This is a genomic window from Chlamydia sp. 12-01 (assembly GCF_042234205.1).
In the GTDB taxonomy this organism is placed as follows: Bacteria; Chlamydiota; Chlamydiia; order Chlamydiales; family Chlamydiaceae; genus Chlamydia.
Genome location: NZ_CP114174.1, coordinates 230,259 through 286,442, shown reverse-complemented (window position 1 = coordinate 286,442; position 56,184 = coordinate 230,259). Strand labels below are relative to the sequence as shown.

Here is a 56,184-nt window from a genome sequence, read left to right as displayed (position 1 = left end):
TGTAAAATACGAGGTCAACGAACTTGTGTGCCAGGAGAAAAATTCATGGAAGAAGCTGCGAAACATCTAGCGAAAGAATTTCTCTGCTCAGGAATTAACTTCTTTTTGAGTGGGGAATACGAACAGGCGGAACGAAGACTAAAAGAAACTTTGGAGTTAGATCCTACAGCAGCGCTAGCCTATTGTTATTTAGGAATCATTGCTTTAGAGTCGGGAAGAATTCCTGAAGCATTAGCCTGGTGCACAAAAGGATTGGAGTCTGAGCCTGGTGATAGCTATTTGCGTTATTGCTACGGGGTGGCTTTAGATCGTGATAATCGTTGTGAAGAAGCTGTAGAGCAATACCGAGCTTACGTCGCTTTACATCCAGATGATGCTGAATGTTGGTTTAGTTTAGGTGGAGTTTATCATCGTTTAGGCAAATATACAGAAGCTATTGAATGCTTCGATAAGATTTTAGAACTAGATGCTTGGAACCCACAGAGCTTGTACAATAAAGCTGTTGTTTTAACAGATATGAACAAAGAGCTGGAAGCTATTAATCTATTGGAGACTACAGTAAGTAAAAATCCTTTATATTGGAAAGCATGGATAAAGTTGGGTTACTTGCTTTCACGTCATAAACAATGGGATAAAGCTACCGAAGCTTATGAAAGAGTTGTGCAGCTACGTCCCGATTTGTCCGATGGTCACTACAATTTAGGTTTATGTTACCTCACTTTAGATAAAACACGGTTAGCTTTAAAAGCTTTTCAAGAAGCTCTCTTTTTAAATGAGGAAGATGCTGACGCACATTTTTATGTCGGTCTTGCCCATATGGATCTTAAGCAAAATCGACTAGCATCTGATGCTTTTCATCGAGCGCTGGGAATCAATTTAGAACATGAACGTTCTCATTATCTTCTCGGTTATCTCTATCATATAGAAGGACAATCAGAAAAAGCGGAAAAGGAATTGTCATTTCTAACTGTAAAAGATTCTATGTTCGCCCCACTGTTACAAAAAACCGTATATTCAGGGCAGCTTGAACGCAAATTGGATGTGCTTCCGTAAACAATAAAGTTAGAAATCACATAAACATTTTTTGAAGCCTGGCCACATTTTTATAAGATAGAAAAAATTACTATTAATATAGAAACTTTAAGGACAAAAAAAATAGAACTCTTAAAATAATTTTGTGTTGCAAGGCCTTACGGCTTTTTTTCAACACAAAGTGTGATCTCTAAAAGAATGAATAACGTTAACATTCTTTTCTAAACAGGCGGGAAAGTTAGAGCTTCGCTTTTTCTTTCCCGCCTTCTTTAAATGCTTCGAAAAATATTGAAAATCTGTTAGTCTGGTTAAGCCCTTGTGCAGTTCTACACAATAACATTACGTACGCAGAGGCAGGGCATTATGAGCCAATCCATAGAAGATTTTTTACAGAATCACGAAGATTATCCATACGGTTTCGTCACGCCTATAGAGTCAGAGGGATTAACTAGAGGTCTCAGTGAGGAGACCATCGAAAGAATTTCCCAACTGCGTAATGAACCTCCCTTCATTTTAGATTTCCGTTTAAAAGCTTATCAGCATTGGAAAAAATTACAGGAGCCTGCTTGGGCTAGATTGAATTATGGTCCTATTGATTATGAGGATATAGTCTACTTTTCCGCCCCAAAGCAAAAAAATCCTTTAGGGCGTTTAGAAGAAGCCGACCCCGAAATCTTAGACACCTTTAAAAAATTAGGCATCCCTTTAGATGAGCAAAAACGTTTATTGAACGTTCAAAATGTTGCTGTGGATTTGGTTTTTGATTCGGTGTCCATAGGAACGACATTTAAGGAAGCTTTAGATAAGGCCGGGGTGATTTTTTGCTCAATGAGCGAAGCGATTCGTGAACATCCCGAGCTAATAAAAAAATATTTAGGATCAGTTGTTTCTCATAGAGACAACTATTTTGCAGCTTTAAATGCTGCTGTTTTTAGTGACGGTTCTTTTGTCTATATTCCAAAGGGCGTACGTTGCCCTATGGAGATTTCTACATATTTCAGGATTAACGATAAGGAGTCGGGACAGTTCGAGCGTACTTTGATTATTGCAGAAGATGATTCTTTTGTGAGTTATCTTGAGGGGTGCACAGCCCCATCATTCTCTTCACATCAGCTGCATGCGGCTGTGGTAGAACTCGTAGCGCATGAACGGGCCGTCGTTCGTTATTCTACCGTCCAAAATTGGTTTTCTGGAGATAAGAAAACGGGCAAGGGTGGAATTTATAATTTTGTAACCAAGCGCGGTTTGTGTTCAGGTTACAAATCAAAGATCTCTTGGTCTCAGGTTGAAGTTGGTGCAGCGATTACTTGGAAGTATCCAAGCTGTATTTTGAGGGGGAAAGAAAGCGTTGGAGAGTTTTACTCCATAGCTTTAACAAACGGCAAAATGCAAGCCGATACTGGGACGAAGATGATTCATGTGGGGGAAAAAACAACTTCGACAATAGTTTCTAAAGGAATTTCTTCGGAGGAGTCTCATAACACCTTCCGGAGTCTTGTTTCTATTTCAGAAGGAGCTGTGGGAAGTCGTAATTACACACAATGTGATTCGATGCTGATCGGGCAGTCGTGTGGAGCTTATACTGATCCTAAGATTTCGGTAGACAACTCCAAATCATCTGTTGAACATGAGGCGACAACATCAAAATTACGTGCGGATCAGTTAATGTATTTGCGTAGTAGAGGATTGAGCGCAGAAGAAGCTGTAAGTTTAGTAGTGCACGGTTTTTGCCGTGAGATTATCGAACAGCTGCCTTTAGAATTTGCTCGGGAAGCTTCAAAATTATTGTTTGTTAAGTTGGAAAATAGCGTGGGGTAGTTGATGCTACATATACAAAACTTACACGTATGCTGTGAGGATATTAAAATCCTGGATGATTTAAATTTACACATCTCTCCGGGAGAATTACATATTATTATGGGCCCTAATGGAGCAGGAAAATCTACTTTCGCTAAAGTATTATCAGGAGATGATAGCATATCTATTATCTCCGGAGATATTAGCTTATTAGGTCAGGATTTATTAGAGAAAGCTCCTGAAGAACGTGCACAGATGGGATTGTTTATAGGGTTCCAGCAACCTCCAGAAATTCCTGGCGTAAATAATAGGCTTTTTTTGAGGGATGCTTACAACGCTTGTAGGCGTTCTCGCCAAGAAGAAGAGATAGCAGAACCAGAGTTCAATATCCTTTTATCTTCTGTTTCCGAGACTTATGAATTTGAATCATTTGAGCATTTCTTAGAAAGAAATATCAATGAAGGATTTTCTGGTGGGGAGAGAAAGAAAAACGAGATTTGGCAAATGCTTGTTTTGGAGCCAGAAATGATATTATTAGATGAGCCTGACTCGGGACTAGACGTGGATGCTTTAAGATTCATATGTAAAACCATTGAGAAATATCGCGAGCTCCATCCTAGGAGTGCTATTTGCATAGTTACGCATAACCCTAAATTAGGGAATCTTCTCCAGCCCGATCGTGTGCATATCCTGTTAGAAGGAAATATAGCATGTTCAGGGGGCGTTTCTTTGATGCGAGAGCTAGAAGAAAAGAGTTATCACGAAGTATTATCCTGCTCTTCTCGGGGGTAATATGTTGGGTTTTCTAGAACATAGCTGCCCTATAGCTAAAGGCTCTTCTGTGCATCAAGCGACACAAGCATGTTATGAAAAACATTTTCAGTCTGAATCTTTTAAAGAGATTTTCCGTACTTTTTCTTGGCTTAAGGATCTTACGCAATCTCCAGAGAAGTACCATATCGCCCAAGGAGGATCTGAGACAGCGAAGCAGCATTGGTTGCATCATGAGAATTCTCTATCCTGCGAGTGTATTTTAATTAACGGTAAATATGAGCCCTCACTTTCTCAATTACCAGAAGGTGTGTTATCAATGTCGTTAAAAGATGCGCAATCTGTTTTCTCTACCTTCATTCAAAGATACGATGTAGATACACAACCTCTAGCATTTCTTAATGCTGTATGTTCTCAGGAAGAGGGTGTAGTTATCTATATCCCTGAAGAATTTCAGGTAAATGAACCTTTGAATATTTGTCATATTTGTTTCCCAACATCTCAAGATGATAAGGTGATTTATTCTCCAAAGATCATCTTAATCTTAGGAAAGCAATCCAGCTGCTCTGTCCAGGTTTCTCATCATACTGAACGAGAAAGTGGCGTCGCTGAAAGCTTTGCTATTGTTAATGGCGTTACAGAAGTCTTTGTATCTGAAGGTGCTGAGTTATCTTTAACTATGCTACCTAAATATATTAGCGAAGAAAGAATTAGTTGGTCACATATAGCGACCATCGAAGAGCAAGGGGCTTGTTCTATAGCTCAACGTCTTCAAGAGGACGTTGGAGGTTATGGTTGGTTTGACAATACCTTTTCTATGATAGGAAATAATTCTCATGGAGAATCTTTAGTTTCTACTCTGTCTCCAAAAAAGACGTGGGTCAGAAATCTTATGCATCATGATGCAGAATCTACGACATCACGACAGAATATCAGATCAATTTTGTATTCAGGGCATTTCTTTTTTGAAGGAGGTATTCATGTGACCTCTCGTGGGATGTTTACCGATGCTTATCAAAAACATGATACGTTGTTACTTAGCGATAGCGCTCGTGTAACAACTTTCCCAAGATTAGAAATCCTTACTGATGATGTTAAAGCTTCTCACGGAGCTACTGTAGGACCATTAGATCCCCAGCAGATATTTTATATGCAATCTCGGGGAATGACACGTGAGGAAGCTCAGAAAAAACTGGTTCGAGGATTTCTATCTATAGAACCCTCACTAGAGCATTTTCCGAAATTGTCAATGCAAATGCAATCACAAGAAACTAAGGAGCACTCTATAGATGGTGTGTAGGATAAAAGAAGACTTTCCTATTTTTTCCAATAAAAAGCTTCAGGGAGAGTCCTACATTTACCTAGATTCTGCTGCCACTACGCATAAGCCTAAGAAGGTGATAGAGTCTATTACAGATTTTTATAGCAATACGTATGCTACTGTGAACCGTAATGTCTATAGTTCTTCGAAAAACATTACCGCAGATTACAATATTGTCCGTGGGAAGATCCGCGAGTGGATACAGGCTTCGTGTGATGAGGAAATTGTTTTTACTCGAGGGACTACAGCATCTTTGAACTTATTAGCAATATCTGCTAACGATGTTTTCATTCCTAAAGGTGGTGTAGTATTAGTTTCCGAAGCAGAGCATCATGCAAATGTTTTATCTTGGGAACTAGCTTGTCGTAGACGTGGATCTTGTGTGAAGAAAGTAGCTGTTGATGATTCTGGTTATGTAGATCTAGAACATTTAGAGACATTGCTTAAGGCGGGGGCTTCTTTTGTCAGTATAGCACATGTGAGTAATGTTACGGGATGTATTCAGCCTCTAAAGCAAATAGCACATTTAGTTCATAGATACGGAGCATATATTGCTGTAGATGGTGCTCAGGGAGTTGCACATACTGCTGTAGATGTTGTGGATTGGGATATCGATTTTTATGCTTTTTCAGCTCATAAGATGTACGCTCCTACAGGATTAGGAGTGTTATATGGTAAGAAGGAGCTTTTAGAGAAACTTCCTCCTGTAGAAGGTGGTGGGGATATGGTCTCTATCTATGATAGTGAGAATCCGGAGTATCTTCCTGCCCCATTAAAATTTGAAGCAGGAACTCCGCCCATAGCCTCTATTTTAGGATTGGGAGCTGCCATAGATTATCTACAATCTCTTCCAGATACCCTATATCAGCAAGAAGAAGAGTTAACGCATTATCTTTATAATGAACTAATGACAATCCCTGGTATGCAGATATTAGGTCCCGGGATAAACCAGCCGCGTGGAGCTCTGGTGAGTTTGAGAATCCAGGGTGCTCATCCTTTTGATATTGGTTGTTTGTTAGATCTTCAGGGAATAGCTGTACGTACAGGTCATCAATGTGCACAGCCCGCTATGAACCGGTGGAATCTAGGTCATGTTCTTAGAGTATCATTGGGGATATATAACGATAAAGAAGACATCGATATTTTTATGACTGCTTTGCAAGCTATATTAGCTAGAGTACGCTCATAGTTTTATCGAGAACTTTCCTGAAAATTGATACGTTCTTTGTTGGGGAGCCAGCGTAAATACGTCTGCCCGTATTTATCCATCAGCCAATTTTTAATGTATTGTGGACTGTGGATAAGCTTCGGTAATGTATAGGCCGTGCGAGTCATATCCAGACGATAAATCTTGTGGCACTTACTTTTTCTATTTAGTGTATTTCCTAAAACAAAGGAAAAAGGGTAGTGTTCTTTAACTACCTTTACACATGTATCATCATATTTGCCAAAAGGATAGAAAAATCCTAAGGGAGTTTTCCCTAAGGTTTTTTCTATAAAATACTTAGATAAGAAAATCTCTGTAGCAAGATAGGGAGGAGCATATTGTAAATTGCGAATTGCAAATCCCGATGAAGCCAATTGTATATATGGAGAATCTGCTAGTACTTGTAGTTCTTGTTTTGCACAAAATGGTTGATGATCAGCAAAGACTTCATCTTGGAAAGCTAGAGTTTCACTAGGAGCTAAACGATGCTCAAGAGAAAGAGAAATAGCGGAATCCTCAGCAACGTACCTCCAAGCAATCCCAACAATAGCAGGAATCTGATGAGCTTGTAAGAAGGGAAAAATATAAGAATAAAAATCTACGGAAGCGTAATCAAAAGTTAACATAAGGGATAACTTTTTGATGGGTTCTCCGGGGAGCACTAAAGGATAAGTTTGTTTAAGAAGTAATAAATACCTTTGTAATTTTTCTAAAAGGCCGGGCCGTTTAGAAAAGAAGACTTGGCGAAAGGCTAAAACAATAAGCATGCACTGGCCTTAAGGTGTGGTTTGATTGTCCTCATGAGGATAGATAACTAAGGACCCAGAAAGGATTTTCGGGGGATGTTGAGGAGAGGGTTCTGTCGCTGTCTGTGTAGAGGAGGATTCCGTTGAGGTATTAGGGAGTTCTTGAGTGTCTACAGAAGAGGGCATACAGATCCTTAATATAAATAGGCAGTTAGTGCTTTTTGCCAAAACGTTTAGTTAATGTCCACTCTCCATCTTTATAAAATTGTTCAAACTCTTTGAACAAAGGTAAAGTTTTGAGCTCTTCAAAATCCATTTCAGTATCTTGATCTAAGATTTCTTTGATCTCTATGATTCTTAGGAGAGTAAGAAAGCGTAGTGTAGGATAGTCTTCTGAAGACGCTGCTAGCTGAAGAAGCTGGGAAGATTTTTCTAAAGCTGTTTGGTAATCTTGAGTAGCTTGAGCATCTGCGATTTCTTTTAATAAAACCTGAGCTGGGGAGGGTATACGGAAACTTGCTCCGCTACCATAAGCAAGTCCTGCGTAATATGCACCACGTAACGGTTCGTTATGAATGTAGAAACAAGAAGAAAGGAAACCTGCATAAGGTTTTACAGAGTTTCCGCCCATACGATAGGCACGTTCTAACATCGGCAAGGCAGTTTTAGGGGGTATAAATCCTTGAAAAACTGCAGATTCTGCAGTTTTAGTAAGAAGAAGAATACTTTCGTGTTTTTCACGATCGCTTTTTTGGAAATTATAGATGATCTTTCCAGTGAGGAATATGGATAAGGTCACAAGGATTGTTAAAGTAAACGAATAGGAATAAACCCTTTTCCATATTGAGGATAGCAAGTTCTTCATAATTTTAGGATGTAAAGCGCTTAATACCCTCAGTGTATCTGGAAAAAATTTTTTCGTAAACTCCTTGATTTGAGATGTCCTAACGATAGGAAACACTAAAAAAAGCACTTCACTTCTACAAGCTCTTTTGATAGAAAAACTTCTGTGATACTATTTTTCCTTAAAATAAATTGGGATAAATGCCATCTCTATGCCACTAAAAATGTTCCAGAGATGATAAGAAAATAGCGAAGGTAATTTGTGAGCGGAGTTATCAATAAAGATACGATAATAGAAGTGGCTATCGATAATATTCGGGTGAGTCCCTTTCAACCTCGTCGGGTGTTCTCTGAAGTAGAACTTCAAGAATTAGTATCATCTTTAAAATCTGTGGGTTTGATTCATCCTCCAGTAGTGCGTGAGATTCGTAGCGGTGATAAAGTTTTATATTATGAATTAATCGCTGGGGAACGTCGTTGGAGAGCTTTACAGCTTGCGGGATATACCACTATTCCTGTTGTTCTTAAGCAAGTCATTACCGATGACATTGCTGCGGAAGCAACACTTATAGAAAATATTCAACGTGTAAATCTCAGCCCTATGGAAATGGCAGAGGCTTTTAAAAAGCTTATTAATGTTTTTGGTTTAACTCAAGATAAGGTGGCGTTGAGGGTAGGGAAAAAACGCTCTACAGTTGCAAATTATCTACGACTTTTTTCCTTATCTGAAACTATTCAAAAAAGTCTGTATTTAGGGGAGATTACTTTAGGGCATGCTAAAGTTATCCTCACTCTTGAAGATTCTAAATTACGAGAAATTCTTGCTGAGAGAATTATCTCACAGCGTCTTGCTGTTCGTGAAGCTGAACAAGAGGCAAAGAGATTATTATCAGGTGAATCCGTAGTTTCGTCTTCTAAAGAGCGTGTAAAAACACTTCCAGTTTCAAATTATCAAGACATGCAAGAACGTCTTAGCCAGTCTTTAGGTTACAAGGTAACAGTAAAATCCCAGGGCTCCCATCATAGAGTATCGCTACATGTTCATGATGAAGATCAGCTAAAGCAACTAGAAGAGTGGTTGTTGAAGAAAGCTTAGTAATAGAGAAGATCCTAAGATCTTCTCTATTACTATCTTTTAAAGAATGCACTGATATGAGTGCTTATCTCCATCTGTTTGTTCTGGAATAGGGCCTTGGAGACAGGTTTTTTGTCGCTTGGGGCAGCGATTATAGAAAACACATCCTGTTGGTGAAGGAGTCTCGGAAGTGTTTGTCTGATATACTTTTAATTTATGCTCTACACTACGATTTTCTGGAAGATCAGGAAGCTGTGAGTTGAGAAGCATTTGCGTATAAGGATGTTTAGGATTTAAGAAGATGTCTTCAGTGGCTCCTGATTCAACAATTTTCCCTTTATACATGATGATGACTTCCGAACAAAAAGAGCGGACAACAGCTAAATCATGGGAGATAAATAGGTAGCTCATCTTTAACTCTTTTTGTAAGTTCGAGAGCATATTTAGGATTTGCGCTTGCATGGAAAGATCCAAAGCGGAAACTACCTCATCGCATATGATAAGTTTTGGAGCTCCTAATAGGGCTCTAGCTATAGATACTCGCTGTTGTTGACCTCCCGAGAGCTGATGAGGATAACGATAAAAATAATCTGTGGATAGTCCTACAAGTTCTAAAGTTTCTCCAATTACAGAATGGAGTTTGTCTTTTGTAATTATACGATGATGAATAAGAGCATGACCTAAACTATCAAAAATTGTTTTCCTAGGATTTAAAGAAGCCTTAGGATTCTGAAAAACCATCCGCACATAAGAGCGGAGTTTCTTTAAATCATGTTTAGAATACAGCTTGATGGGGGTATTATTAAAAGACAAGTAGCCGGAGGTCAGCGATAATAGTCCAGAAAGTGCTAAAGCTAATGTGGTCTTTCCTGATCCTGATTCTCCAATCAGACCTATAATCTTCCCTGAAGGTATGGAGAAAGAAATATTATCAATAGCTCTTGTTGCTATTGTCTTTCTACAGAACCAGCTTGAACGCTTGTAGTAATATTTTTTTAGCTGATTAGCTTGTACTAAAGGATCATTCATATAGCCAGCACCTTACTTTGTGTCCTTCTCCTATATTTTGAACTTCTGGAGATTCTTTTTTGCATTTCCCATAGGCTTTTGAGCATCTTGGATAATAGCAACATCCTGAAGGCAGGGTGCTATAGTGGGGAGGTTGTCCAGGAATTGCTGTAAATGTTTCGCTTTGCAGCGAAGGGCGTGACGCTAGAAGATCTTGGGTATAGGGATGACAAGGGTTATGGAAAATTTCCTTGGCAGAGGCATATTCTGCCATTCTTCCTGCATAGAGAACGAGTACTTCATCAGAAGTTTCAGCAACAACACCCATATTATGGGTGATGATGAGCAGACTCATGCCTATTTTTTCCTGCAAACCTTTTAATAATTGTAAGATTTGGTATTGAACAGAAACATCAAGAGCTGTTGTTGGTTCATCGGCGATTAAAATTTCCGGAGAGGAAAGAAGCGCCATAGCGATAGATACTCTTTGTAACATTCCTCCGGAGAGCTGATGAGGATAGAGTTTTAGACAAAGTTTGGGATTATGAAATCCTGTATCTATAAGAGCTTGGATAATTTTCTCCCTTCCTTCCTTATGAGGAAGATGAAGATGAGTACGGATAAGTTCTTGAAATTGTTGCTCTATTGTGAATACAGGATTTAAAGAGGATTGAGGATTTTGAAAAATCATAGAGATTTTCGTTCCAAAAATCGATCTTAAGATTCCACGTGGAGCCTCTAACAAATCTTTCCCATGGAAAAGAATTTTTCCTGATGCGGAAAATAAAGGAGAGGGTAATAGCTGCATAAGAGCCTGAGCAGTTACCGATTTCCCGGATCCCGATTCCCCGATAATCGCTAATGTCTTTCCTTTATGTAGATCAAAGGACAATGACTCGATAATAGGGTAGCGTGCCTGACGTTTATTCAGACTTACCGATAGATCTTTAACTTGTAAGATAGGTGAATGAGTCATAAGTCATTTACAAGATCATTAAAGCACGTTATTATTACTAAAAAGGTATTCTTATGCAAACCCTTGCTCGTCTGTTCGGACAGTCTCCTTTTGCCCCGCTACAAGCACACTTGGAAGTCGTAGCATTTTGCGTTCAGCAAATGGTGCCGATCTTCACAGCTTTACGAGACGGGGATTACAAACAGGTACAAATAATCGCGAAGAATATTTCCGATAAGGAATATCAAGCAGATTGTATAAAAAATGATATGCGTAATCATCTGCCTGTAGGCTTATTTATGCCTATATCTCGGGCAGGATTATTGGAAATTATTTCTATACAGGATAGCATCGCTGATGTTTCTGAAGATGTTGCTATCTTACTTACTGTTAGAAGGCTGCGTTTTTATCCGGAATTTGAGAAGATTTTTTTCCAATTCCTACATAAAAGTGTTGAAACTTTTGATCTTACTATGACGGTCATACAGGAATTCAATAAATTACTAGAAAGCTCTTTTGGAGGGCGTAAAGCTGATAAAGCGCGTTTTCTAGTAGGTCGCGTGGCAAAAGCAGAACACGAATGTGATGTTATTCAACGAGAGATCATGCAAATATTTTTCTCTGATGAATTTATCATTTCTGAAAAAGAATTCTATTTATGGCTGCAGGTAATTAAGCGCGCTGCGGGTATTTCTGATAGTTCGGAGAAACTTGCCCATCGAGTTAATATGACGCTGGAAGAAAAGTAATATTTCATGCTTGCCCTACTCATTTTCGTTCTCTTATGCGGTTTTTACACCTCTTGGAATATAGGAGCTAACGACGTTGCTAACGCTGTTGGCCCTAGTGTGGGATCTGGAGTATTGACATTACGTCAGGCTGTAATCATCGCCGCCATTTTTGAATTTTTAGGAGCATTATTCCTTGGAGATCGTGTCGCAGGAACTATAGAAAGTCGTATTGTCTCAGTTTCTGATCCACTGATGGCTTCTGGAGATTATGTTTATGGTATGACGGGAGCCCTATTAGCTACGGGAGTGTGGCTACAATTAGCATCGTATTTTGGATGGCCAGTTTCTACAACGCATTCCATAGTAGGTGCTGTGATTGGCTTTGGTCTTGTTCTTGGCAAGGGAACGGTCATTTATTGGGGATCTGTAGGAGCCATTTTAATTAGTTGGGTGATTTCTCCATTAATGGGGGGATGCATTGCTTATTTGATCTTTTCTTTTATACGTAGAAATATCCTCTATAAGAATGACCCTGTGGGTGCGATGATTCGCATAGCGCCATTTCTTGCGGCTTTTGTGATAATTGTTTTAGGAATAATTATTGTTTGTGGCGGTGTAATCACACGATTAATCCCCCTCCCTTGGGCTTTATTATTAGTTTTCCTTATAGGAGGTCTTGCCTATGCCATTATGTTTAAATATGTGCATACGCCACACTGCTCCTTTATTTGCGAGTCTCCGAAATCAGGAAGTTTGCTTTGTCGTTTAAAAACATGTGGGGGAAACTACGGGAGAAAATATCTCATTGTTGAGAGAATCTTTGCTTATTTACAAATTATCATTGCCTGTTTCATGGCTTTTGCCCATGGATCTAACGATGTAGCTAACGCCATAGCTCCTGTAGCTGGGGTATTGCGACAAGTATACCCTCAAACATATTCTTCTTACACATTAATAGGACTTATGGCTTTTGGTGGTGTCGGATTGATTATAGGGTTATCCGTTTGGGGATGGCGAGTGATTGAAACCGTAGGTTGTAAGATTACCGAATTGACCCCGTCTCGAGGATTTTCTGTAGGCTTAAGTGCTGCTGTTACGATTGCTTTAGCATCAGCTATGGGACTACCCATATCTACAACTCATGTGGTGGTTGGTGCTGTCTTAGGGATAGGTCTTGCCCGTGGTATCCATGCTATTAATTTAAACATTATCAAAGACATTATCATGTCATGGTTTATCACTCTTCCTGCAGGAGCGATACTCTCTATTCTATTTTTCTTTGCTTTAAGAGCGCTCTTCCAGTAAAAATAGGGAAATCATCTTAGATAGTTTCTCAAGGTATATGGATAGATTGACAGTCAGGGACCTTTCCCCAGAAGAAAAAAAGGTTTTAGTTCGTGTAGATTTTAATGTTCCTATAAAAGATGGGAAGATTCTTGATGATATCCGCATTCGTAGCGCCATGCCAACAATTAACTATCTGTTGCAAAAACGCGCCGCCGTAATTTTAATGAGTCATCTAGGACGTCCTAAGGGAACAGGTTTTGAAGAGAAGTATTCTTTGCAGCCTGTTGTTGAAATTTTAGAAGGATACTTAGGACATCATGTACCTTTAGCTCCCGATTGTATCGGGGAGGTTGCGCGTCAGGCAGTAGCACAGTTATCTCCAGGACGTGTGTTGCTATTAGAAAATCTCCGTTTCCATAGAGGAGAAGAGCATCCGGAAGAAGATCCTACATTTGCTGCGGAACTTTCTTCTTATGGAGATTTTTATGTGAATGATGCTTTTGGAACTTCTCATAGAAAACATGCTTCTGTGTACACTGTTCCCCAAGCCTTTCCTGGAAGATCTGCAGCAGGCCTTCTTATGGAAAAAGAACTAGAATTTCTAGGCCAACACCTTCTACTCTCTCCTAAACGTCCTTTTACTGCGATCCTTGGTGGATCTAAAGTATCTTCAAAAATAGGAGTAATAGAAGCCTTACTATCGCAAGTAGATAATTTACTTTTAGCAGGAGGCATGGGATTCACGTTTTTAAAGGCATTGGGAAAATCTGTAGGGAATTCCCTAGTTGAAGAATCAGGAATAGATCTTGCTCGTCGTGTTTTGAAACTTGCTGAGAAGCGTAATGTGCGTATTGTTCTTCCTATAGATGTGAAGGTGGCAAAGACTTGTGAATCCGGAGTAGCATGGTCGGAAATGTTAATAGATCAGGGGATCCCTGCAGATCTTGAAGGTTTAGATATTGGAACCAAAACTATTCAAGAGTTTTGTAAGATCATTGATGCATCAGCAACAGTATTTTGGAACGGTCCCGTTGGTGTTTATGAAGTTCCTCCTTTTGATCAGGGCTCTATGGCAATCGCCAATTGTCTAGCTCGGCATTCTTCCGCAACAACTGTTGTTGGTGGTGGCGATGCTGCTGCTGTCGTTGCGCTAGCAGGATGTACCTCTCAAGTATCACACGTATCAACCGGAGGCGGAGCTTCTCTAGAGTTTTTAGAAAAAGGTTTTTTACCTGGAACAGAAGTTCTATCCCCATCACAAGATTAAGATTTTTAAGGCATTATTTTATGGAGGTCTTGCGTAAGGCCTCTATAATAGATGAAGCCAAGCACTCTTATAACCTCACTTTTCGTTAAGATTTCTTTGATTACGTATTTAAATACGTTCTTTAATTAGTACATTTTTTTGTTTTATTTGATCCATCGTTTTTGATTCATAGTTTATATGGAGAATCATTTCTTAAATGATTCATTAGTAATATCTAAGTGATTTTAAAACGATTCTTTCGTTGTCTAAACGACATCAGCGCATCTTCATATATCTTAAGAGACACATTTTCAGTGTATTGCGTTTTATTTATTTGCTAATTCTTATAGTTTCATTTTATTTCATTTTTATAATTAAACATTGATGTTTTGATTTTGTTTTTAAATAAAAGTGTGCGACTAAATCAATTTTAATTTTAAAATTAAATTATAAAAATGGAGAAAAACTATGGGAATTAATCCAAGTGGTCGCAGCAATAACGATGATCTATGGATTTCTGGAGCTCATCAACAACATCCAGATGTTCAGGATTCTGGAGGGCCTTCTGGAGCCGTAGGACCCCATAGTGTTTCTACACAAAATAATACACCTGAAACCCCGAGTTTGTTATCAAGAATCGGGTCTGCTGTAAGCAATATATTCTCGAGTTTATTTAAAGGGTCTTCTTCACGAGGAAGTTCCCGGGCTTCTTCTCCACAGCCGGGACCATCTGGTAATCGTAGATCCTCAAATGCATCAGTTATGGATGTAGATGGGGATACAAGTAGTATAAAATCTACTGATAGTACGAGCTCCAGTGATAGCGCAAGGTCGACAGAAGGTGCTGCTCGAGGATTAAAAAAGAAAGGCTATACTGCAGGAGTTAAAGCAGAATCCCCAACAGTTCCTCGTAGAGGTGTGGGGTCGCAGCGTCCAAATACACCCCCTCCACCCCCTCCTCCTTCCGCACATGCTCCATCAACAGGTAGGCCAAGACCCTCACGTCCAGCTCCACCGCCACCGACTACTGCGAGTATGTCGCAAACACCATCAACGAGTGGAACAGGATCTAAAAAACGTAAAGCTCCTCAACCTCCGACAGGAGAGCTCACACGTCCAAAATTACAACGTAGTGGAAGTATGTCATCTCTTTCTAGTGTAGATTCTGCAGCTTCTACAGATTCTAGTGTGATGGAGTCACAATCAATAGCGGAGAAGTTAAGAACAGAGTTAGAGATTCATAATACAACAAAACAATCAAAATTAGATTCATTGTCTCTTCAGATTAAAGATCGTTGGACAAAGACAGAATCAGAAGAACCAAAAGAATATCAACTCTCCTGCTTGCAAACGTTAGCAACTAGACTAGGTCAAGCACGTGCAGATATTTTGAAAGAAGCTCGTTTGGTACGCCCAGGAATTAATGAACTTCCATTAAGAATGGCCATTACTCAATCTCGATCGCTATGGGATCTCGGTGAGAAAGAACAAAAACAACAGGGAGAATCTGTACTTCTTCAAGTATTGTCACGTATAGGTCTGGAAGGGAGCTTATTAAGCAATGAAGTAGACTACATCGATTATGTGGATACGCTTGTTGAAGAGTACGGAGATACTGAAGAGAGTTATGATTGGCAACCCACATTACAATCTCTTGCTCGGGATTTAAATGATATAAGAAATAAGAACCCTAATGGTATGCCGAAATTCTGGTCTTCATTTGCTGGAAAGGGAGAGGTTGTTGTAAGGGGCTTCGCGAATAAGTTTATGGCTGCGAACACAGGACGCTATGATTCTTCTTCAGTCAAGGTGGAGACTCGGTGGAATGCAGGAGCTTTAGATTTAATGAAGTTTTTAAGTCCCGAAGTCTATGTAAAAACAGCATCTATCTTAGCCGTTGATGCCTTTAGTTTACCAGAATAGGATTAGGGATTAAATTATGGGATCGCCAATTTCAGGTGGTGGGGGCACTGAGCCTTCATGGAAGGATCTATTTGCGGAAGGAAGCTCCTCTAAAGAAGGAGGAGAGGGTGATGATGTTGATTTAGAAGATCGTATTTCTGAACATATAGGTTCTATTTTTGATGAAAAATATGCAGAACATGGGATTCCTGAAACTAATGCCTCTGAAGGAATGAATAGCGATCTTCAAGGTAGAGTAAACTCAGAGTCTCAGGAAGGTTTTCTCAAAGGTATATTGTCCAGAATTCGTCAAGCAGTCCAAAGATTGTGGTATAACAGATTAGGGACCTCTAATTTTGTAAGACGCGAACCATGTTCTAAAAGTTATAGGGATCTCTTTGTTGAAACAGATTTACCCGCAGAAGCTATCGCTGAAGTTAAAACTGCTCCAGAAGCTACGGTAGGATGTTGTACATCTATAAGACAGTTTTTCATAAATATATTTAAAAAAATGTGTTGCTGCATCTCTAGAAGATGTGTGGAGTCTTCCATAGATTTCTGTGGCGGAGATCCTGAAAGCCCTGAAGGAACTATGGCGCTTGCCTTAATGCTGCGTATGGCTTCTAAATGGTCTGCACAACAAGAAGTTATCACCTATAAATTAGGGAAAGAAGATTACGATGTTACTATAGCAATGGGATTGGCTCCTGTTGCAAGTGTTGTAGAAGCTGATATTATTTTGACGCATCTTCAAGATGTATTGAGGGGAGAGAAAGTACAAGACCCTATAGCGACAGTTCGGGGAATTGCAAAGCTTTCCTCACTGCCTTTCAATGAGCGAATCAATTGTAAAAAAGCTATAGAGACTCTTAAAAAAGCTGATACCGATTATGATTATACATTTATCTTAGATTTAGCCTCGCGTCTTGATGCCCTTGCAGGTAAGGGGTATGAAGAAGCTACTATAGTGAGACAAATTCTCGCATCTTTACGTGATATGCATACAAAGTTAATGGGAGAATACCTCAATTTGTGGGCTGATGATTCTTTACAAACGGGTCTGCAAATTCCTATAAATTATGATTTAGTGGTGACTATTGTTAAGTCCAACTTACCTCATCTAGAAGAGGCGTATCATGGTAATCGTAAGGAATATGAGAAAAGACTTAATGACATGATACAGAACTTTTTCTTCTCCTACGAAACAAGGGAATCTAAGTTAAGGAGATTGTATCAAGGTAATATCGAAAATCCTCAAAAGATAGTGGACGGAGATAAAGAACAATAAAACGGCTATTTTTAGAAATAAAAATAATGCAATAATAATGTCTCTAGAGAATAAGCAAAAAGAAAACGATACGACCGTATTTTTCCCATGATGTTGGATTTGCGATTCTCTACAGACTACTTTCTACGCGTTGTTGAATTAGCTATCCGTGATGGATCGCGTACTCTTGTTTATAATAAGAAACAATCCCTTTTAGAAACTTGGCCTATAAACGCTGCTCTTTCTTCCGATCAAGATGGTATGAAAGAGACTATCCAAAAAGCAATTCGGGAACTTTTTTCACGCTCTGTAATTTCCTATTCTCTATCAGGAAGACTCCTTTCTATTATTGATATGCGTCTACGTCAAGAAACACCTTATACACGTATTTTGTATAGGGTATTTCGTAAAGACACTTTCGCAAAAAAACAGACCATTGTAAAAAAGCTTTTGTTTTTGAAGAACATCATTTTTCTAGAACGTCAACGTCCTTTAAATAAAATCTCTAATGTAGCCAGTTCTGTATTTGGTAAGGAAAAAACAAATTTTTCTTCCTGGGAAGACTTTACTCACGATATCGAAATACATTCAGAAAACATGGATATGAGCTCTTCAATAAAAGAAGGTATGGCTGCAGAATCCTCTTCACAGGTGATCATGGAAGCTTTAATGACTTTCCTGGAAAGCCAAAATACTTATTTGCCTTTGAGTTTAGAACTTTTAGATCAATTTCTTTCAGAGAAAGTATTATCCTTGCACACACTATCAGAAAAAAATTTCCATCTATTAACAGAGCTCAAAGATCTCTATACATTGAGTCGTGAAGATTTCCAAGCAATCATCGGGGGTATTGTTACAGATTCTATTTCTGATGTTCTTACGAATTCTTTAGTGGGATCTCAGCTACTCACTCCCCAAGGAAAAGCCATGGTAAGTACTTGGCAAGAAGTCGCTGAATTTTTTCCTCAAGAAGCTCTATTTGCTCAAGGATTTCTAGCAGAAATCCTACGACGTATTGTGTCTGAAGATTTGAAAACTATTGTTTCGATCACTAATGATGCCACACCAGAGCAAATCGGTAGGATGTATAGTATCCGTGATTGCAGCCCAGGATTGTGGTTGAAAATGATGCGTATACTTTTAATGCGTTGGCTTTTGGACTTCGATAATAAGGTATACTCTTCTTTGAAAAAAAGTATTAACTACTACACACCACAACCGACCTTATGGCAGCAATTTTTATGTATGTTTAAAAAACCCTAACGCTATTTTTTATCTTAAAGTTTCGTTTTCTCTACTTAAGGAATAAAGTTTAAATAGGTATTTTTTCTTTTAAGGTTTTTTCAAAGGAAAATAACATAAAAAAGTGTATACTTTTTCGTTATGGTTCCTTTTCGTCTACATCATTTATATACATTACTTAATGAGCTCTATACCACGCCTATTGGTGAGGTGAATCGTGTGGCTCTGTATTTTAAACAACATCGTTCTTTAGGTTCTAAAGATCGTCAATGGATGAGTACGCGTATTTTTGCTATTTTGCGTCATCGACGGTTATTAGAGGCGCTTATTCAACAAGATAATCAGGAAGTTACTCCTGAAGCTTTAGTAGCCAAAGTTGAAGAAGGAGCTTTGGATGATATTGAAAAATATCAAGATCTTCCCTGGCCTGTGCGTTATTCTGTATCTGATGACCTTGCTGAATGCTTAATTGAAGATTACGGCCAAGAACGAGCTAGGGAACTCTCTGGGATTTTTCTTCAGGAAGCTCCTTGTGCTATTCGTGTGAATACACGACGAACTTCTGTAGAAGATCTTCAAAAACGTTTAGAATATCCCAGTGAACCAGGATCTGTTCCAGGTTCTCTACGTTTTGATAAGCGTTATCCTTTGCAACACAGCGCGGCATTTCATCGTGGTTTATTTGAAGTTCAAGATGAATCATCTCAGAAAATCACTTTGGATATTCCTATAAGTAAAAAAGATCGTATTTTAGATTTTTGTGCGGGAGCTGGGGGAAAAAGTCTAATTTTTGCCGAAAGAGCGCATCATGTTGTTTTACATGATAGCCGTAAGGATGTTTTGGAAGAGGCAAAACAACGTTTGCGTAGAGCGGGAGTAAGAAACTTTTCCATAGGAGAGCAGCATCTAAGAAGAAATAGTTTTTCTATCGTAGTTGTTGATGCTCCTTGTACAGGAACGGGAGTATTTCGACGCCATCCTGAAAAGAAAAGCCAATTTTCTAAAAAGCTTCTTATTACATTCTCTCGAGTACAAAGAAAGATTCTTAGGGAGGCTGTGAATTACGTAAGACCTGGTGGGAAGCTTGTCTATATCACCTGTTCTTTACTTTCTGAAGAAAATGAAAAGCAAGTTGCTTTCATGAAGTCTTTAGGATGGGAAGAAGAACATCACATGCATACCGCATTATCACCAGAAAGTGGAGATGGCTTTTTTGCTGCTCACTTTGTCCGTGCAAGCAGCAAAGTTTCTGCATAGAGTGTGTTATTTATGCATATTCATGGTAAGTATCATCACTCTATGTTTGATAATAACTAGCAATAAGTTATGACACTCTCCTGACGCTTCAGGGAATTTATCAAACTGTAATAAAATATGCAGAAGATTTAAGGGGTCATTCCAGATTTCAGGACGTTTTAATGCACATATTACCTGTTTTAAAAAGTAGGTATGCTGTTCTTCTCTCACGACTTTTGGGTCTTTCCAAAAATGCCAAGCAGATACTTTTGGAGCATCGTCTCTAGAAATGCATAACGTAGCAGATACAAAAGTCTCGGAAAATTCCTCTGCTATTCCCATCATAGGTAGAAAAATAGAGGCAAGTAAGCCACAAACTAGATATTTGCGCATAATATTCCTTATTATCTCAAAATACCCACGTATTTTATGCGAAAATTAGGTTTTCCATAAGCTAAAAGAAAGAGTTATACTATAGGTAATACCGAGAGGATTTCCTTCGGTGCACGCGTGTTTTTCTATAATAGAGAAGTACTAACGTTAAGACAATGTAGGTTCTATACGAAGTAACTATGCGTTTAGTATACAAATAGATTTTTTGGACAGCAGAAGGGTGAATAGTATCCAGTGCATAGAGGGGTTCAGCACGGACTTTCTCTCCAGAGAGGTTGCAAAATACCCAATGGCCAAGAAGATCTCCCTTATGAATAGGAAATTTTGTTGCATGAGGAACGAACGAAATTGTGCGGAGTTCCTCGCCTTCGGAAGCATAAAAATCGTAATAAACTCCTTTACGTAGAGGAACAGTGATCTTCCCTAAAATGCCTAAGCGTAAGGTATATTTGTCTGTAGGGGGGATAAGGTATCTGCGTAAAGTAGGTTCATTAAATACTCCTTCACATAAAGCTATAACATCTTCATAAAGCTCTCCCATAGCAGAATAGCCAGCAGCTATAGTGATAATAGAGCGACCGTGTTTTTTCGCTGAAAAGATAAGATTTTTTCCCGCATCTTTTGTTGTTCCTGTTTTTCCTCCTAACGCAGGAGGATAGTAGTAGGTAGATCCAGGAAGAATGAGTTTATTTGTAAGATTTAGAATTCTCTCTTGGCTGAGATTAGTTGGAGCCATTTTATAGTTGGTAGTCCGAATGACCTGACGAAATAAGGGTTCTTTTAAGCCCTCACGCATAATGGATGTTAAATCTCGTGCCGTTGTGTAGTGGTTAGGGTGATGTAGACCGTGGGGATTATTAAAATGCGTATCCAAACAACCGATTTCTTCTAAGAAGCTATTTAATTGCTTCATGAACTCTACTACAGATCCTGAGCATGCCATTGCTAAGGTGTTAGCAGCATCGTTAGCTGAGCAGATCAATAACGCATGAAAGAGATCCCACCCTGATACTTCTTCTTTGTTTTGTAGCTGTATTGTTACCCCATCGGTCTCTAGCCAATGCGGAGGACTGCGATAGCCTGATTGTTTTTTAGCTTGAGGGGTGATTGAGGCAATAGCATCTTGTTTTACAGTAATAAAACGATTTAAGACGTCGGGATGTTTTTTTAGAATAAATAGGGCTGTAGCTATTTTTGTCATGCTAGCAGGATAGATTCTCTTATCTATATCCTTGGCATAAAGTACTTTGCCTGTTTCTGCGTGGATGATAGCTATGGCATTTCCTCGTGTTTCGGGGAAAGACATGTCCGCATATAAAGGAATTGTAAGTATTCCTAACAGAAAACTAACCAGTCCGGATCTTAAAAAAACTCTTATCATTATAGGGATTTTGATAGCTTGTTACTTAGGTTTGAATCTTTGTGTGAGTCTGAGAAAGCTCTTGACGCCTCTTAAAATAAAGAATTACCATGAGTAAGAGGGAAAATGCTATGAGTTTGGATTTTTTAGAAGAATTTTACCGTCGTTCTATCTGTAACAAAGGAACGGCGTTTCCTGAGGGCTTCATGGATATAGCCGATGTCCTGTCTCATTCCGCATCTGAACTTAAAATCGACTCTATTGGTGATCTTCCTGTTAATAATTTTATCATTGCAGAATCGGCAGATAAACTCACTTTATTTAATGCAGATTTTGCTGTTTGGTTAGTACCAGAGCTTGTCCAAGGAGAGGCTGTGACTCGAGGGTATATTGCTTTATATCACTCTGGAGGTGATTATACCCCAGAAATGGCATTTCAAGCTTCTGGAGAATACAATCAATCCGCATTGATTCTTGAAGCACTTCAGATATATCTACAAGATATAAAAGATACAGAAAGCATGCTGCGTTCTTTTCGCTTTAATCAAGATTAGTTCAGTTATTACGGATTTTTAGGTGTACGATATTGGCATCTCCATGTCTTTCGTATTGGAACTCATCCACAGAGTTTTTCGCTAAAAAGATCCCTAGCCCGCCAAGCTTTCTTTCATCTAAAGGAAGTTGATCCTGAATATCAATGGATGCGGTGAGGGGATTAAAAGAAGACCCATTATCTTTTATAGTGACTTGTAAAGCTTCTTTATTTCCGTTACAGCGAATAGCTATAGTTCCTGGAGATTGTGCTTCTTGGTAGGCATAGGAGATAATATTAACAAGAAGCTCTTCACAGGCAAGCTCTAGCTTTAATAATTTCTCTTTTGGAAATGTTTTTAGCTGTCCTGTCCCTTTAACAAAGTCGAGCATATTGTGAAGTTCACTAAGGAGTGCCGGGAAGACTGCTTCTCCATCAGAAGAGGTCATAATATACCTGTTGAACAATAGTCTCGGCTAAATGAGCGTATAACACACGCCAGGCGCTCTTAATAGCCTCATTATGCATTTCAAATTGACCTAAGGCAAACTGATGAGCATTCACCATGCCTAAATCAGGTTCAAAATCAAAAGAGACCGATTTTCTTGATATACAGTCATCGACTATGACTTGTCCCGAATGTCTGTCAATAAGTTGTACTTTCGCAGATATAGATAAACGCCCCTCACTAGAGACAATAAAATGTCTCGGGGTCTTATCACCAATTTTATTTGGGGCATACGTAAAACCCGTATTCTCGTCAACTTCATTCAGGAGCTGTACTTTGAGAAGGTAGCGAGCGCAGCTTTCTCCATTGCGTATAGGGAGAGAACGCTTCCCTAATTCATAAACAAGAGCTGATGTCAATTGCCCTAAGGAATCCTTATCAATCGGAGAAAGATAAATACCTTCAGAACGTATAGAGCGTCCCAAATCCGATAAAGTTCCTGAAGAATTTAGGATAGAATATCCACTACAAGAACATAGTCCCAGACCAAACAAACAGGAAAACAGGGAAAAAACTAATATACGCATGAGAGATATCTTAAAACTAAGAAGAATGTTTTTCTATTCTATTTAGTCGTTTTTGACACTTAGCTACTAAAGATGACTCAGGATAGTTATCAATAGCTGTAGTGTAATAGATACTCGCAGCATGAGGCTTTTTCTTTTTCTCATAGAAGCGCCCGGTAGCGTACAGTCCTGAAGCATAACGCTCACACATAGAGCTTACATTTGCAGAAACAACATGAGTTAAAGGATGATTGGGGTGCTGTTTTTTGATGGCCTCTTCATTGATCTTCGCTAAATTTAAATATTGCACATTATGAGGTTCTTTTTGCGCCTGCATAAGGTAAATTTCTGAAAGACGAACAAAGGACTTTGGAGATAATGCGTGTGCAGAAAATTGTAATGTTAGTTTTTTAAAAGTTTTAATAGCTTCAGGAAAATCTTTTTTGATAACAAGTAGGTCACCTTTAAGATACAACGCTTGGGCTCCTAAATCTTTATTAGGAAAGGCTGTGAGTATTTCATCATAGATACGCAAAGCATCAGCATCGGCATTAGCTAATTTAGGAAATCCTTCTAAAAGGAATACACGTTTGCGTTTTCCTTGAGCGAAACTCTTCGCTATAGAATATTTCATTAAAAACAATTCTTCAGAATAGTTAGCATCAGGAAGTTGCATATAAGCTGCAAAAGCTTTCTCAGCTAGATCCGGTTGACCATTTTTAAAGTAACATACTCCAGTTAAGTATAAAGCTTCAGTATATAAAGGATCTTTCGAAAAATGATGGGTAATCATACCAAAACAAAGTAACGCTTTGCGGTAACTTTGTTGTTCTAAATAGTGTTTCCCTTCCGAAAGATATTCTTCCGGAGAGTGTTTAGGTACAAACTTTTGAGGAGATAATTTACCAGAAAAAGGCTCAAAAGAAATCGGCCTGGCATGGCATCCAGAACACAAAAGTAGTAATAGAACAGCAAACTGTAAAACAGATTTCATAAATCCGGCATGAAGCTATGATAACAAAACGTTATCATAAAAAAGAAAAAGAGAATTTGTCAAATCCGTTGTTTTTGTTTTATTTACAAAATATATTTTTTTTATTTGATAAAACATTTTTTTATTTAGTAAAATAAATAAAAAGGTTTTTTATGAAAAAGTTAGTTTTGTACTTTGGTACTTTTATTATATCTCTTTTTTGCGGAGTTTTTTTATGGGATAATGTGCCTTGTGCACATAAAGCCATGCAAGTTACTGCAAATTATAGCATTGATGTTTTTGAGAAAAGCTGTCGGTTTGTTCGTAAAGTCTCTGGATTTGAGAGATTACGAGTTTTTGAAAGGAAATTCTCTCCGGAGCAAGTGTTGACTTTCTTCCCAGAACATATCGAAGGAAATGCTTCTGTAGAACTAGCTTTTGTTCCACATACTTTGATGCATGTACGTTTTTCTAGAGAAGATTCTATTAAGAAAATGATGGTGAGTCAAGAGGGTGAAATTCTTTGGAGTTTAGCAAATGGTGAGATGGTCCTTAATACAGGAACATGGGCTTGTTCTAAAGGATTCAGAGAATGCTTAATGCTGAGAGCGGATAAACAAGATGTCAATGTTATACAGGCTCTAGCGAATCTTGGGGGAGCCGCTTCTAAAGAATCCTTGACGCATGCTCTATCTATGAAAAATATCAGAGCTGAGAAGGTAATCCGTGCTTGTCAGAAAAAGAAATTAATTTTTTCAATGGGTAGTCAAATAGGAAGTCATTTCCAACAGCTTCAGCCGATTAAAGGTTGTACAACAACAATTCAATCGTCTCCTGTATGGCTACGAAGACCTCGAGGTTCCTCTATAGTATCGCCACAATTTTCTGAAGATCGCGTAAGCAATCTTGCTGAAATGATTTTTGGAAATAACTTCCTGATTTTAGATAAGATTGTTGTTTATGTTCCTGTGTATAAGGTGTCGTTAGTTGCTGCAGATAATAGTGTACGTATAGAATACGTCAATGCGGTAACAGGAAAGCCATTTTTAGATATTTAAACAGCAATAAACCGAACAGGAAGTTGAGAATTTTCTAAATCTTGTTGAAGACCAGTAGTGTCGTCAGAGACAAAATAGTCTGCATCAGGAGAAATAGAAGCTACACGCTCATTATCCTTTGTGAAAACTAGAGAGAGTGTGCGTGACCCGGGATATTTACGTATAATTTGTTTTAGCAAGCACAGATGGCTATGGCGTAATTGCCCGAGATCAAGAGATAGCTTAACTATAGAAGCCTGAGATCGATTATCAGTAGCTTTTGACATAGTGGATGTTTTCCTCTGATTCGTATCTTTATTAGTTTCTAAGTTTAAATACGACATTTTCTGCATTTGACTTTTGATCTTATCAAACATATCATCGCATTCTTGAAGGAGCTCTTCGTTAATAAGAGAAAGGTCTCTCATCCAGCGGCAAGATAAGCGTAAAGATTCACTACGTTTATCAATAGATAAAATAGCATAAATTAAACGATCTTCTTCTAAAAGTTCCTGTTGTTCGGCGTACATTTCTGGCCATATTGGTAATTCATAAGAATCAACACCATCATTGACACGTAATAAAGCAAATTTTCTTTGTCCTTTTGAAGAAATGCGTGTTGTGATCTTATCGATAATAAATATTGTCCGAATCACTGAACCGTGAGGGAGATTCTCAAATTCTCCCGGGCTCACGACAGAGAGCTGAGATAAAATATCTTTCACGGCATCCATAGGATGCTCAGTAAGATAGATACCCAAAAGTTCTTTTTCTTTCTTGAGTATTTCTTTTTTTGATCTATGAACAACATTTGTAGCCGGAGTCAATGCTAAGGAATGTTCTTGATGCATCGTGTTTAAAGAAAAGAAAGTCATAACTCCAGTAGCAGCTTCTTTCTTCTCTTTAGATATCGTATCGTAGAGAGTTTCTAGAGTGGCTTGAGCAACATCTCTATCAGGTTCAAAAACATCAAAACATCCAGCATCGATTAGGTTTTCTGTATGTTTTTTGGTAACCTTTTTTAAATCAGAGCGTTGGATGAAATCTTGAATGCTTTGATATGGCCCACGTTTTTCTCTCTCTTCAACAATACTTTCTACAAGACCTTTACCTATACCTCGAATAGCTCCCATGGCAAAACGAATGCCTCTATCTGTAGCAACGAAGTTTGTTCCCGACTCATTAATGTCAGGAGGAAGAATACAGATATCCATGCTATGGGCTTCATGGATGAGTTTCCCTACCTTTTCAATGTCATCAGAGTCACAGGTAAGAAGAGCTGCTAACCATTCTTTAGGATAGTTTGCTTTAAGATAGGCAGTTGTATAGGTAATTAATCCGTAAGCAGCCGCATGGGATTTGTTAAATCCATAAGAAGCAAACTTCTCCATCTTATCAAAAATAGTTGTTGCTAAATCTGCATCGATACCATTTTTGCATGCGCGTTCGCAAAATTTCGTACGTTCTTGAAGCATTTGTTTGATGTCTTTTTTACCCATAGCACGGCGTAAGACATCACCTTCCCCTAGAGAATAGCTTGCTAAAGATCCGGCAATTTGCATGACTTGCTCTTGATAGACCATAATACCATAGGTCTCTTTGAGAATAGACTCCATAAGAGGATGATCATACTCTATGATCTCTTTGCCATGCTTCCGATTAATGAAGGAGGGAATCATATCCATAGGACCAGGACGGTATAAAGCACCTATAGCGATGATTTCTTCAAAGGAATCAGGACGAAGATTTTTTGCTAACTCTTGCATCCCCTTAGATTCCATTTGGAATATCCCCATTGTCTTACCTTGATGCAAAAGAGCAAACGTCGTTTTGTCATCCAAAGGGAGAGAGGCCATTTCTAATAACTTTCCAGTTTTCTTTTGGATCGCATGAATAGCAATGTGGATACTCGTCAAAGTTTTCAATCCTAAGAAGTCCACTTTGAGCATGCCTACACTTTCCACAGGCTTCATAGAAAATTGTGTAGTAATCATTGTGGAGTCTTTAGAAATACAAATAGGAATGTGATTGGTTAAACGGTCTCCACAAATGATAACTCCAGCAGCGTGTACTCCTGTATTACGGATAGATCCTTCTAAATGCATGGCCATGTCAATAACCTGAGCAGCTTCAGAGTCATTAGTATATAGCTCATTTAAGTGGGGATCTGTTTCTAAAGCTTTTGCTAATGTAGTATTGAGTTCTGGGATATGCTTAGCAATATGGTTAACTTTAGACAAAGAGACATCTAGAGTTCTCCCTACATCCTTTACAGCCATTTTTGCTTTCATTGTTCCGAAAGTAATAATCTGAGCTACATTATCTTTTCCATGACGTTCTATTGCATAGTTGATAACACGTTCACGCCCTGCCATACAAATATCGATGTCGATATCGGGATAGGATAAACGCTCTGGATTGATAAATCTTTCAAAAAACAAATCGAAACGGATAGGTTCTATTTCTGTGATTCCTAACAAGAATAACATAACAGAACCAGCTCCAGAACCGCGTCCGGGGCCTACAGGGATTTCGTTATCTTTTGCCCATCGGATGATATCCCAAACGATAAGAAGATAATCACACATTCCCTTCGGAATGATAATGGACATCTCCATTTCTAATCGTTCTTTTACTAATTCTAAGGGATTTCGGTCTGGGAACTTTTTAGCAATATGAGCAAGTTGTTCAGAAGTATATTTCGTAGACAACCCTTGTTCACAAAGTTCTCGAAGAAAGGTAGAAGAAGCTTCATAACGTTCTTCTTCTGTATATGTTTGCTTTTTTTTGAGAAACTCAGGCACATAAATAGGGTAGTGCTTATTCGAAAGGTTCAGTTTGAGATTGCATTTATCCGCAACTTCTAAAGTATTGGAGATTGTCTCTGGATGATTAGCAAATAAAATTGCCATTTCTTCCGGAGACTTGAAATAATACTCTCTACTACGGAAAGCTTTTCTTTTAGGATTGGGGATATACGTGTTTTGCTTAGCAATTCTTATTGTTTCCCCTAGTTGCACATTAAGAAGGATCTCATGAGCTAACCAGTCGTTAGGATGGATATAATGAATATCATTAGTAGCTACTGAACGAATTCCTAAACGCTTACTTGTCTCTAATACAGCTTGATTAACCTTTACTTGAGCTTCGATGAATTGATGATACTCATGTTTTAACCATTCTTCACTCAAAGAAGCTATTTTCTCCTCAGACATTTTGTGAAGCTGGATTTCACTGTAAAAATCATCGCCAAATAAGTTTTGATACCAACGAAGATCTTTTTCAAGAGCTTCTTCGGATTCTAACGCAGCTTGAGATACCGAGCTGGACATGCATGCAGATAGACAAATAAGGCCTTCAGAATGTTGGCTAAGGAGTTCTCTATCTATTCTGGGAAAATAATAAAATCCTTCGGTAAATGCTAGGGAGGACAATAAGCAGAGATTACGGTATCCCTGCTCATTTTTACATAGAAGAATAAGGTGATTGGCTACACGGCTTTTTTTCTCTTTCTTTTTATCAAAACGTGAGGAAGGAGCAACATAGACTTCACAACCAATAATAGGCTTAATATTGTTTTGTTGACATTCTTTATAAAACTCAATTGCGCCGTATAAGTTCCCATGATCTGTTAATGCTAGGGAAGGAATTTGATATTCCTTTGCCTTTGCTACAAAGCTCTTAATAGAGCTTGTAGCATCTAAAATGGAATATTGAGAATGACAGTGCAGAGGTATCCAAGTCACTAGTAATCCCTCGAGTCAATCCGTATTACTTTTTAGTTTGTAAACTTTTCTCGGAGGCATTCCATGTAGGGAGGAATAAAACCAAAGCAATTAAAGCACAACCTAGAAGAGCGATAAAGAAACCTCTCCAACCCCAATCTTGGGCTATTTTCCCTAACGGATAACCTGCAAATGCTGCTCCAAAATAAGCAAACCATCCTGCAAAACCGCTAGCGGTACCTGCAGCCTTTTTATGAGACAATTCAGCAGCAGCTAAACCAATCATCATCTGAGGGCCAAATAAGAAGAAGCCGATAACAAAGAGTAGAGTGCCGTCTAACCACCACATATCTTGATTACGGCCATACCACATACCTAGGATTGAAAATAATAGTCCTAAAGAAAATACAACATTCATTGGGCCACGTTTACCCTTGGAAATCTTATCAGATAACCAGCCGGCAATTAACATACCGAAAAGCCCACCGATCTCAAATAGAGAAACACAAAAATTTGCCTTAACAGCAATGTAGCGTTTTGTCTCAATTAAGAATAAGGCGCTCCAATCATTTACAGCCATTCGGACAACATAAATGAAAAATGAAGCAAAAGATAGCAACCAGATCCATTTGTTCTTTAGAACAAAAGTAAAGAGGATTTCTCTGGTAGAGAGCTCTTTTTCTGCCTCTTCTTCTAAAATATCCGCAGTTGTTTCTTCGTGTTTTTTAGATTCTTGTTCTTTTCTATGTTTTTCAATAGCAGGAAGACCTAAAGACTGTGGTGTATCACGGAGACGGTTAATTAAAACAAATCCCATGATAATGCATAGTACTCCGGGGATAAACATAGCCCCACGCCAGCCACAACAATCAATAGCAAATCCTGTAAGAATAGGAATTAAAGCTCCGCCAATATTATGTGATGTACTCCATACGCTCCACCAGGTTCCTCGCTCGGATTTTGAATACCAGTGAGTTAATAAACGGGCACATGGAGGCCAGCCCCATCCTTGAAACCAACCATTAAGTCCCCACCATAAAGCAAATAGAAGAATGGAGGAAGACATCCCGAAGAAGATATTAGTGAATCCTGTGATAATTAAACCCAAGGCCATAAAATAGCGAGGATTTGATTGATCAGACATAACACCACTAACGAATTTACTGATGCCATAACTGATGTATAAAGTACTCCCGATGATCCCTAGTTGTGCTTTATCAAAGCCGAGGTCTGTCATTAGTGTAGGCATGGCAAAGGTAAAACTCTTCCTTGTGAAATAGTAGAAGACATACCCTATGAACATGCTGTAGAAGATTCGAATTCTCCAATACTTGTATTGTTTTTTGACTAATTCTGGATCATCAAGTTCTTTAATGTGCTTGGGGGGCTGAAAGAATTGGGTCCAAATATTCATCATAAGATCTCATGTTTAAATATTTAATATAGTTTCAGTGAAATAGAGAAGACTTGAGGTTAGCATATGAGCAATGAAAAAACAAGAAAGTAATAACATCTTGTAGTATGCGTAAACATTGATTAATTGTAGTTTTCAGTTACTTACTTTAGTATAGATTGATGTAATATTACTTAAGTTTATATCCCTATATTTAAATTGCAGATTTGCTAAAAAAAATTAGAAAATAGTTCGGGAAACTGTGTTATGAAGAGAATAATTGTATTATTCATTAGTTTGTTTTTAACTCCGATTGGAGTTGAGGATAGTAAAGAAACACGTTCCTATGAGAAGAAAACCTGGATAGAAATATTACGAACACATGTTCGTGAATACGAGTTCCCTTGTCAAGAGGTCATAGAACCTCTCTTTTGTGAATCTTTTGACTCTCATGTAAGAAGGGTTTAATTTTGCTCTTTATCCGAATTTGGGATATTCTACTCTTAAATTGTTTAATTAAAGTTAAAGACATACGGTGAAAGTAGCTTTGCCCAAAGGGGTTTTTGATATATTCCCTTATATTACTGATGCAAAACATATGTGGAGACATACTTCCTTATGGCATCGGGTAGAAGATGTTATTCATGAGGTATGTGATTTATATGGATTTTCAGAGATCCGTACGCCTGTTTTTGAAAAGTCAGAAGTTTTTTTGCACGTCGGAGAACAAAGCGATATTGTAAAAAAAGAAATGTATACTTTTCTAGATAAGAAGGGACGGTCGTTAACATTACGTCCTGAAGGAACGGCTCCAATAGTGCGTTCTTTCATAGATAATCCCATGAGTCAGCGTGATGACAATAAGTTCTACTATATCCTTCCCATGTTCCGTTATGAGCGTCAACAATCGGGAAGATATCGTCAGCATCATCAGTTTGGTTTAGAAGCTATAGGAGTGCGACACCCTCTTCGTGATGCAGAAGTTTTAAGTTTGCTTTGGCATTTTTATTCTGCAGTAGGTTTGCAGCATATGCAAATTCAATTAAACTTTTTGGGAGGAGAGGCCACACGTAGGCGCTATGATCAAGTTTTGCGCGAATACTTTCTCCAGCACTTGGACTCTTTATCTTCTTTAAGTAAGGAAAGGTTTAACACAAATCTATTAAGAATATTAGATTCTAAAGAACCAGAAGATCAGGAGATTATTAAATCTGCACCACCAATTCTTGAGTATATTTCTGATGAAGATCAAAAATATTTTGATGAGATTCTTTCTGCTTTAAGTACTTTAAATATTCCCCATTCCATTAATCCAAGATTAGTCCGTGGTTTAGACTATTATACTGATGTAGTTTTTGAAGCGATCACGACGTTCGGGGGTCATTCTTATGCTTTAGGAGGAGGAGGACGCTATGATGGACTCATTGCTGCATCTGGAGGGCCTGCAACTCCTGCGTGTGGTTTTGGAGTTGGTTTAGAAAGGGTTATTCAAACTCTATTGGCTCAAGAGAATCTGACACTGCCGTCTTCTCATAAATTACGTTTGATTCCTGTTGAACCAGAAGCAGATTCTTTCTGTTTTGTTTGGGCTCAACATTTACGTGGTTTAGGAATTCCTACGGAAGTAGATTGGACGCATAAAAAATTAAAAATCGCTTTAAAAACAGCAGATACAGAGAAAGTAACTTTTGTTTGTCCAATAGGGGAACGAGAGTTGCTTTCAGAGCAATTGACTATTAAAAATATGTCTTTACGTCAAGAGTTCTCTGGTTCAAAGCAAGAGATAGAGCAAAGGTTGCTATATGAAATACAGAACACATCGTTGTAATGAATTATCCCTCAGCAATGTTGGAGAACGCGTGCGCGTATCTGGATGGGTACATCGTTACCGTAATCACGGGGGGGTCGTTTTTATAGATTTACGAGATCGTTTTGGAATTACACAAATAGTATGTCGTGAAGATGAAAAACCTGAATTACATCAGTTAGTTGATTCTGTCCGTTCAGAATGGGTGTTATCTGTAGAAGGCATTGTATGTCGGCGTTTGGAGGGTATGGAAAACTCTAATTTAGCTACAGGAGACATTGAGGTAGACATTGAAAAAGTAGATATTTTATCAAAAGCTAGAAATCTACCCTTCTCTATCTCTGATGAACATATCCATGTAAATGAAGAGTTGCGATTAGAATATCGTTATCTAGATATGCGTCGAGGTCAGATTTTAGATCGGTTGATCTATCGTCATAAAGTTATGTTGGCTTGTCGTCAGTATATGGATAGACAGGGTTTCACTGAGGTTGTTACTCCAGTTTTAGGTAAATCCACTCCTGAAGGAGCTAGGGATTATCTTGTTCCTTCTAGGATATATCCTGGAAGTTTTTATGCTTTACCCCAGTCTCCTCAACTATTTAAACAGATTCTTATGGTAGGTGGTTTAGATCGGTATTTTCAAATAGCCACTTGCTTTAGAGATGAAGATCTTCGAGCTGATCGTCAGCCCGAGTTCTCTCAAATTGATATTGAAATGAGTTTTGCTACTCCCGATGATCTCTTCCCTATTATTGAACAATTAGTAGTTGAGATGTTTGCTGTTCAAGGGATCAAAATTGACCTCCCTTTGCCTAGGATGACATATCAAGAAGCGAAAGATTTATATGGAACAGATAAACCTGATCTTCGATTTGGTTTACAATTACGTGACTGTCGAGAGCATGCAAAACTGTTTTCTTTCTCCATATTTTTAGATCAGCTTGCACAAGGAGGCACAATAAAAGGTTTCTGTGTCCCTAATGGTGCAGATATTTCACGTAAGCAGCTTGATATTTATACAGAGTTTGTAAAGCGTTATGGCGCTATGGGGCTTGTTTGGATTAAAAAGCAGGAAAATGGTGTAGCTTCTAATGTTGCTAAATTTGCTTCTGAAGAAATATTTGAAGCCATGTTCGCTGACTTTAGTGCTAAAGATAATGACATCTTACTTTTGATAGCAGCTCCCGAATCCGTAGCTAACCAATCTTTAGACCATTTACGTAGATTGATTGCTAAAGAACGTTGTTTATATGATGAATCACAATACAATTTTGTTTGGATTACAGATTTTCCTTTGTTTGCTAAAGAAGATGGGAAGATATGTTCAGAGCATCATCCATTTACTTCACCTTTAAATGAGGACATCGCTTTATTGGATACAGATCCTTTATCTGTGCGTTCTTCAAGTTATGATTTAGTTCTTAATGGATATGAAATAGCTTCAGGATCACAGCGTATCCATAATGCAGATTTACAAAATAAAATATTTTCTATTTTAGAGTTATCTCCAGAGAGTATAAAAGAAAAATTCGGCTTCTTTATAGATGCCTTGAGTTTTGGTACACCACCACATTTAGGAATCGCTTTAGGTTTAGATCGTATTATGATGGTGTTGACGGGAGCCGAAGGTATTCGAGAAGTGATAGCTTTCCCAAAAACTCAAAAGGCTGCAGATTTAATGATGAATGCACCTGCGGAAATTATGACTTCCCAATTAAAAGAGCTAAATATTAAGGTAACTTCTTAAATAATTTTATACCTATTTTAGGTGCATGGCACCACATGATATGAGTGTCTAGGCTACAACCATAGGAGAGAAAATATGAAAAAACGATGGCATTTAATTATAATAACAATGGTTGTGTCCTGTTCCATTGCTTCCTGTGACCCCAATTCTCAAAATGAGAACCAAACAGCGCAAGTTGTGGAGAAAAGTACTTCCAATGATTTACAACTTTCTGAAAACCAACAGATATCACGTACTTTCGGTCATTTACTAGCAAGACAGTTACGTAAATCAGAAGATATTATGATGGATATCACTGAGGTTGCTAAAGGGTTGCAAGCTGAGTTAGAATGCAAAAGCGCACCTTTAACTGAATCAGAATATGAGGGAAAAATGGCAGAAATACAGCAATTAGTTTTCGAGAAGAAGGCGAAAGAAAATCTCTCCCTAGCAGAAAAATTCTTACAAGAAAATAAGAAGAATGCGGGTGTTGTGGAAGTGCAGGCTGATAAATTACAATACCGTATTGTGAAAGAAGGTTTAGGCAAAGCTATTTCAGGTAAGCCTTCGGCACTTCTTCATTACAAAGGTACTTTTATCAATGGTCAGGTGTTTAGTAGTTCAGAAGCTAATAAAGAACCTATCCTTCTTCCTTTAGCACAGACAATACCTGGATTTGCTTTAGGAATGCAGGGAATGAAAGAAGGTGAAACTCGTATCCTCTACATTCATCCCGATCTAGCTTACGGAACAGCTGGTCAATTGCCTCCGAACTCCCTATTGATTTTTGAAATTAATTTAATTGAAACTACAGATGATTCTGTAGCGACACAAAATACAGAGAATAAAAATACGGCTTCATGAAAGTAGTTCTCTATAATCCTGATATTCCCCAGAACACGGGGAATATAGGAAGAACTTGTATAGCTCTAGGTGCTGAATTGGTTTTAGTGAGGCCCCTAGGGTTTTCTTTGTTGGATAAATTTGTTAAACGCGCGGGGATGGATTACTGGGATAAAGTCAATCTATCAGTCGTAGATTCTTTAGATGAAGCTTTATCTGGCATAAATCAGAACAAAGTTTTTTGTCTTTCAACCAAAGGTTCACAATACTATGGGGATGTTTCTCTCCCTATGGATGGTGTATATGTTTTTGGTTCTGAATCAAAGGGATTACCTGAAGAAGTGTTAAAAAAATACTACAACCACTGCTATTACTTACCCATGAAGCCTGGAATTAGGTCTTTGAATTTAGCAACAACTGTGGGTGTAGTGCTTTTTGAAGCAGTTCGACAAAATAATCAAAGTGCTTATATCCGCAATGGGGATTAAGAATGTTGATTAATTAACTTAATCAAAGAATCCTTATCTTTTAGTCCGACTACACGATCGATCTCTTTTCCATCTTTAAATAGAATTAAAGTAGGAATTGAAGAAACACCGTACTGTTCTGCTGGTGCAGGATGGTCATCTATGTTTACTTTTCCAATAAGTACTGAGGGGACTTCTGTCGCAAGACTTTCTAACACGGGAGTTAGCATTTTGCAAGGACCACACCATTCGGCAAAAAAATCTATAAGTACTAGGCCCGTGGCGATGAAGGAATTGAAATTTTCAGCAGATACGACTTTGACCATAATTCTCCAATAAGTTCGGGGTATTCGTTTTGAATTTTACTTGCAGCTAAGAAGACTTGAACTTCCATGAGCCTAAGCTCACTAGAACCTGAATCTAGCGCGTCTACCGGTTCCGCCATAGCTGCATGAAGGCAGATTGTAGACATAGGTTAAAAAAAACACAATTCAGAAACTTTTTCAAAGGAAAAGAGAGAAATCTCCTATCTATTTCCGAGATTCCTTATTGAGGATAATCAGAGGGTATTTGACTATACCCATGAAAGATATTCGTTTTAGAAAAACCTTCAGACATCCCTGTCTAGGTCATTCATATTCATTAAGATCTTCGAATTGTTTTTAATCATTTGATTTGAAATACTTTGAGAGTCTGTTGAAGACAGTTTTAAGATTAAAAATTTTCAAGGAATGTTATGGAAACGGAACAATATGAAGCTTCTGAGAACATGAAACAATTCTTTCAAAATCTAGAAAAGATAAAACTTTTCCTAAAGGAACATGCAAGCGAACATCCAAAACTTCAGGAAGCTTTTGATATGTTTGATAAAACATTTAGAGTTGAGGATTAAATGAGATTAATATTTTTATTTTATGTTTAGGATGCTGTTTATCTACTTTAGACGCTTGTGTGATGGTCAACAAAGGCTCTGGGACTTACCACAGTAGATCCTAGCGGGTGTGTTAATAGAGGGCAAAAATAAACGGTTCTTTGGATATTTAATAACTTTTATTAATACGTTGCAATAATACAAGAGCCATGATGTAGGTATTTAACTTGAGAATATTGACGCCATGGCTTTAAAACTCTAAATAATAAAAATTATTTTCTAATATTTTTCTTGGGTTTCACTAGTCTTAGTCTAGTATATTAAATAAATTGCTTCAGACATAGTCTCGGAAGCATTATCAAGAACACCGTGTTTCTCTTTATTACGAATAATAACTTTATCTTTTTATAGTTGGAAGCAGGTTAGTAGCTTTATGTTCAACATAATTCTCATGTTATGCTAGTATGGTTCATTTAATGTGAAACAGTGCTAAACTATTCTTGAGTTTATTGTTTTAGAAAATAATTTTTCTTCAGTAACCAAGAAAACTTTTAATTTGCTTCATTAGCTGAAAAAGGGATGAGCATGAATATTTCTGGAAGTATCAAGCAGAAACTTCTCCAGTTTTTGGGAAAACAAAAAGCACCAGAATTGTTGGCTACGTATCTATTTTATCTAGAACAAGCTCTAAATATAAATCCTGTGGTTTTTGTCCGTGACAAAATAATTTTTAAAACTCCGGAAGATGCTATTCAAATTCTTGAGGAAGACAAAAAGATTTGGCGCGAAACAGAGATACAAATTTGCTCTGGGAAACCAGAAGTTAACGAACACACAAAAAGAATCTACATTTGTCCTTTCACTGGGAAAGTATTTGCTGATAACGTATATGCTAATCCTCAAGATGCTATTTATGATTGGCTATCCTCTTGCCCTCAGAATACAGAGCGTCAAAGTGGTGTACGTGTAAAGCGTTTCCATGTGTCCGATGATCCAAATATGATCAAAGAGTACATAGCTCCCCCTAAAGAGCCAATTGTGAAAACTGTTTTTGCTTCTGCTATTACAGGAAAACTGTTTCATAGTCTACCAGCACTTATAGAAGATTTTACTTCTTCATACTTGCGTCCTATGACTTTAGAAGAAGTGCAAAATCAAAATAAGTTCCAATTGGAGGGTACTTTCTTATCTTTGCTACAAGATGCTCTTGAGGAAGACAAAATTGCTGAGTTTGTAGAAAGCTTAGCAGATGATACAGCCTTTCATGTATATATTAGTCAATGGGTAGATACAGAAGAGTAACCAATTCTTCTCAAGAAACTGTAAATATGGGTATCGAACTTGGCAAAATACTTCCTCAAGGAGTTGTTTTGTTATTGTTTGGCGATTATGGTTCTGGGAAAACAGAATTTGTTCGCGGTATTGTACAAGGGTATTTAGGGGATATTTCAGCTCAAGAAGTTGCTAGCCCCTCGTTTTCTCTTTTACATGTATATGGCAATGGGACGCGAAGAATCTGCCATTATGATTTTTATCGGATAGATACTATCGGAGAAGGTCAGTTCAGTCTTTTTCAGGATACTGAAGAAGAGGATGTTCTATGTATAGAATGGCCGGAAAATATAATGCTACCGCGATTTCGAGAGACAATACAGGTCCGGATTGACGCGTTAACCGCTGCTCAAAGAGAGGTGAGCATAGATGCCTCACCATCGATATTGTTAAAATTTCTGAAGGAATAAAAGAGGATCATGACTTTACTAAAAGATACGGTTTTTGTTTGCCTAGATTGTGAAATGACTGGGCTAGATGTAAAAAAAGATCGTATTATTGAGTTTGCTGCAATGCGTTTCACTTTTGATAATGTGATTGATTCCATAGAGACTTTAATCAATCCCGATCGTGTGATTTCAGCTGAATCACAGAGAATACATCGTATTTCTGATGCAATGCTAAAAGACCAGCCGAGGATTGCTGAGGTGTTCCCAAAAATTAAGTCCTTTCTGAAAGAAGGGGATTATATAGTGGGACATAGTGTAGGGTTTGATCTACAAGTCTTAACTCAAGAAGCTGAGAGAATTGGAGAGAGTTTTCTATCTAAGTATTGTATTATCGATACTTTAAGATTAGCGAAGGAATATGGAGATAGTCCTAATAATTCATTAGAAGCTTTAGCAGTGCATTTCAATGTTCCCTACGATGGCAATCATCGTGCTATGAAAGATGTGGAGATCAACATTAATATTTTCAAGCATTTCTGTAAGCGGTTTCGAACAATAGAACAGTTAAAACAGATGCTATCGAAGCCTATAAAGATGAAATACATGCCTTTAGGCAAACACAAGGGACGTTGTTTCTCAGAGATCCCTCTATCATACTTACAGTGGGCATCTAAAATGGATTTCGATGCCGATTTGCTCTTTTCTATAAGACATGAAATCAAGCACAGACAAAAAGGTACAGGTTTCACTCAAGTCAATAATCCATTTATAGGATTATAGAACAAATCTGATTTATGAAAGTTTATTCAAAATCTTTAAAGTTCGAGTTATTAAAAAAATTGAAATGTCATTTCAAGTAATCTCTTGATTTTCTTTGAGTCTAAATATACTATCCAACAAAAAGTAGGAAGTAAGATCACTTCCTAGGGGAATTTTTAATGCTTAAGAAAAAGCCCGTATCTTTCAGTTGTATTGATGGCCATATCTATAAAATTTTCCCAAATGATCTAAACACAAATAACACTGTATTCGGCGGTTTATTAATGAGTTTGTTAGATCGTTTAGCTCTTGTAGTTGCAGAGAGACATACCGAAAGAATTTGCGTAACTGCTTTTGTTGATGCCCTATGTTTTTATGCTCCCGCATACATGGGAGAAAACCTAATTTGTAAAGCCGCTGTTAATCGTACATGGAAAACTTCATTAGAAGTTGGGGTTAAGGTATGGGCAGAAAATATTTATAAGCAGGAGAGGCGTCATATTACCTCTGCCTATTTTACATTTGTTTCTGTAGATGAAAATAACGTTCCTACCCCTGTTCATCAGGTTGTCCCAGAGACTCCTGAGGAAAAGCGTCGATACGATGAAGCTGATCAGCGTAGACAATCCCGATTGAATATGAATAAATAGGAACGCTTTGTTCAGAATTCTTAGTTTTTTTTGTTCCTGGATTCTCATAGCTTTCGCTCAGCCCGACATGAGTTGGTTTTTCTCTCTATTAGGGAGCGCTATAGGTTATGGACTTTTATGGTATAGTTTAGAACCTCAAAGGCAACCTTATCTTTCTTGGAAACAGTTAGCGTCTTTATCGTTCTTTTGGTCCCTCACTATAAATGGCCTACATTTTTCCTGGATGCTCTCAGATTTATATGTGGGTAGATTTATCTATGTTGTCTGGGGTTTGCTAATTACTTTGTTAGCCCTATTGTTTACAGCTTTTTCTTATCTATTATTCTATGTAATACGTAAAAACCATGTAAAAATTCTCTGGTGTTTACCCGGTTTATGGGTGGCCATGGAGATGGTAAGATTTTACTGTCTCTGTTCAGGAATGTCGTTAGATTATTTAGGTTGGCCAATTACTGCGAGTGCCTATGGACGTCAGTTTGGAAGTTTTTTTGGCTGGTCTGGAGAGAGTTTTGTTGTAGTTGCTACAGGAATTAGTTTTTACCAGTTGTTATTGAGAAAACGTTTTTCAAGACTAGCATGGTTAGGATGCTTGCTATTTCCCTATCTTTTGGGCGGGCTATATTATGAATACCTAAAAAATACTTTTTCAAATGAGGAAAGCCTACGCGTTGCTATTATACAGCCAGCTTCATCAACTCTTTTAGAGGGACCGTGGTCAGGATCTCCAGCTATGGCTTGGCAAAGACTCGTTAGCCTTTCTTCTATTGTGCGAAGACCAGTAGATCTTCTTATTTTCCCTGAGGTTTCTGTGCCTTTTGGAAGGGACAGGAAGGTCTATCCATATGACGATAGTCAAGTAATACTCTCTCCTCTGACACATTTTAAATATCAAGATGAGCTATTAGCGAATTTAGATTGGATGCAAGCTCTTTCAGACCATTTTAATTGTCCTATTCTTATAGGTTTAGAACGTTGGGAAGAGAGAGACTCTAAACTGCATTTATATAATTCTGCAGAGTGTATTTCCCAATATGGTGAGTTAATCGGATATGATAAACGTGTTTTAGTCCCCGGAGGAGAGTATATTCCTGGAGGTAAACTCGGCTGGACAGTTTGTAAGAAATATTTCCCAGAATACGCATTATCTTGTCAGCGTATCCCCGGAGCACGTCCTGGAGTAATAGAGATAGAAAACTTACCAAAAATGGGAATTTCTATTTGTTATGAAGAGACTTTTGGAACTTTATTACGTGATTATAAACGAAAGGGGGCGAAGCTCCTTGTAAACTTGACTAACGATGGGTGGTATCCTTCATCACGTCTTCCACAAGTGCATTTTCATCACGGAATTTTACGAAATCAGGAGTTGGGGATGCCCTGTGTTCGTTCTTGTCATACCGGTGTTACTGTAGCTGCAGATGCGTTGGGGAGAGTAATAAAAATGCTTCCTTATGAGACGCGTTATAAAAAGGCATCCCCAGGAGTTTTACAAGCATCTCTTCCTCTTCAAAACTATCCTACTTTGTATGCATTTTGGGGAGATTTCCCCATGATTTTCTTATCTTTACTATCCTTAGGGTATGTTGGATGTTATTTTGGATATCGCTTGCTTGCTAAAAAAGAAAAAGGATAATATACGAACACTCTTTGTCAGGTTTTTGCATGTTAGAACGAGCTCAAAGAACGTTAAAACGCGAAGTGCGTTATTCAGGTGTAGGAATTCACTTTGGAAAATCAGCAACTTTAACTTTAGAACCTGCCAAAGAAAATACTGGAATAGTCTTTTGCCGCTCTGATCTTTTAGGGGAGCATATCCCTGCACTACTTCCACATGTATGCAATACAGGACGTAGCACTACATTGTCTTCAGGAGACTCTGTCATTGCTACTGTTGAACATCTTATGGCTGCTTTGCGTTCAAGTAATATCGATAATGTCATTGTTCGTTGTAGTGAAGAGGAAATCCCGATAGGGGACGGAAGCTCTCATGTTTTTATGCAACTCATAGATGATGCCGGTATTTGTACGCAGAATGATAAAGTTCCCATTGCGAGACTATCTCAGCCTGTGTACTATCAAACCCAAGATACTTTTCTTGCTGCATTTCCTTGTGATGAGTTAAAGATTTCTTATACTCTACATTATCCTCAAAGTCCTACAATAGGAACGCAATACCGTTCTTTCGTTATTACGGAAGAGTCCTTTCGTAAAGAGATCGCTCCTTGTAGAACATTCGCTCTATATAATGAGCTGTGTTTTTTAATGGATAGAGGTTTGATTAGAGGAGGGTGTTTGGAAAACGCTGTAGTTTTTAAAGATGACGGTGTTATCAGTCTCGGGCAGTTACGGTTTTCAGACGAGCCTGTAAGGCATAAAATTTTGGATTTGATAGGGGATCTATCTTTGGTAGGCAGACCTTTTGTTGCTCATATTGTTGCTGTAGGGTCAGGACATTCTTCGAACATTGCCTTGGGTAGAAAGATTTTAGAAGTGCTACAACCCTAAGAAATGAGTGATAGATGAAAGAGGCGCCTGTAATTAAATTACGAGAATTATTAAACTTACTCCCACATCGTTATCCTTTTTTGCTTGTGGATAAGGTGTTGTCTTATGATTTAGAGAAACGATCTATTGTTGCACAAAAAAATGTAACGATAAACGAGCCTTTTTTTGTAGGGCATTTCCCCGAAGCACCTATTATGCCTGGAGTGTTAATACTAGAATCTTTAGCACAAGCAGCCGGAGTCTTACTAGGCTTGGTTTTGGAGAACGACAGAAATAAAAGGTTAGCTTTATTTTTGGGAATACAAAAAGCGAAGTTTCGTCATGCAGTTAGGCCTGGCGATATTCTTACATTGAGCGCTGAATTTTCATTGATTTCGTCGAAGGGAGGGAAAGCTTCGGCACGGGCTTGTGTGGGTTCTCAGGTTGCTGCTGAGGGAGAACTGAGTTTTGCTCTTGTAGATAAGGAATCTTTAGATTAACGGAGACGTATGACGAACATCCACCCAACGGCAATTATCGAACCCGGGGCTAAAATCGGAAAGAATGTTGTTATTGAGCCGTATGTTGTTATTAAATCTACGGTGACCCTTTGTGATGATGTAGTTGTGAAATCATATGCTTACATTGATGGGCACACTACTGTAGGCAGAGGAACAACAATATGGCCATCCGCAATGATTGGTAATAAACCTCAAGATTTGAAATATCAAGGGGAGAAAACCTATGTTGCCATAGGAGAAAATTGCGAAATTCGAGAATTTGCTATTATTACCTCTTCTACATTTGAAGGGACAACGGTTTCTATAGGAAATAATTGTCTTATCATGCCTTGGGCACATGTAGCTCATAATTGTACAATTGGGAATTATGTAGTTTTAAGTAATCACGCACAATTGGCTGGCCATGTTGTCGTTGAAGATTATGCTATTATTGGCGGGATGGTAGGTGTTCATCAATTTGTTCGTATTGGTGCGCATGCTATGGTTGGAGCTTTAAGTGGTGTCCGACGAGATATTCCTCCATATACTATAGGTACCGGGAACCCTTATCAACTAGGTGGTATCAATAAAGTTGGTCTACAAAGACGACAAATTTCTTTTGAGACACGCTTGGCTTTGATCAAGGTATTCAAAAAAGTTTACCGTTCTGAAGATAGCTTTTCTGAATCTTTGCTAGAGGCTCAGGAAGAATATGGTCACATACCTGAAGTTCAAAATTTCATCCATTTTTGTCAGAATCCAAGTAAGCGCGGAATAGAGCGCGGAGCTGATAAAGATGCTTTCCAAGAAGAGAGCATAGATAAGGAAGGAGCTCTTGTTGAGTCTTAAGATTGTTTATTTTGGCACCCCACAGTTCGCCGCTACAGTTTTAGAAGATCTATTACATCATGACATCAATGTTATAGGTGTTGTCACTCGTATAGATAAGCCTCAAAAACGTTCATCGCAACCTGTTCCCTCTCCTGTTAAGACATTAGCTCTATCTAAGAATATACCCCTTTTACAACCTGAAAAAGCTTCAGATCTACAGTTTATTGAACAATTGAAGGCCTTTGAGGCTGATGTATTCATTGTTGTTGCTTATGGAGCTATCCTACGTCAGGCGGTCCTAGATATTCCAAGATACGGCTGTTATAATTTGCATGCAGGCGTATTACCTGCATACCGTGGTGCGGCTCCTATACAACGATGTATCATGGATGGCGCTACACAGTCTGGAAATACTGTAATTCGCATGGACGCGGGTATGGATACCGGAGATATTGCTGGTATATCTTATGTCCCTGTGGGTCCTGATATGACGGCAGGAGAGCTTGCGGAAGCCTTAGCTAATCAAGGTGGAGAAATTCTAATAGAAACTTTACAGCAGATCTCCAGCGGGACGATATCTCATACACCTCAAGATTCATCTAAGGCGTCAATAGCTCCTAAGCTATCGAAAGAAGAGGGATTTATTCTTTGGGATCGTCCTGCTGAAAAAGTGTATGCTCAAATACGGGGTGTTACACCGGCTCCTGGAGCTTGGACACTCTATTCTTATCAAGATAAACCAGAGAAACGTTTGGTTATTCGCAAAGCTGCCCTTGCTTCTAACAGGGAGGTTTATGGTAGTCCTGGGGATATTATCGTATCAGATCAGCAAGAACTTCTTATTGCGTGTACCGAAGGAGCTATTTGCTTACGAGAAATCCAGCCTGAAGGCAAAGGAACAATGGATTCAAAAACTTTTTTGAATGGACATTCTGGTCATAAATTAAAATTATCTTTTAACTTAAGTAATTAATTTCGATATTTAGTCAAGTTACTTTAGTTTATTAAGTTGTGTGTATGTTATAATTGCAACTTAAAACGGTTATCTTTTTGCTAAAAACCTTTTAATTTTAGGGAGGTGGATATGGCATCTGCAACACCACGTGCGACTGTCCTACTTATAGGCGGTAAAAACGTGTTCATGCAAACAGCAATGCAAGCAGCTAGGAGGGGAGACTCTGGAAATTGCATTAAGCAGTTTTTCACTAATGGGAATAATCATTTAGCACGCTTCGTTGGCAATACTAAAAGCTTAGATAAAGCATTTAAATTTGCTAAATCAGTATCTGAATTTAGCTGTGGCGTGATTGAATGTTCAGGAGAGACGGGAGCTTCTCTTCAGATAGCTAAAAATGTAGCCGGAACCTTGAGTACAGCTAGGTCTGTTGTTGCTTTAGGTAACGTGTTTAACGGTGCAATCCCCGGATTTATTAGTTCCTCAAAGAATTGCTTTGCTCATATCAAGAAGTGCTTTACTTCAGAAAGTGTTGAACTTTTTGGTAGCTTTGAGAAAGGCTTACTTTATAACAAGATGTATCTCTCTAAGAGTGACCATGCGTTGGCTGCGATTAAAGAGGGTTGTTCTGCAGTTGGTGCGGCTACTTACATTGGAACATTCGGTGTTTGCCGTCCGGTACTCTTGGCAAATAAACTTGCTCATAAGCCTTTCCTTCCAGGACAGGTAAAAACAGGACTCGGTGATGGTGTAACATACATGATGACAGCTAACCATGCTGCTGGTGTTATCGGTGGAACCGCATCCTTGCTCTATGAAAATCGAGCATATAAGCGTGCTTTCGATGGGTTGATAGAGTCTAGAACGGCAAATAAGATGAGTCCTGAAGTTTATAATCAGGTAGCTCAGGAATTAAAAAAATCGCATTTTGCTGCTGTTAAAAAGACAATACTTGGAATTTTAGAAAAAGCATTTGAATTAATTGCTGATCTATTCAAATTAATTCCTTTCCCATTTACAGCTTCAGCTCGATTAGCTGTTACATCGGGAGCCGTTGCAATTTCCAGTGGTATTGGTCTTTACAACGTGTGGTCTAATTCATAAGAAAAAGATTTGTCAGTTTAAGACAATATTGTAAATCGCTTCTAGAAAACCTAGAAGCGATTTTTTTATTTATTAGCAAACTAAGATTTTATAAGAACTTTTTATCTTTCTCTCATTAAGTCGTTCCCGCTTTTTCTTATTGTAAAAATCTTCTCCCTCTGATAACCTGTCCCTTTATTTTCTTAAGGAAAAGGTTCCTTTTCTTTTTAGGGAATTCTACGAGTAAAAATGCTAAAACGACTTGCCTAGTTGCTCTCGCTTGAGTGCGGGCGACTTATTGTATTAATGGGTAATTATATGCGATCTCAGCTTAGCTTAATGGGAAAAAAGGAAGGCATGATTCATGTCTTTGATAAAGATGGAAATCTGGTTGCGTGTTCAGTAATTAGTGTGGGTTCCAATGTTGTTACTCAAATAAAAGTTGATTCAACTGATGGTTACAATGCTGTTCAGATGGGAGCGAATGAAATCAACGTTCCAGAAAAAACATTAGAAAAGCGAATGAATAAACCTCAACTTGGACATCTTAAGAAGTCGGGTTCTCGTGTTTTTGGTTTGTTAAAAGAGGTTCGTCTTTCTGAAGATGCTGTTAACGAAGTTTCTTTGGGAAGTGAATTTGGTCTAGAAGTTCTTGAAAATATCTCTTCTGTAGATATTAGCGGTGTTTCTAAAGGTAAAGGATTTCAAGGGGTCATGAAAAGATTTGGATTCCGCGGAGGTCCTAAAACTCACGGTTCTGGATTCCATCGTCATGCCGGTTCAATAGGAATGCGTTCAACTCCTGGACGATGCTTCCCAGGAAGTAAACGTCCTAGTCATATGGGTACAGTCAACGTAACTGTTAAGAATTTAGAAGTCGTAAAAATAGATTTAGAGAAAAAAGTATTATTAGTGAAGGGGGCAATCCCTGGTCCTAGAGGTTCTGTTGTTGTCGTCAGACGTTCTTCCAGAGCAAAAGGGTAATACAGAAGAGGTCCTAATGGTTTTATTATCAAAGTTTGATTTTTCTGGGAATAAGACAGGAGAGGTTGAATTACCAGACACCTTTTTTGCTCAAGAAGGAAATGGGCTTCAATTAGTGAAGGATTATCTTGTGGCTATTCGAGCTAACAAGAGACAGTGGTCTGCATGCACGAGAAATCGTTCAGAAGTTAGCCATTCCACTAAAAAGCCTTTTAGACAGAAAGGTACAGGAAATGCCCGTCAGGGGTGTTTGGCTTCTCCTCAGTTTCGTGGAGGGGGTATTGTTTTTGGCCCTAAGCCTAAGTTTGATCAACATGTTCGTATCAATAGAAAAGAGAAAAGAGCAGCAATTCGTTTGTTGTTATCTCAAAAGATTCAAACAAATCGATTGATTGTAGCCGATGACAGCGTATTCACAAGCAGTTTAACTTCTCCAAAGACGAAAGAAGCTTTAAGATTTTTAAAATCTTGTAATGTGCAATGTCGTGGAATACTTTTCATTGATGATTTAGGTCATGCTCAAAACAATGAAGGGTTAAGATTAAGTTTACGTAATTTACCAGCTGTGCGTGGTTTTACGTATGGAATGAATATCAATGGATATGATCTAGCTTCTGCCCACAATGTAGTGATTTCCGAAAAGGCCCTAAAAGGACTCGCCGGGCATCTTATTTCTGGAACGAAAGATTAAAAGGGAAAATTAGGATATGAAAGATCCTTATGATGTAATTAGACGGCATTATGTAACCGAGAAGGCTAAAACATTAGAAGGTTTAAGTCTTGGGAATGGTGAGGGTAAGAAGAAAGGTAGTTTCTGCAAGCATCCAAAATACACATTTGTTGTATCTTGCAATGCCACTAAGCCTTTAATTGCTCAAGCTTTGGAATCTATTTATGCAGATAAAAAAGTAAAAGTTAAAAGTGTAAACACGATATGTGTGAAGCCTCAGCCAGCCCGAATGTTTCGTGGAAAACGAAAAGGAAAGACTGCAGGATTTAAGAAGGCGGTTGTGACCTTCTATGAAGGCCATTCTATCGGGTAATCTATTAGAGGGAAGAAAAACATGTTTAAAAAGTTTAAGCCAGTAACTCCAGGGACTAGACAGTTGGTTCTTCCGGCTTTTAATGAGCTCACCAGGGAAGGAGAGTTATCGGGGAAAAGAACTAGGAAAAGTGTGCGGCCAAATAAAAATTTGTCGTTTTTCAAAAAAAGTTCAGGTGGTCGTGATAATTTAGGTCACATTTCCTGCCGTCACCGTGGTGGAGGGGCTAAACGTCTATACCGAGTTGTCGACTTTAAGCGTAACAAAGACGGTATTGAAGCTAAGGTAGTTTCTGTTGAGTACGATCCAAACCGCTCTGCCTATATCGCTTTATTAAGTTATGCTGATGGAGAAAAGCGTTATATACTTGCTCCAAAAGGCATAAAAAGAGGAGATCAAGTTATCTCTGGAGAAGGCAGCCCTTTCAAATTGGGTTGTTGCATGACTTTAAAAAGTATGCCCTTAGGGTCAACCGTTCATAATATTGAGATGAGACCTAACTCTGGAGGAAAATTAGTAAGATCTGCAGGTTTAGCTGCCCAGATTATTGCTAAAACTCCAGGATACGTTACATTAAAAATGCCTTCAGGCGAGTTTCGCATGTTAAATGAAGGTTGTAAAGCTACTATCGGCGAAGTTTCTAATTCCGATCACAATTTATGTGTTGATGGTAAAGCAGGAAGAAAACGATGGAAAGGCGTTCGTCCAACTGTTCGTGGTACTGCTATGAACCCTGTCGATCACCCTCACGGAGGTGGTGAAGGCCGTCATAACGGTTATATCCCACGTACTCCTTGGGGTAAAGTCACGAAAGGATTAAAAACTCGTGATAAGCGTAAAAGCAATAAGTGGATAGTTAAAGATCGTAGGAAATAGGGTTTATGAGTAGATCGTTAAGAAAGGGTCCTTTTGTTGATCACAGTCTGATAAAAAAAGTACGTGCTATGAACTTATTGGAGAAAAAAACTCCAATTAAAACTTGGTCTCGTCGTTCTATGATTACCCCTGAAATGATTGGCCATACATTTGAAGTTCATAACGGGAAAAAGTTTCTAACAGTTTTTGTTTCAGAAACTATGGTAGGGCATAAGTTGGGAGAGTTTTCCCCAACAAGAATATTTAAAAGTCATCCCGTGAAGAAAGGGTAAGTCTAAAGGAGACATGTCATGTTTAAAGCGACCGCCCGCTACATACGGGTTCAACCTCGCAAGGCTCGACTCGCTGCCGGGCTTATGAGAAATCTAAGTGTTACAGAAGCTCTGCAACAGTTGAATTTTTCACAGTTAAAAGCTGGAAGATGTCTAAAGAAAGTTTTGGATAGCGCTGTAGCTAACGCTGAGCTCAGAGAAAATGTGAAACGCGAGCAATTAAACGTTATTGAAGTTAGAGTAGATGCGGGCCCTGTATATAAGCGAGCTAAATCGAAAAGTCGGGGAGGACGATCCCCAATTTTAAAACGCACCAGTCACTTAACTGTTATTGTTGGTGAGAAGGAGCGGTAGGAGAAGTTATGGGTCAGAAAGGATGTCCAATCGGTTTTCGTACAGGCGTGACTAAAAAATGGCGCTCTCTATGGTACGGAAATAAGCAAGAATTTGGTAAATTTCTTATCGAAGATGTTAAAATCCGAGAACATTTAAGAAAAAAACCTTCTTGTCAAGGGGCTGCAGGCTTTGTTGTAAGACGTATGAGCGGTAAGATTGAGGTTACGATTCAAACAGCTCGTCCTGGACTTGTTATCGGGAAAAAAGGAGCAGAAGTAGATCTTTTAAAAGAAGAACTAAGAAAGCTTACCGGTAAAGAAGTTTGGGTGGAAATCGCAGAGATTAAACGCCCCGAATTGAACGCGAAATTAGTCGCAGATAACATTGCTAAACAAATTGAGCGCCGTGTCTCTTTTAGACGTGCTATGAAAAAGGCTATGCAATCCGTTATGGATGCAGGTGCTATCGGTGTTAAAATACAGGTTTCTGGAAGATTAGCAGGCGCTGAGATTGCTCGTTCTGAATGGTATAAAAATGGTCGTGTTCCTCTGCATACATTGAGAGCTGATATTGATTACGCCACAGCATCTGCAGAGACTACTTATGGAATTATCGGCGTAAAAGTTTGGATTAATCTTGGGGAAAAAACCTCTACAGCTAATGCTGGCGCTGCGGCTCCAGCTGCACAATAGCTGTAAACAAGTGTGTGTGAATTATTATGTTGATGCCTAAACGAACAAAATTTCGCAAACAGCAAAAAGGTCAATTTGCAGGCCTAAGCAAGGGGGCTACTTTTGTTGACTTTGGCGAGTTTGGAATGCAGACCTTAGAAAGAGGTTGGGTAACTAGTCGGCAAATAGAAGCTTGCAGGGTTGCCATCAATAGATATTTAAAACGTAAAGGAAAAGTATGGATTCGTGTTTTTCCTGATAAAAGCGTGACTAAGAAGCCTGCAGAAACTCGTATGGGTAAAGGTAAAGGTGCTCCAGATCATTGGGTGGCTGTAGTTCGTCCGGGAAGAATTCTTTTTGAAGTGGCTAACGTTTCCAGAGAAGATGCTCAGGATGCTTTAAGAAGAGCTGCAGCAAAATTAGGAATAAGAACACGTTTTGTGAAACGGGTTGAAAGGGTATAAGTTATGGCAGCAAAGAAAAAATTATTGGATGAGCTTAGAGGGAAAAGTCTAGAAGAGTTAGACAAAATTATCCATGAAAATAAGAAAGCTCTTTTTTCTTTAAGAGCCGAGGCTGCTTTACAAAATAAAGTGGTTAAGGCGCACTTGTTCTCTATGTATAAGAAAAGCATAGCTCGATCTATGACGGTGAAACAAGAAAAAGAGGGAAAAATCGATGGCTAGTGAAGTAAGAGGCCTTAGAAAAACCAAAATTGGTGTTGTTGTCTCATCAAAAATGGATAAAACCGTAGTTGTTCGAGTAGAAAGAATGTACTCCCATCCTCAGTACGCTAAAGTTGTTAGAGACTCTAAAAAGTACTATGCGCATAATGGTTTAAATGTTTCTGAAGGCGATAAAGTTAAAATTCAAGAAACGCGACCTATGTCTAAATTGAAAAGATGGCGTGTTGTTGAGCGTATGAGTTAATTAGGTAGATTAGCAACATTGGGTAGATGCAGTTATGATTCAGCAAGAAAGTCAGTTAAAAGTTGCCGATAATACCGGAGCTAAAAAAGTAAAGTGTTTCAAAGTTTTAGGCGGATCTCGCAGACGTTACGCTACAGTGGGTGATATCATTGTATGTTCCGTTAGAGATGTTGAACCCGATAGCTCTATTAAAAAGGGCGATGTGGTTAAAGCTGTGATTGTTAGAACACGCCGCGATATTCTTAGAAAAGATGGTTCTTCTTTGAGATTCGATACTAATAGCTGTGTAATTATCGATGAAAAAGGAAATCCCAAAGGAACACGAATTTTTGGTCCAATCGCTCGAGAAATTCGAGATCGTGGCTTTGTGAAAATTAGTTCTTTGGCTCCTGAGGTGATTTAAGGATAAGAAAAGATATGAAAAGACATAGTGTTTGTGTTGGCGACACGGTTTATGTGCTAGCCGGGAACGACAAGGGAAAGCAGGGTAAAGTTTTATCTTGTCTTAGAGAAAAAAATAAAGTGGTCGTTGAAGGAATCAACGTTCGTACGAAAAATATCAAACGCAGTCAAGAAAATCCTAAAGGTAAAAGGATTAGTATTGAAACTCCGATACATGTTTCAAACGTTCGTTTAAGTATAGACGGTGCTCCAGCAAAACTTTCTGTCAAAGTTACTAACAACGGGCGAGAGTTGTGGAATAGGTCTCCTGATGGTACTTCTAAACTATATCGTTCTGTGAAAGAGAGAAAAGGTTAATATGAGCAGGTTAAAAAAACTATATACTGAAGAGATCCGAAAGTCCCTCCAAGAAAAGTTTGGGTATGGAAATACCATGCAAATTCCTGTTCTTAAAAAAATTGTTATAAGCATGGGTCTTGCTGAGGCAGCTAAAGATAAAAACCTTTTCCAGGCTCATTTAGAAGAACTTTCTATGATTTCCGGACAAAAACCTTTGGTTACAAAGGCTAGAAATTCTATCGCTGGTTTCAAACTTCGTGAAGGACAGGGCATTGGTGCTAAAGTAACTTTACGTGGGCAGCGTATGTACGATTTTATGGATCGTTTTTGCAATATAGTCTCTCCTAGAATTCGCGACTTTCGTGGTTTCTCGAATAAAGGAGATGGACGCGGATGCTATTCATTGGGACTAGACGATCAACAGATTTTCCCTGAAGTAGATTTAGACCGCGTTAAGAGAACTCAAGGGATGAATGTTACTTGGGTAACTACAGCACAAACAGATGTTGAATGCACCACTCTTTTAGAGTTGATGGGTTTGCGTTTTAAGAAGGCTCAATAGGGGAGATGTAAGATCAGTATGGGCATGACAAGTGATACTATAGCCGATTTATTAACACGAATCCGAAATGCTTTGAAAGCAGAGCATTTGTATGTGGATTTAGAGCATAGCAAGATGCGTGAATCGATTGTAAAAATTCTGAAACAACATGGGTTTTTGGCTCATTATTTAGTGAAAGAAGAGAATCGTAAACGCACAATGCGTATCTTTTTACAATATAGTAATGACCGTAGGCCTGTGATACGCCAATTAAAGCGAGTTTCTAAACCTTCTAGGAGGGTTTATGTTCCTGCAGCAAAAATCCCTTATGTTTTCGGAAATATGGGCATTTCTGTTCTTTCTACATCTCAAGGAGTGCTAGATGGATCAACAGCTAGAGCTAAAAATATTGGTGGCGAACTACTCTGTTTAGTTTGGTAACAGGATAAAAGAATTTATAGGACGGTAAGGAATGTCTCGTAAAGCTCGAGACCCTATTGTGCTCCCTCAAGGAGTAGAGGTCTCCATTCAAAATAATGAAATCTTAGTAAAAGGTCCAAAGGGCTCTTTAAAACAAGTATTAGCGCCAGAAGTGGTTGTCGATATCAAAGATAAGGAAGTTTTTGTTCATGCAGCTCCTGGTGTTATTGATAGACCAAGTCGTATGCAGGGTTTGTTTTGGGCTTTAATTTCTAATATGGTTCAAGGAGTCAGTGCGGGTTTCGAGAAACGATTGGAAATGATTGGAGTTGGTTTCAGAGCCGCTGTTCAAGGATCTGTTTTAGATTTGTCTATTGGAGTATCTCATCCTACGAAAATGCCTATTCCTTCGGAGCTTCAAGTTACTGTTGAAAAGAACACTTTGATTTCAGTGAAGGGAATAAATAAGCAGCTAGTCGGAGAATTTGCTGCTAGTATCCGTGCTAAACGTCGTCCCGAACCCTATAAAGGTAAAGGTATCCGCTATGAAAACGAATATGTCCGTCGTAAGGCTGGAAAAGCGGCAAAAACAGGTAAAAAATAGTGTAGCAAGGCAGAGTTAGGTTATGGAAAATTCGTTATTCAAGAAGTCTGAAAAGAAAGTTCGTAGGGCTTTAAGAGTGCGTAAAGTCTTAAGAGGCTCTTCTTTAAAGCCTCGTTTGTCTGTTGTGAAGACTAACAAGCATATCTATGTACAATTAATTGATGATTCTATTGGCAAAACTTTGGCTTCTGTCTCAACTATGGCGAAATCAAGTAAGGCTTCCGGATTAATTAAAAAGAATCAAGACGTTGCTAAAACGTTAGGAACCCAAATTGCCCAGATAGGGAAAAGTCTTCAGGTAGATCGAGTTGTATTCGATCGCGGTCCTTTCAAATATCATGGAGTTGTTGCCATGGTGGCTGATGGTGCTAGAGAAGGCGGATTACAGTTTTAATGAAGGTTTAAAGAGATGACGTTATCAAAGAATTCTCACAAAGAAGATCAGCTAGAGGAGAAAGTTCTTGTTGTCAATCGTTGTTCAAAAGTAGTCAAGGGCGGTCGTAAATTTAGTTTCTCCGCACTTATTTTGGTGGGTGACGGTAAGGGACGCTTGGGCTACGGTTTTGCCAAAGCAAATGAATTAACAGATGCTATTCGCAAAGGCGGAGAAGCTGCGAGAAAGAATCTAATCGTTATTGAATCTTTGGAAGGCGATTCTATTCCTCATGAAGTTTTAGTTGATCAGGACGGAGCTCAATTACTTTTGAAGCCTGCTAAACCTGGAACTGGAATTGTGGCAGGTTCACGTATTCGTTTGATTTTGGAAATGGCTGGAGTCAAAAATATTGTTGCCAAGAGTTTAGGCTCAAATAACCCGATGAACCAAGTAAAGGCTGCTTTTAAAGCTCTCTTGAGTCTTTCTAGCAGGAAAGACGTTTTACAAAGGAGAAGAGTGACACATGATTAAATTAGAATCGTTACAAGATCCTTCACCAAGAAAGAAAAGAACAAAGTTATTAGGGCGTGGTCCCAGCTCAGGTCATGGTAAAACAAGTTGCCGGGGCCATAAGGGAGACGGAAGCCGTTCTGGTTATAAGCGTCGATTTGGTTATGAAGGAGGCGGAGTTCCTCTTTATAGAAGAGTTCCTACTAGAGGATTCTCTCATAAACGTTTTGATAAATGTGTAGAAGAAATTACTACTCAACGTTTGAATGTTTTATTCAACGAAGGAGAAGAAATTACTTTAGATGCGTTGAAACAAAAAAGAGCTATAGATAAGCACGCGATTAGAGTGAAAGTGATTGTTAAAGGCGAATTAGAGAAAACGTTTATCTGGAAGGACACTAATGTAGTATTGTCTCAAGGAGTACGAAACCTTATTGGTGTTGCTTAAAGATAAAATTTTTTGGGCCCGACTATGACAACTTTACGACAGATATTTTCCATTGCTGAGTTAAGACAGAAGTTATTTTTTACTTTTGCTTTACTTGCGGCCTGCCGAGTCGGTGTGTTCATTCCTGTTCCAGGAATTAACGGAGAACTCGCCGTAGCTTATTTTAAACAGTTACTAGGTTCCAGTCAGAATTTATTTCAACTAGCTGATATTTTTTCTGGGGGAGCTTTTGCACAAATGACAGTTATTGCGTTAGGTGTGGTTCCGTACATTTCCGCATCTATCATAGTACAACTTCTTTTAGTGTTTATGCCTTCAATACAGAGGGAAATGCGTGAAAGTCCTGACCAAGGCAAAAGAAAGATTGGTAGATTAACCCGTTTATTTACAGTTGGCTTAGCAGTTATTCAATCATTGCTTTTCGCTAAGTTTGCTCTAAAAATGAATATGTCTATTCCGGGTATTGTTCTTCCGACCTTGTTGTCATCCAAGTTATTTGGAGCTCCTTGGATATTCTACATGACGACAGTTATTGTTATGACAACAGGAACATTACTGCTCATGTGGATAGGTGAACAGATTTCTGATAAGGGTATTGGTAATGGTGTTAGCTTAATTATCAGTCTTGGGATCTTAGCTTCTTTCCCATCTGTTTTGGGATCGATAGTCAATAAGTTAAATCTTGGTTCTCAAGACCCTTCTCAACTAGGTTTGTTCTCACTTCTCTTGTTGTGTTTTATTTTTGTATTCGTTCTCGTCACAACAATATTGATTATTGAAGGTGTGAGAAAAATTCCCGTGCAATATGCACGTAGAGTAATTGGTAGGAGAGAAATCCCTGGAGGAGGATCCTATTTGCCGCTGAAGGTAAACTATGCGGGCGTTATACCTGTTATCTTTGCTTCGTCCTTGCTAATGTTCCCGGCAACTATAGGGCAATTCATGTCCTCAGATTCTTCATGGCTTAAGCGAATTGCTATGATGTTATCCCCAGGTAGCTGGGTATATTCCTCATGTTATGTTTTGCTTATAATATTCTTTACCTATTTCTGGACAGCAACGCAGTTCCATCCGGAACAAATTGCTTCCGAAATGAAAAAGAATAACGCTTTTATTCCTGGAATTCGACAGGGGAAGCCTACACAAACATATTTAGAATACACCATGAATCGCGTCACTTTACTAGGAGCAGTCTTCTTAGCTGTTATTGCTATTTTACCATCTATTTTAGGACGAGTCCTTCATGTAGATGCTAATGTAAGTTATTTTTTAGGCGGCACAGCGATGTTGATCGTAGTTGGTGTGGTTTTAGATACGATGAAGCAAGTGGATGCCTTTTTGCTTATGCGTCGGTACGATAGTTTTTTGAAAAAAGATCGTTCTAAAGGAAGGCATTGAAAAATAACAATTTTTGACCTAAGATGCTTATACTACTTTAAGGGAGGCCCTACGTATGCCACGCATCATTGGAATTGATATTCCTGCGAAGAAAAAATTAAAAATAAGTCTTACATATATTTATGGGATAGGGCCAGCTCTTTCTGAAGAGATTATTGCAAAGTTGCAATTGAATCCTGAAGCTAGGGCTGTTGAATTGACGGAGGAAGAAATAGGCCGCCTCAATTCTCTCCTACAATCAGAGTATGTAGTTGAAGGGGACTTGCGACGCCGTGTGCAGTCAGATATTAAAAGATTGATCTCTATACACGCCTATCGTGGACAAAGACATCGTCTTTCATTGCCTGTAAGAGGACAGAGAACAAAAACAAATTCTCGAACACGTAAAGGCAAGCGTAAAACAGTCGCAGGTAAGAAGAAATAATTTTTTTAGGAGAACGTGTTTTGGTTAAACATCAAACGCAGAAAAAAGGCGTAAAAAGAAAACAGTTAAAGAATATTCCTTCAGGCGTTGTTCACGTTAAGGCTACCTTCAACAATACGATTGTATCCATAACAGATCCTGCAGGGAATACTATCTCTTGGGCTTCAGCTGGAAAAGTTGGATATTCCGGATCTCGTAAGTCATCTGCTTTTGCTGCAACGGTGGCTGCACAAGACGCTGCAAAAATTGCTATGAATTCTGGCCTTAAAGAAGTTGAAGTATGTTTAAAAGGCACCGGAGCTGGCAGAGAATCTGCAGTTCGCGCTCTCATAGCCGCTGGTTTAGTTGTTTCTGTCATCCGTGACGAAACTCCTGTTCCTCACAATGGTTGTCGACCAAGAAAAAGGCGCAGAGTGTAGTTTTAGGGAAGGAGAAAGGGATGTCGGATAATTCACAAAATTTACTTTACGATAAATTTGAATTGCCAGAATCAGTCAAAATGATGGCTGTAGAAGGTAGCGGGGGATCGATTGATAAGCAGGCGAGTTTCGTCGCAGAACCTCTGGAAAGGGGTATGGGTCATACCTTAGGTAATGCTTTGAGAAGAGCATTGCTAATTGGTTTAGAAGCTCCTGCAATTATTTCTTTCTCTATGACTGGTGTACTTCATGAGTACATGGCAATGGAGGGAATCGTAGAAGATGTAACAAACATCGTCTTGAATTTGAAAGGAGCTCTACTTAAGAAATATCCTTTCCAAGATAGTGAGGATGGTCGTTGCACTCAATTATTAAAGTCTACTATTTCTGTAGATGCC

General features: G+C 38.6%; 66 protein-coding genes and 1 tRNA gene (1 of these 67 cut by a window edge). 53 read left to right on the top strand and 14 right to left on the bottom strand.

Annotation, left to right across the window (positions count from 1 at the left end; all coding sequences use genetic code 11):
• Nucleotides 1–45 precede the first annotated feature (45 nt).
• From O1W69_RS01265 to O1W69_RS01245, 5 genes are all read left to right on the top strand, one after another.
• Nucleotides 46–1,053 (top strand): tetratricopeptide repeat protein, encoded by a 1,008-nt coding sequence (locus O1W69_RS01265; RefSeq protein ID WP_375793725.1) that lies wholly within the window; start codon nt 46–48, stop codon nt 1,051–1,053.
• A 342-nt stretch (nt 1,054–1,395) separates the two neighbouring features.
• On the top strand, nt 1,396–2,850 hold the full coding sequence (gene sufB, locus O1W69_RS01260) for a Fe-S cluster assembly protein SufB (protein WP_375793980.1): 1,455 nt from the start codon (nt 1,396–1,398) through the stop codon (nt 2,848–2,850).
• 3 nt (nt 2,851–2,853) lie between these two features.
• Complete coding sequence (gene sufC, locus O1W69_RS01255; protein WP_375793724.1) at nt 2,854–3,621, top strand: Fe-S cluster assembly ATPase SufC; 768 nt, start codon at nt 2,854–2,856, stop codon at nt 3,619–3,621.
• 1 nt (nt 3,622) lies between these two features.
• The gene (locus O1W69_RS01250) at nt 3,623–4,900 is read left to right on the top strand and encodes a SufD family Fe-S cluster assembly protein (RefSeq protein WP_375793723.1); all 1,278 of its coding nucleotides are present in this window, start codon (nt 3,623–3,625) and stop codon (nt 4,898–4,900) included.
• Nucleotides 4,893–6,110, top strand: coding sequence for a SufS family cysteine desulfurase (locus O1W69_RS01245; protein ID WP_375793979.1), 1,218 nt, complete (start codon nt 4,893–4,895; stop codon nt 6,108–6,110). The genes O1W69_RS01250 and O1W69_RS01245 overlap by 8 nt, the downstream gene beginning before the upstream one ends.
• A gap of 2 nt (nt 6,111–6,112) precedes the next feature.
• On the opposite strand, the gene O1W69_RS01240 is transcribed toward O1W69_RS01245, so the two are convergent.
• Genes O1W69_RS01240 through O1W69_RS01230 form a run of 3 tightly spaced genes read right to left on the bottom strand, consistent with a single transcriptional unit; the run spans nt 6,113 to nt 7,739 of the window.
• Entirely contained in the window at nt 6,113–6,895 is a 783-nt protein-coding gene (locus tag O1W69_RS01240) for a polysaccharide deacetylase family protein (protein WP_375793722.1), read from the bottom strand.
• A 9-nt stretch (nt 6,896–6,904) separates the two neighbouring features.
• Nucleotides 6,905–7,060, bottom strand: a complete 156-nt coding sequence (locus O1W69_RS01235; protein WP_375793721.1) for a hypothetical protein — start codon at nt 7,058–7,060, stop codon at nt 6,905–6,907.
• A gap of 25 nt (nt 7,061–7,085) precedes the next feature.
• Nucleotides 7,086–7,739, bottom strand: coding sequence for a hypothetical protein (locus O1W69_RS01230; RefSeq protein ID WP_375793720.1), 654 nt, complete (start codon nt 7,737–7,739; stop codon nt 7,086–7,088).
• 240 nt (nt 7,740–7,979) lie between these two features.
• Here O1W69_RS01230 and O1W69_RS01225 point away from each other — a divergent pair, with 240 nt between their 5' ends.
• Nucleotides 7,980–8,813 (top strand): ParB/RepB/Spo0J family partition protein, encoded by an 834-nt coding sequence (locus tag O1W69_RS01225; protein WP_375793719.1) that lies wholly within the window; start codon nt 7,980–7,982, stop codon nt 8,811–8,813.
• Nucleotides 8,814–8,852: 39 nt separating this feature from the next.
• Here the strand turns inward: O1W69_RS01225 and O1W69_RS01220 are convergent, their stop codons facing one another.
• A complete protein-coding gene (locus O1W69_RS01220; protein WP_375793718.1) occupies nt 8,853–9,821 on the bottom strand; it encodes an oligopeptide/dipeptide ABC transporter ATP-binding protein in 969 nt (322 codons plus the stop codon).
• Nucleotides 9,814–10,776, bottom strand: a complete 963-nt coding sequence (locus O1W69_RS01215) for an ABC transporter ATP-binding protein (RefSeq protein ID WP_375793717.1) — start codon at nt 10,774–10,776, stop codon at nt 9,814–9,816. The genes O1W69_RS01220 and O1W69_RS01215 overlap by 8 nt, the downstream gene beginning before the upstream one ends.
• 53 nt (nt 10,777–10,829) lie before the next feature.
• Here O1W69_RS01215 and O1W69_RS01210 point away from each other — a divergent pair, with 53 nt between their 5' ends.
• From O1W69_RS01210 to O1W69_RS01180, 7 genes are all read left to right on the top strand, one after another.
• Entirely contained in the window at nt 10,830–11,504 is a 675-nt protein-coding gene (locus tag O1W69_RS01210; protein WP_375793716.1) for a TIGR00153 family protein, read from the top strand.
• Nucleotides 11,505–11,510: 6 nt separating this feature from the next.
• Nucleotides 11,511–12,791, top strand: a complete 1,281-nt coding sequence (locus O1W69_RS01205) for an inorganic phosphate transporter (RefSeq protein WP_375793715.1) — start codon at nt 11,511–11,513, stop codon at nt 12,789–12,791.
• Between the two features lie 37 nt (nt 12,792–12,828).
• Complete coding sequence (locus O1W69_RS01200) at nt 12,829–14,040, top strand: phosphoglycerate kinase (RefSeq protein ID WP_375793714.1); 1,212 nt, start codon at nt 12,829–12,831, stop codon at nt 14,038–14,040.
• A 447-nt stretch (nt 14,041–14,487) separates the two neighbouring features.
• Entirely contained in the window at nt 14,488–15,942 is a 1,455-nt protein-coding gene (semD, locus tag O1W69_RS01195; RefSeq protein ID WP_375793713.1) for a SemD/SinC family type III secretion system effector, read from the top strand.
• Between the two features lie 16 nt (nt 15,943–15,958).
• The gene (locus O1W69_RS01190) at nt 15,959–17,209 is read left to right on the top strand and encodes a hypothetical protein (protein WP_375793712.1); all 1,251 of its coding nucleotides are present in this window, start codon (nt 15,959–15,961) and stop codon (nt 17,207–17,209) included.
• A gap of 87 nt (nt 17,210–17,296) precedes the next feature.
• Complete coding sequence (locus O1W69_RS01185; protein WP_375793711.1) at nt 17,297–18,451, top strand: hypothetical protein; 1,155 nt, start codon at nt 17,297–17,299, stop codon at nt 18,449–18,451.
• A 120-nt stretch (nt 18,452–18,571) separates the two neighbouring features.
• Complete coding sequence (locus tag O1W69_RS01180) at nt 18,572–19,687, top strand: RsmB/NOP family class I SAM-dependent RNA methyltransferase (RefSeq protein ID WP_375793710.1); 1,116 nt, start codon at nt 18,572–18,574, stop codon at nt 19,685–19,687.
• Nucleotides 19,688–19,693: 6 nt separating this feature from the next.
• Here the strand turns inward: O1W69_RS01180 and O1W69_RS01175 are convergent, their stop codons facing one another.
• Nucleotides 19,694–20,059 (bottom strand): hypothetical protein, encoded by a 366-nt coding sequence (locus O1W69_RS01175; protein WP_375793709.1) that lies wholly within the window; start codon nt 20,057–20,059, stop codon nt 19,694–19,696.
• 79 nt (nt 20,060–20,138) lie between these two features.
• A complete protein-coding gene (locus O1W69_RS01170; RefSeq protein WP_375793708.1) occupies nt 20,139–21,440 on the bottom strand; it encodes a D-alanyl-D-alanine carboxypeptidase family protein in 1,302 nt (433 codons plus the stop codon).
• 110 nt (nt 21,441–21,550) lie between these two features.
• Here O1W69_RS01170 and O1W69_RS01165 point away from each other — a divergent pair, with 110 nt between their 5' ends.
• The gene (locus O1W69_RS01165; RefSeq protein ID WP_375793707.1) at nt 21,551–21,973 is read left to right on the top strand and encodes a hypothetical protein; all 423 of its coding nucleotides are present in this window, start codon (nt 21,551–21,553) and stop codon (nt 21,971–21,973) included.
• Nucleotide 21,974: 1 nt separating this feature from the next.
• Here the strand turns inward: O1W69_RS01165 and O1W69_RS01160 are convergent, their stop codons facing one another.
• From O1W69_RS01160 to O1W69_RS01150, 3 genes are read right to left on the bottom strand one after another with little or no spacing between them, the layout of a single operon-like run.
• Nucleotides 21,975–22,400, bottom strand: a complete 426-nt coding sequence (locus tag O1W69_RS01160; protein ID WP_375793706.1) for an ATP-binding protein — start codon at nt 22,398–22,400, stop codon at nt 21,975–21,977.
• On the bottom strand, nt 22,387–22,986 hold the full coding sequence (locus tag O1W69_RS01155) for a lipopolysaccharide-assembly family protein (protein ID WP_375793705.1): 600 nt from the start codon (nt 22,984–22,986) through the stop codon (nt 22,387–22,389). Before O1W69_RS01155 ends, O1W69_RS01160 begins: the two co-directional genes overlap by 14 nt.
• 16 nt (nt 22,987–23,002) lie before the next feature.
• Complete coding sequence (locus O1W69_RS01150; protein ID WP_375793704.1) at nt 23,003–23,959, bottom strand: tetratricopeptide repeat protein; 957 nt, start codon at nt 23,957–23,959, stop codon at nt 23,003–23,005.
• A gap of 152 nt (nt 23,960–24,111) precedes the next feature.
• Here O1W69_RS01150 and O1W69_RS01145 point away from each other — a divergent pair, with 152 nt between their 5' ends.
• Entirely contained in the window at nt 24,112–24,996 is an 885-nt protein-coding gene (locus tag O1W69_RS01145) for a hypothetical protein (protein ID WP_375793703.1), read from the top strand.
• On the opposite strand, the gene dnaE is transcribed toward O1W69_RS01145, so the two are convergent.
• Nucleotides 24,993–28,721, bottom strand: a complete 3,729-nt coding sequence (gene dnaE / locus O1W69_RS01140; protein ID WP_375793702.1) for a DNA polymerase III subunit alpha — start codon at nt 28,719–28,721, stop codon at nt 24,993–24,995. The genes O1W69_RS01145 and dnaE overlap by 4 nt on opposite strands.
• A 25-nt stretch (nt 28,722–28,746) precedes the next feature.
• Complete coding sequence (locus O1W69_RS01135; RefSeq protein WP_375793978.1) at nt 28,747–30,114, bottom strand: MFS transporter; 1,368 nt, start codon at nt 30,112–30,114, stop codon at nt 28,747–28,749.
• Between the two features lie 246 nt (nt 30,115–30,360).
• On the opposite strand from O1W69_RS01135, the gene O1W69_RS01130 reads away from it, so the two are divergent.
• The 5 genes from O1W69_RS01130 (at nt 30,361) to O1W69_RS01110 (ending at nt 34,960) form a co-directional block, all read left to right on the top strand.
• The gene (locus O1W69_RS01130; protein ID WP_375793701.1) at nt 30,361–30,561 is read left to right on the top strand and encodes a hypothetical protein; all 201 of its coding nucleotides are present in this window, start codon (nt 30,361–30,363) and stop codon (nt 30,559–30,561) included.
• Between the two features lie 67 nt (nt 30,562–30,628).
• Complete coding sequence (gene hisS / locus O1W69_RS01125; RefSeq protein ID WP_375793700.1) at nt 30,629–31,921, top strand: histidine--tRNA ligase; 1,293 nt, start codon at nt 30,629–30,631, stop codon at nt 31,919–31,921.
• Complete coding sequence (aspS, locus tag O1W69_RS01120; protein WP_375793699.1) at nt 31,896–33,650, top strand: aspartate--tRNA ligase; 1,755 nt, start codon at nt 31,896–31,898, stop codon at nt 33,648–33,650. Before hisS ends, aspS begins: the two co-directional genes overlap by 26 nt.
• Nucleotides 33,651–33,725: 75 nt before the next feature.
• Nucleotides 33,726–34,493 (top strand): FKBP-type peptidyl-prolyl cis-trans isomerase, encoded by a 768-nt coding sequence (locus O1W69_RS01115; protein WP_375793698.1) that lies wholly within the window; start codon nt 33,726–33,728, stop codon nt 34,491–34,493.
• The gene (locus O1W69_RS01110; RefSeq protein WP_375793697.1) at nt 34,490–34,960 is read left to right on the top strand and encodes a tRNA (cytidine(34)-2'-O)-methyltransferase; all 471 of its coding nucleotides are present in this window, start codon (nt 34,490–34,492) and stop codon (nt 34,958–34,960) included. The genes O1W69_RS01115 and O1W69_RS01110 overlap by 4 nt, the downstream gene beginning before the upstream one ends.
• Here O1W69_RS01110 and trxA read toward each other — a convergent pair.
• Nucleotides 34,957–35,265, bottom strand: coding sequence for a thioredoxin (trxA, locus tag O1W69_RS01105; RefSeq protein ID WP_213240115.1), 309 nt, complete (start codon nt 35,263–35,265; stop codon nt 34,957–34,959). The two genes, O1W69_RS01110 and trxA, sit on opposite strands and share 4 nt — an antisense overlap.
• A 41-nt stretch (nt 35,266–35,306) precedes the next feature.
• Nucleotides 35,307–35,390 (bottom strand) — tRNA-Leu (locus O1W69_RS01100).
• A 285-nt stretch (nt 35,391–35,675) separates the two neighbouring features.
• Between O1W69_RS01100 and O1W69_RS01095 the strand changes: the two genes are divergently transcribed.
• From O1W69_RS01095 to O1W69_RS00935, 33 genes are all read left to right on the top strand, one after another.
• Entirely contained in the window at nt 35,676–35,831 is a 156-nt protein-coding gene (locus O1W69_RS01095; protein ID WP_375793696.1) for a hypothetical protein, read from the top strand.
• A gap of 564 nt (nt 35,832–36,395) precedes the next feature.
• Nucleotides 36,396–37,112 carry a DUF2709 domain-containing protein gene (locus tag O1W69_RS01090; RefSeq protein ID WP_375793695.1) on the top strand — a complete coding sequence of 239 codons (717 nt, stop codon included), beginning with the start codon at nt 36,396–36,398 and terminating at the stop codon, nt 37,110–37,112.
• Entirely contained in the window at nt 37,091–37,552 is a 462-nt protein-coding gene (tsaE, locus tag O1W69_RS01085; protein ID WP_375793694.1) for a tRNA (adenosine(37)-N6)-threonylcarbamoyltransferase complex ATPase subunit type 1 TsaE, read from the top strand. The genes O1W69_RS01090 and tsaE overlap by 22 nt, the downstream gene beginning before the upstream one ends.
• Before the next feature lie 9 nt (nt 37,553–37,561).
• Nucleotides 37,562–38,311 carry a putative quorum-sensing-regulated virulence factor gene (locus tag O1W69_RS01080; protein ID WP_375793693.1) on the top strand — a complete coding sequence of 250 codons (750 nt, stop codon included), beginning with the start codon at nt 37,562–37,564 and terminating at the stop codon, nt 38,309–38,311.
• A gap of 158 nt (nt 38,312–38,469) precedes the next feature.
• Nucleotides 38,470–38,940 (top strand): acyl-CoA thioesterase, encoded by a 471-nt coding sequence (locus O1W69_RS01075; RefSeq protein ID WP_117273779.1) that lies wholly within the window; start codon nt 38,470–38,472, stop codon nt 38,938–38,940.
• 7 nt (nt 38,941–38,947) lie between these two features.
• Nucleotides 38,948–40,573: an apolipoprotein N-acyltransferase gene (gene lnt, locus O1W69_RS01070; protein WP_375793692.1), complete on the top strand. Its 1,626-nt coding sequence runs from the start codon at nt 38,948–38,950 to the stop codon at nt 40,571–40,573.
• Between the two features lie 29 nt (nt 40,574–40,602).
• Nucleotides 40,603–41,445, top strand: a complete 843-nt coding sequence (gene lpxC / locus O1W69_RS01065; RefSeq protein WP_375793691.1) for a UDP-3-O-acyl-N-acetylglucosamine deacetylase — start codon at nt 40,603–40,605, stop codon at nt 41,443–41,445.
• A 14-nt stretch (nt 41,446–41,459) separates the two neighbouring features.
• On the top strand, nt 41,460–41,924 hold the full coding sequence (gene fabZ / locus O1W69_RS01060) for a 3-hydroxyacyl-ACP dehydratase FabZ (protein WP_011458462.1): 465 nt from the start codon (nt 41,460–41,462) through the stop codon (nt 41,922–41,924).
• A 9-nt stretch (nt 41,925–41,933) separates the two neighbouring features.
• The gene (lpxA, locus tag O1W69_RS01055; protein ID WP_375793690.1) at nt 41,934–42,773 is read left to right on the top strand and encodes an acyl-ACP--UDP-N-acetylglucosamine O-acyltransferase; all 840 of its coding nucleotides are present in this window, start codon (nt 41,934–41,936) and stop codon (nt 42,771–42,773) included.
• On the top strand, nt 42,763–43,728 hold the full coding sequence (fmt, locus tag O1W69_RS01050; protein ID WP_375793977.1) for a methionyl-tRNA formyltransferase: 966 nt from the start codon (nt 42,763–42,765) through the stop codon (nt 43,726–43,728). The genes lpxA and fmt overlap by 11 nt, the downstream gene beginning before the upstream one ends.
• A 111-nt stretch (nt 43,729–43,839) precedes the next feature.
• The gene (locus tag O1W69_RS01045) at nt 43,840–44,814 is read left to right on the top strand and encodes a hypothetical protein (protein ID WP_375793689.1); all 975 of its coding nucleotides are present in this window, start codon (nt 43,840–43,842) and stop codon (nt 44,812–44,814) included.
• 297 nt (nt 44,815–45,111) lie between these two features.
• The gene (gene rplC / locus O1W69_RS01040) at nt 45,112–45,777 is read left to right on the top strand and encodes a 50S ribosomal protein L3 (protein WP_375793688.1); all 666 of its coding nucleotides are present in this window, start codon (nt 45,112–45,114) and stop codon (nt 45,775–45,777) included.
• A 16-nt stretch (nt 45,778–45,793) separates the two neighbouring features.
• A complete protein-coding gene (gene rplD, locus O1W69_RS01035) occupies nt 45,794–46,468 on the top strand; it encodes a 50S ribosomal protein L4 (RefSeq protein ID WP_375793687.1) in 675 nt (224 codons plus the stop codon).
• Between the two features lie 16 nt (nt 46,469–46,484).
• On the top strand, nt 46,485–46,820 hold the full coding sequence (locus O1W69_RS01030) for a 50S ribosomal protein L23 (protein ID WP_375793686.1): 336 nt from the start codon (nt 46,485–46,487) through the stop codon (nt 46,818–46,820).
• Nucleotides 46,821–46,841: 21 nt separating this feature from the next.
• A complete protein-coding gene (rplB, locus tag O1W69_RS01025) occupies nt 46,842–47,696 on the top strand; it encodes a 50S ribosomal protein L2 (RefSeq protein WP_375793685.1) in 855 nt (284 codons plus the stop codon).
• A 5-nt stretch (nt 47,697–47,701) separates the two neighbouring features.
• On the top strand, nt 47,702–47,968 hold the full coding sequence (gene rpsS, locus O1W69_RS01020) for a 30S ribosomal protein S19 (protein ID WP_006342772.1): 267 nt from the start codon (nt 47,702–47,704) through the stop codon (nt 47,966–47,968).
• Nucleotides 47,969–47,986: 18 nt separating this feature from the next.
• Entirely contained in the window at nt 47,987–48,322 is a 336-nt protein-coding gene (gene rplV / locus O1W69_RS01015; RefSeq protein WP_375793684.1) for a 50S ribosomal protein L22, read from the top strand.
• Nucleotides 48,323–48,330: 8 nt separating this feature from the next.
• On the top strand, nt 48,331–48,996 hold the full coding sequence (rpsC, locus tag O1W69_RS01010) for a 30S ribosomal protein S3 (protein WP_375793683.1): 666 nt from the start codon (nt 48,331–48,333) through the stop codon (nt 48,994–48,996).
• 26 nt (nt 48,997–49,022) lie between these two features.
• Nucleotides 49,023–49,439, top strand: coding sequence for a 50S ribosomal protein L16 (gene rplP / locus O1W69_RS01005; RefSeq protein ID WP_011006073.1), 417 nt, complete (start codon nt 49,023–49,025; stop codon nt 49,437–49,439).
• A gap of 3 nt (nt 49,440–49,442) precedes the next feature.
• Entirely contained in the window at nt 49,443–49,661 is a 219-nt protein-coding gene (rpmC, locus tag O1W69_RS01000; protein WP_375793682.1) for a 50S ribosomal protein L29, read from the top strand.
• Nucleotides 49,654–49,905: a 30S ribosomal protein S17 gene (gene rpsQ, locus O1W69_RS00995; protein WP_375793681.1), complete on the top strand. Its 252-nt coding sequence runs from the start codon at nt 49,654–49,656 to the stop codon at nt 49,903–49,905. The genes rpmC and rpsQ overlap by 8 nt, the downstream gene beginning before the upstream one ends.
• 34 nt (nt 49,906–49,939) lie before the next feature.
• The gene (rplN, locus tag O1W69_RS00990; protein ID WP_011006076.1) at nt 49,940–50,308 is read left to right on the top strand and encodes a 50S ribosomal protein L14; all 369 of its coding nucleotides are present in this window, start codon (nt 49,940–49,942) and stop codon (nt 50,306–50,308) included.
• A gap of 14 nt (nt 50,309–50,322) precedes the next feature.
• Nucleotides 50,323–50,664: a 50S ribosomal protein L24 gene (gene rplX, locus O1W69_RS00985; protein WP_375793680.1), complete on the top strand. Its 342-nt coding sequence runs from the start codon at nt 50,323–50,325 to the stop codon at nt 50,662–50,664.
• 1 nt (nt 50,665) lies between these two features.
• Nucleotides 50,666–51,208 carry a 50S ribosomal protein L5 gene (gene rplE / locus O1W69_RS00980; RefSeq protein ID WP_375793679.1) on the top strand — a complete coding sequence of 181 codons (543 nt, stop codon included), beginning with the start codon at nt 50,666–50,668 and terminating at the stop codon, nt 51,206–51,208.
• Between the two features lie 18 nt (nt 51,209–51,226).
• Complete coding sequence (rpsH, locus tag O1W69_RS00975; protein ID WP_375793678.1) at nt 51,227–51,628, top strand: 30S ribosomal protein S8; 402 nt, start codon at nt 51,227–51,229, stop codon at nt 51,626–51,628.
• A gap of 31 nt (nt 51,629–51,659) precedes the next feature.
• On the top strand, nt 51,660–52,211 hold the full coding sequence (gene rplF, locus O1W69_RS00970; protein ID WP_375793677.1) for a 50S ribosomal protein L6: 552 nt from the start codon (nt 51,660–51,662) through the stop codon (nt 52,209–52,211).
• Between the two features lie 22 nt (nt 52,212–52,233).
• Nucleotides 52,234–52,605, top strand: a complete 372-nt coding sequence (gene rplR, locus O1W69_RS00965; protein WP_375793676.1) for a 50S ribosomal protein L18 — start codon at nt 52,234–52,236, stop codon at nt 52,603–52,605.
• A 15-nt stretch (nt 52,606–52,620) separates the two neighbouring features.
• Complete coding sequence (gene rpsE, locus O1W69_RS00960; RefSeq protein ID WP_375793675.1) at nt 52,621–53,118, top strand: 30S ribosomal protein S5; 498 nt, start codon at nt 52,621–52,623, stop codon at nt 53,116–53,118.
• The gene (gene rplO, locus O1W69_RS00955) at nt 53,111–53,545 is read left to right on the top strand and encodes a 50S ribosomal protein L15 (RefSeq protein WP_375793674.1); all 435 of its coding nucleotides are present in this window, start codon (nt 53,111–53,113) and stop codon (nt 53,543–53,545) included. The genes rpsE and rplO overlap by 8 nt, the downstream gene beginning before the upstream one ends.
• Before the next feature lie 24 nt (nt 53,546–53,569).
• Nucleotides 53,570–54,943, top strand: coding sequence for a preprotein translocase subunit SecY (gene secY, locus O1W69_RS00950; protein ID WP_375793673.1), 1,374 nt, complete (start codon nt 53,570–53,572; stop codon nt 54,941–54,943).
• Nucleotides 54,944–54,998: 55 nt separating this feature from the next.
• Entirely contained in the window at nt 54,999–55,367 is a 369-nt protein-coding gene (gene rpsM / locus O1W69_RS00945; protein WP_011006085.1) for a 30S ribosomal protein S13, read from the top strand.
• A 20-nt stretch (nt 55,368–55,387) separates the two neighbouring features.
• Nucleotides 55,388–55,786 (top strand): 30S ribosomal protein S11, encoded by a 399-nt coding sequence (gene rpsK / locus O1W69_RS00940; protein ID WP_375793672.1) that lies wholly within the window; start codon nt 55,388–55,390, stop codon nt 55,784–55,786.
• A 20-nt stretch (nt 55,787–55,806) separates the two neighbouring features.
• Nucleotides 55,807–56,184: the 5' portion of a DNA-directed RNA polymerase subunit alpha gene (locus O1W69_RS00935; RefSeq protein WP_375793671.1), read on the top strand. 753 nt of this gene lie beyond the right edge of the window; only the first 378 of its 1,131 coding nucleotides appear in the window; the start codon lies at nt 55,807–55,809; its stop codon lies off the right edge, out of view.

Coding starts and splice junctions, on each gene's coding strand:
- O1W69_RS01265 (WP_375793725.1), top strand. CDS start 46: ATGGAAGAAGCTGCGAAACATCTAGCGAAAGAATTTCTCTGCTCAGGA.
- sufB (WP_375793980.1), top strand. CDS start 1,396: ATGAGCCAATCCATAGAAGATTTTTTACAGAATCACGAAGATTATCCA.
- sufC (WP_375793724.1), top strand. CDS start 2,854: ATGCTACATATACAAAACTTACACGTATGCTGTGAGGATATTAAAATC.
- O1W69_RS01250 (WP_375793723.1), top strand. CDS start 3,623: ATGTTGGGTTTTCTAGAACATAGCTGCCCTATAGCTAAAGGCTCTTCT.
- O1W69_RS01240 (WP_375793722.1), bottom strand. CDS start 6,895: ATGCTTATTGTTTTAGCCTTTCGCCAAGTCTTCTTTTCTAAACGGCCC.
- O1W69_RS01235 (WP_375793721.1), bottom strand. CDS start 7,060: ATGCCCTCTTCTGTAGACACTCAAGAACTCCCTAATACCTCAACGGAA.
- O1W69_RS01230 (WP_375793720.1), bottom strand. CDS start 7,739: ATGAAGAACTTGCTATCCTCAATATGGAAAAGGGTTTATTCCTATTCG.
- O1W69_RS01220 (WP_375793718.1), bottom strand. CDS start 9,821: ATGAATGATCCTTTAGTACAAGCTAATCAGCTAAAAAAATATTACTAC.
- O1W69_RS01215 (WP_375793717.1), bottom strand. CDS start 10,776: ATGACTCATTCACCTATCTTACAAGTTAAAGATCTATCGGTAAGTCTG.
- O1W69_RS01210 (WP_375793716.1), top strand. CDS start 10,830: ATGCAAACCCTTGCTCGTCTGTTCGGACAGTCTCCTTTTGCCCCGCTA.
- O1W69_RS01205 (WP_375793715.1), top strand. CDS start 11,511: ATGCTTGCCCTACTCATTTTCGTTCTCTTATGCGGTTTTTACACCTCT.
- O1W69_RS01200 (WP_375793714.1), top strand. CDS start 12,829: ATGGATAGATTGACAGTCAGGGACCTTTCCCCAGAAGAAAAAAAGGTT.
- semD (WP_375793713.1), top strand. CDS start 14,488: ATGGGAATTAATCCAAGTGGTCGCAGCAATAACGATGATCTATGGATT.
- O1W69_RS01190 (WP_375793712.1), top strand. CDS start 15,959: ATGGGATCGCCAATTTCAGGTGGTGGGGGCACTGAGCCTTCATGGAAG.
- O1W69_RS01185 (WP_375793711.1), top strand. CDS start 17,297: ATGATGTTGGATTTGCGATTCTCTACAGACTACTTTCTACGCGTTGTT.
- O1W69_RS01180 (WP_375793710.1), top strand. CDS start 18,572: ATGGTTCCTTTTCGTCTACATCATTTATATACATTACTTAATGAGCTC.
- O1W69_RS01175 (WP_375793709.1), bottom strand. CDS start 20,059: ATGCGCAAATATCTAGTTTGTGGCTTACTTGCCTCTATTTTTCTACCT.
- O1W69_RS01170 (WP_375793708.1), bottom strand. CDS start 21,440: ATGATAAGAGTTTTTTTAAGATCCGGACTGGTTAGTTTTCTGTTAGGA.
- O1W69_RS01165 (WP_375793707.1), top strand. CDS start 21,551: ATGAGTTTGGATTTTTTAGAAGAATTTTACCGTCGTTCTATCTGTAAC.
- O1W69_RS01160 (WP_375793706.1), bottom strand. CDS start 22,400: ATGACCTCTTCTGATGGAGAAGCAGTCTTCCCGGCACTCCTTAGTGAA.
- O1W69_RS01155 (WP_375793705.1), bottom strand. CDS start 22,986: ATGCGTATATTAGTTTTTTCCCTGTTTTCCTGTTTGTTTGGTCTGGGA.
- O1W69_RS01150 (WP_375793704.1), bottom strand. CDS start 23,959: ATGAAATCTGTTTTACAGTTTGCTGTTCTATTACTACTTTTGTGTTCT.
- O1W69_RS01145 (WP_375793703.1), top strand. CDS start 24,112: ATGAAAAAGTTAGTTTTGTACTTTGGTACTTTTATTATATCTCTTTTT.
- O1W69_RS01135 (WP_375793978.1), bottom strand. CDS start 30,114: ATGAATATTTGGACCCAATTCTTTCAGCCCCCCAAGCACATTAAAGAA.
- O1W69_RS01130 (WP_375793701.1), top strand. CDS start 30,361: ATGAAGAGAATAATTGTATTATTCATTAGTTTGTTTTTAACTCCGATT.
- aspS (WP_375793699.1), top strand. CDS start 31,896: ATGAAATACAGAACACATCGTTGTAATGAATTATCCCTCAGCAATGTT.
- O1W69_RS01115 (WP_375793698.1), top strand. CDS start 33,726: ATGAAAAAACGATGGCATTTAATTATAATAACAATGGTTGTGTCCTGT.
- O1W69_RS01110 (WP_375793697.1), top strand. CDS start 34,490: ATGAAAGTAGTTCTCTATAATCCTGATATTCCCCAGAACACGGGGAAT.
- trxA (WP_213240115.1), bottom strand. CDS start 35,265: ATGGTCAAAGTCGTATCTGCTGAAAATTTCAATTCCTTCATCGCCACG.
- O1W69_RS01095 (WP_375793696.1), top strand. CDS start 35,676: ATGGAAACGGAACAATATGAAGCTTCTGAGAACATGAAACAATTCTTT.
- O1W69_RS01090 (WP_375793695.1), top strand. CDS start 36,396: ATGAATATTTCTGGAAGTATCAAGCAGAAACTTCTCCAGTTTTTGGGA.
- tsaE (WP_375793694.1), top strand. CDS start 37,091: ATGGGTAGATACAGAAGAGTAACCAATTCTTCTCAAGAAACTGTAAAT.
- O1W69_RS01080 (WP_375793693.1), top strand. CDS start 37,562: ATGACTTTACTAAAAGATACGGTTTTTGTTTGCCTAGATTGTGAAATG.
- O1W69_RS01075 (WP_117273779.1), top strand. CDS start 38,470: ATGCTTAAGAAAAAGCCCGTATCTTTCAGTTGTATTGATGGCCATATC.
- lpxC (WP_375793691.1), top strand. CDS start 40,603: ATGTTAGAACGAGCTCAAAGAACGTTAAAACGCGAAGTGCGTTATTCA.
- fabZ (WP_011458462.1), top strand. CDS start 41,460: ATGAAAGAGGCGCCTGTAATTAAATTACGAGAATTATTAAACTTACTC.
- lpxA (WP_375793690.1), top strand. CDS start 41,934: ATGACGAACATCCACCCAACGGCAATTATCGAACCCGGGGCTAAAATC.
- O1W69_RS01045 (WP_375793689.1), top strand. CDS start 43,840: ATGGCATCTGCAACACCACGTGCGACTGTCCTACTTATAGGCGGTAAA.
- rplC (WP_375793688.1), top strand. CDS start 45,112: ATGCGATCTCAGCTTAGCTTAATGGGAAAAAAGGAAGGCATGATTCAT.
- rplD (WP_375793687.1), top strand. CDS start 45,794: ATGGTTTTATTATCAAAGTTTGATTTTTCTGGGAATAAGACAGGAGAG.
- O1W69_RS01030 (WP_375793686.1), top strand. CDS start 46,485: ATGAAAGATCCTTATGATGTAATTAGACGGCATTATGTAACCGAGAAG.
- rplB (WP_375793685.1), top strand. CDS start 46,842: ATGTTTAAAAAGTTTAAGCCAGTAACTCCAGGGACTAGACAGTTGGTT.
- rpsS (WP_006342772.1), top strand. CDS start 47,702: ATGAGTAGATCGTTAAGAAAGGGTCCTTTTGTTGATCACAGTCTGATA.
- rplV (WP_375793684.1), top strand. CDS start 47,987: ATGTTTAAAGCGACCGCCCGCTACATACGGGTTCAACCTCGCAAGGCT.
- rpsC (WP_375793683.1), top strand. CDS start 48,331: ATGGGTCAGAAAGGATGTCCAATCGGTTTTCGTACAGGCGTGACTAAA.
- rplP (WP_011006073.1), top strand. CDS start 49,023: ATGTTGATGCCTAAACGAACAAAATTTCGCAAACAGCAAAAAGGTCAA.
- rpmC (WP_375793682.1), top strand. CDS start 49,443: ATGGCAGCAAAGAAAAAATTATTGGATGAGCTTAGAGGGAAAAGTCTA.
- rpsQ (WP_375793681.1), top strand. CDS start 49,654: ATGGCTAGTGAAGTAAGAGGCCTTAGAAAAACCAAAATTGGTGTTGTT.
- rplN (WP_011006076.1), top strand. CDS start 49,940: ATGATTCAGCAAGAAAGTCAGTTAAAAGTTGCCGATAATACCGGAGCT.
- rplX (WP_375793680.1), top strand. CDS start 50,323: ATGAAAAGACATAGTGTTTGTGTTGGCGACACGGTTTATGTGCTAGCC.
- rplE (WP_375793679.1), top strand. CDS start 50,666: ATGAGCAGGTTAAAAAAACTATATACTGAAGAGATCCGAAAGTCCCTC.
- rpsH (WP_375793678.1), top strand. CDS start 51,227: ATGGGCATGACAAGTGATACTATAGCCGATTTATTAACACGAATCCGA.
- rplF (WP_375793677.1), top strand. CDS start 51,660: ATGTCTCGTAAAGCTCGAGACCCTATTGTGCTCCCTCAAGGAGTAGAG.
- rplR (WP_375793676.1), top strand. CDS start 52,234: ATGGAAAATTCGTTATTCAAGAAGTCTGAAAAGAAAGTTCGTAGGGCT.
- rpsE (WP_375793675.1), top strand. CDS start 52,621: ATGACGTTATCAAAGAATTCTCACAAAGAAGATCAGCTAGAGGAGAAA.
- rplO (WP_375793674.1), top strand. CDS start 53,111: ATGATTAAATTAGAATCGTTACAAGATCCTTCACCAAGAAAGAAAAGA.
- secY (WP_375793673.1), top strand. CDS start 53,570: ATGACAACTTTACGACAGATATTTTCCATTGCTGAGTTAAGACAGAAG.
- rpsM (WP_011006085.1), top strand. CDS start 54,999: ATGCCACGCATCATTGGAATTGATATTCCTGCGAAGAAAAAATTAAAA.